Origin of the sequence: Amycolatopsis sp. NPDC006125 (genome assembly GCF_040614195.1) — a bacterium.
Classification (GTDB): domain Bacteria; phylum Actinomycetota; class Actinomycetes; order Mycobacteriales; family Pseudonocardiaceae; genus Amycolatopsis_E; species Amycolatopsis_E tucumanensis.
On record NZ_JBEXTZ010000047.1, the window covers coordinates 1 to 56250 of the forward strand.

Genomic DNA, 56250 nt, shown 5'->3' on the forward strand with positions numbered 1-56250 from the left:
GCCGCTGCCACGCGCTCCCGCCGCTGGCACGCGCTCCCGCCGCTGCCGCGGCGATTCGCGCGGTGATCCCGGATCAAGCCGGGTTTCGCGAGCTGCCGCCAACCCACAGGGGCAACGGCAGTCCCGCCACCGCAGGCGCCAGGCGATTCCACCGCCGCGGCGACCGTCGCGCTCCCGGATCAGGCCGCCGACGCCAGCCGTCCGCCGCCATCCACCCGGAGGACCACTCCGGTCGTGTAGGTGTTGTCCGTCAGGAACGCGATCGCCGAGGCGATGTCGTCCGGCGTGCCCACCCGGCGCGCCGGCAGCCCGGCCGCGATGGCCGTGAAGGTCTCCGCCTTGGCGTCCGCGTCCAGGAAATCCCACCAGGCCGTGTCGATCACACCCGGCGACACCGCGTTGACCCGTACCGGCGCCAGTTCCACCGCCAGCACCGGCACCATCGCTTCGATCCCGGCGTTCACCGCGGCCAGCGCGGCCGTCCCGGGCATCGCCGCTCCGGCCGACGCCGCCGTCACGAACGTCAGCGAACCCCGCAGCACCGGCAGCGCCGCTCGCGCCGCGGCGGTGTGCGGCACCAGCTTCCCCTCGACGCCCTCGCGCAGGCCGTCCATCGTCAGGTCGGGGAAGGCCGTCGTCCCCGGCGCCCCGGTCACTGTGACGACCAGGTGGTCCACCGGCCCGGTCGACGCGAAGAACGACTGCAGCGCCTCGTAGTCCCGCGCGTCGACAATCTCGCCCCGCGCGTCGCCCAGCTTCGCCAGCGCGGCGTCGAGCTTCCCGGCGTCGCGCCCGGTCACGATCACCTCCCGGCCGCTGTCGGCCATGCGGTGGGCGGTCGCCAGCCCGATGCCCGAGGTGCCACCCAGGATCACGACTCGTTCGGTCACGATCTCTCCTCCAATTTCGAGACACTGTGTACTGAAAACATATTCGAGTCACGGTGTCTTGTAAAGTGCCCCGCATGAGAGGACGCCCCCGCAGCGAAGAGGCCCGGCGCGCGATCCTGGACACCGCGCTGCGCATCTGCCACCGCGACGGCTACCCGCAGGTCACGATCAAGGCGATCGCCGACGAGGCCGGTGTCGGGCGGCAGACCGTCTACCGCTGGTGGCCGGACAAGGCGCAGGTGCTGCTGGACGCCCTCATCGACCTCCGCGAACGCGAACCGCGGCTCGACGAGGACACCGGCGACGCCCTGCGCGACATCGAGCGGATCCTCGCCCGCACGTTCGCGCTCACCCACGAGTCGACCGGGCGTGCGCTGGTCGGCCTGATGGCCGACGCCCAGAACGACCCGGCGCTGTCGGACCGGTTGCAGGGCACGGTCATCGGCCCGCGGCGCGACGTCCTGCACCGGTTCCTGCGACAGGGCGTCGAGGCGGGACAGCTCGCCGAGAACGTCCCGCTCCCGCTCGTCGTCGACTTCGCGTTCGGCACCATGTGGTACCGCCTGCTCAGCAGGCACGCCCCGGTCGACGACCGCCTCGCCGCCGACATCACCGCCGCCATCGCGCGACTTCTCGCCCGCTAACCTGCGCGAGTGCGATGGCTGTGCGCCGCCCTGCTGCTGGTCACCCCGCCGCTTCCGGCGCTGCCGGCCAGCGCCGAGATCGAGATGCGGCTCCAGCCCGACGGCTCGCTCTCGGTCGTCGAAGCGGTCGACGTGCAGCAGCGCACCACCCGGACCATCGAGCTCCGCACGCCGGCCGGCGACCACCGCGACCGCGTGCACTCCCTCCGCGACCTCGGCATCGAGGGCTCCGGCACGGCCGAGCGGCGCGCGGACGCCGTCACCGTCACCCTCAACCCCGGCACCTCCGTCCTGCGGTACACAGTGGACGGTGCCGTCCGGGACGCCGGCGACCACCTCGAGGTGACCTGGACCCTGGAGGGCTGGGACACGGCCCGCACCCTCGTCCGCGCCAGTTTCGCCGCGCCGCGCATCGCGATCGGCGTCCGCTGCACCGGCTGCACGGCCGCGCAGAACGACCAGACCGGCCTCACCCGCTTCTCCGGCCAGCGCCTGGAACCGGGGCAGACGCTGGACATCGCGGTCGACCTGCCACCCGGCACCGTGCCCGCCAACGCCCGCGTCCAGCCGGCGAAGACCCTGGCCGGCGCGTTCGTCCTCACCGCACCCGTCGCGTGGGCGTGGGCCGTCTTCGGGCTACTGCTCCTCGCCGGGGCCGTGTCACTCCTGCTCGCCCGCCGCCCACGCCCGCCCCTGCCCGCCGGGTTCACCGCCGAACCGTTCGCCACCCCGGACGGCGTCCTGCCCGGCCACATCGCGCTGCTCCGCGGCGCCGACCCGGTGGTCGTCACCGCCGTCGACCTGGCCATCCGCGGCTACCTCGGGCCGGACGCCGGACCGGCCCACCCGCCCGACGACCGGCTCACCGGCTTCGAGCGCCGCGTCCTCGACGGCGACGACCCCCTCCAGGACCTGGAAGCCGACGCGATCCGCCGCGGCTGGCTCCGCCCACCCGGCCGCGCGCGCCGGGCCGGCATCCGGATCACCTGCTACGGCCTGTTCCTGACGATCGTCCTCGCGCTCACCACCGGCTACGCGCAGCTCGGCGTGATCCTCGCGCTCACCGGGCTCGCACTGGCGCTCGCCGCCCGGTTCCTCCCGCATCGCACCCGCCGCGGCCGCACCCTCGCCCGGCGCCTGCGCGACCCGGCCGGACTGCCCGCCGGTGACCGCTTCGTGCCCTACGCACTGGCCCTCGGACGGCCGGCGCCGGACACCGCGTTCGCTCTCGGTGAATTCCTCGTTGCCCTGCAGGACCGTCGTCGGACCCCGGCCCCGTGATGGCCGTATGGTGGGGCGCATGGCCGAGACCTCCCGCTTCACCCTGCACAACGGCCTGCGCGTAGTGCTCGCGCCGGACCCGACCGCTCCGGTTGTCGGCGTCGCCGTGCACTACGACGTGGGCTTCCGCTCCGAGCCGGAGGGGCGCACCGGGTTCGCGCACCTGTTCGAGCACCTGATGTTCCAGGGCAGCGAGAGCCTGGAGAAGCTCGCGCACTTCAAGATCGTGCAGTCCAGCGGCGGCACCTTCAACGGGTCGACCCACCCGGACTACACCGACTACTACGAGGTGCTGCCCTCCGCGGCACTGGAGCGCGCGCTGTTCCTCGAGGCCGACCGCATGCGCGCGCCGAAGCTGACGAAGGAGAACCTCGCCAACCAGATCGACGTGGTGAAGGAGGAGATCCGCCTCAACGTGCTGAACCGGCCCTACGGCGGGTTCCCGTGGATCCTCCTGCCGCCGGTGCTCTACTCGACGTTCCCCAACGCGCACAACGGCTACGGCGACTTCACCGACCTGGAGCAGGCCAGCCTGGACGACTGCGCGGCGTTCTTCGACACCTACTACTCGCCGGCCAACGCGGTGCTCACCGTCGCGGGCGACTTCGAGCCGGACCGGGCGCGCGAGCTGATCGAGAAGCACTTCGGCGACGTGCCGCACCGCCCGGCGCCGCCGAAGCGCTCGTTCGCCGAGCCGCCGCCCGCCGGCGAGGTCCGCGGCCAGCACACCGACCCGCACGCGCCGCTGCCCGCGCTGGCGGTGGGCTACCGGATGCCGGACCCGGTCGGCGAGCTGGACGCCTATCTCGCGAACCTGGTGCTGGCCGGCGTGCTGACCGACGGCGACGGCTCCCGGCTGCAGCAGCGGCTGGTGCACCGCGAGCCGCTGGTCACCGACATCGGCGCGGGCGCGGGCCTGTTCGGCCCGTTCGAGGCGCGCGACCCGGACACCTTCTCGATCACCGCCATCCACTCGCCGGACGTCCCGGCCGACCGGGTGCTGGCCGCGGTCGACGAGGAGTTGGAGAAGCTCGCCGCCACGCCGCCCGACGCCCAGGAACTGGCCAAGGTCACCGCGCGCTGGAGCGCGAGCCTGCACGCCGAGCACGACCGGCTGATGTCCCGGACGCTGTCGCTCGGCGCGTTCGAACTGCTCTACGGGGACCCGTCCCTGGTGTCCCGGCTGCCGGACCGGATGGCGGCCGTCACCGGCGAGGACGTGGCCGCCGCCGCCAAGGCGCTGCGGCCCGACTCGCGCGCGGTCCTGCTCGTCGAGCCCGAAGGGGGAGCGAAGTGACGTCCGTCGACCACCGCAGCGCCGAGGAGATCGGCCGCACCGCCACCGGACCGCGCCCGGTCCCGGAGCTCGGCGCGCAGAAGGCCGCGGCGGATCTGTCCCACGTGGACACCGTGCTGTCCAACGGCCTGCGCCTGCTCGCGGTCCGCAAGCCGACCGTGCCGCTGGTGGAGCTGCGGCTGCGGATCCCGTTCGGCGGCACCGCGCCGCTGCACGCGGCCACCGCCGAGGTGCTCGCCGAGACCATGCTCACCGGCACCGCGCGGCGCGACCGGATCGAGATCGACACCGAGCTGGCGCTGATCGGCGGCGAGCTGGACACCGTGGTCGACCCGGAGCGGCTGACCATCTCCGGCAACGGACTGGCGACCGGCCTGCCGACGCTGCTGGACGTGCTCGCCGACGCGCTCACCGGCGCGTCCTATGTGGATGACGAGGTGGCGCGCGAGTCGGCCCGGCTGGTCGAGCGGCTGGCGGTGTCGCGCACGCAGCCGCGGGTGATCGCCCGCGAGGCGCTGCTCAGGCACGTCTACGGCGACCACCCGGCCACCCGCGAGGTGCCGCAGGCCGCCGACGTGGAACAGGTGACGCCGGAGGCCGTCCGCGCGCTGCACACCGCCGCGGTGCTGCCGCGTGGTTCGGTGCTGGTGATCGTCGGCGACATCGACCCGGAGCGGATCGCGGCCGACGTCGAGCGCGTCCTGGGCGGCTGGTCGTCCGACGCGTCGGCGGTCGTGATGCCCGGCCTGCCCGAGGTCACCGGCGGTGACCTGCTGCTGGTGCCGCGGGCCGGGGCGGTGCAGTCGCAGATCCGGCTCATCGCGCAGTCGCTGCCGCGCACGGACCCGCGGTACGCCGCGCTGCAGCTGGCGAACATGACCTACGGCGGCTACTTCTCCTCGCGGCTGGTGGAGAACATCCGCGAGGACAAGGGCTACACCTACAGCGCGCACTCCGGGTTCGAGTTCACCGGCACCACGGCGACCGTCGGGGTCGACGCGGACACGGCGAACGAGGTCACCGCGGCCGCGCTGCTGGAGACCCGCTACGAGCTGGGCAGGCTCGCGGTCGTGCCGCCGACGGCCGAGGAGGTCGAGTCGGTGCGCCAGTACGCCGTCGGCTCGCTGCTCACCGCGACGTCGTCGCAGGCCGGGCTGGCCAGCCAGCTCGCCGCGCTGACCGCGGCCGGCCTCGGTGTGGAGTGGCTGGCCGAGCACCCGCGGCGGGTCGCCGCGGTCACCGTGGAGGAGGTCGCCCAGGCCGCGCTCGACTTCTTCGCCCCGGCCCGGTTCACCGGTGTCGTGGTCGGTGACGCCGAGACGCTCGCGCCGCAGCTGACCGCGCTCGGCGGGGTCACCGTGGGGGAGCCCGGCAAGTGACCGTCGCACCGTTCACGCTGGGCCGCCTCCCGACGCTCTCCCGGTCCACTGTGGACCGGCAGGAGACGTTGCGCACCAACCCGGAGCGCCTGCGCGCCCGGTGGCCGGACGCGCAGGTCATGCTGCTGGACAAGCAGTTGCGCACGCCGGTGCGCGAGGGAGAAGCGGTCCTGGCGACCCGCAAGGCGCTGACGTTCGGCGAGGAACCGCCCGCGGACGCGGTGTTCCTCGGCGAGTGGCAGGGCGTCGACTACTGGTCGCTGCCGGGCGAGCCGGAGGGCGAACCGGAGATCGTCGAGATCCCGGGCAGCTGGGGCATGCCCGAGGAGGCGCCGCGGGTCGACGGCGAGCTGTGGGTGACGCTGCGGGCGCACGGCGACCAGCTGGACGACACGGCGGCCGGGCTGTTCACCACGGCGCAGGCGTTGCGGGTGTGGCACCGGCAGGCGCGGTTCTGCGTGCGCGACGGCAGCCCGACGCACCTGGTGCAGTTCGGGTGGGCGTCGAAGTGCGAGGCGTGCGGCCGCGAGGAGTACCCGCGCACGGACCCGGCGATCATCTGCCTGGTGCACGACGAGGAGGGCGTCAACGGCTCGCACGTCCTGCTGGCGCGGCAGCCGGTGTGGCCGCCGGGGCGGTACTCGGTGCTGGCCGGCTTCGTCGAGGCCGGCGAGTCGCTCGAGGGCTGTTGTGTGCGGGAGATCCGCGAGGAGGTCGGCGCGGACGTCCACGACGTGCGGTACCTGGGCAGCCAGCCGTGGCCGTTCCCGCGCTCGATCATGCTCGGCTTCGCCGCGAGGGCGGACGCGTCCCGCCCCCTGGTCCCGGCCGACGGCGAGATCGAGGCCGCGCTGTGGGTGCCGCGCGCCGAGGTGCGCGCGGCGTTCGAGGCGAAGGGCCGCCCGGTCCCCATCCTCGACGGCACGAGCGAACTGATCCTGCCCGGTAATTCGTCGATCGCACGCGTGATGCTGGAGGCGTGGGCCTACGCGGAACGGGGCTGAGGGTCGGCTTCCTCGTGGGTGTGCGGCGTGCGCGGTGCCCGGTCGGGGGCACGTCGGCGCGCCATCGGCCGGAAGCCAGTGCGGCCCGATGTCGAAAAGCCGGTCGCGGTTCCGACCTCCCCGTGTCAGACGACGAAAGGGGAAACCGTGGACTTCGACCGGCTCCGCGCCGAGATCGTCACCCAGACCGAGCTGCTCACGGCCGGCATCGCAGGCGCGGACCTGCGCGCGCCGGTGCCGTCGTGCCCCGGCTGGACGCTGGGCATGCTGCTGCGCCACATCGGCGGCGGGCACCGCTGGGCCGAGGAGATCGTCCGGACGCGCAGCCTCGAGTACCTGCCCGACGACCAGCTGCGCGAACTCCACGGTGACGACGCCGGCGAAGTGCCCACGCAGTGGTTGCTGGAGGGAGCGCGCCGGCTCTCGGAAACGCTGCGCGACGCCGGCCCCGACGCACCCACCTGGGGGCCGTTCGACTTCAACCGGTCGGAGTTCCTCGCGCGCCGCTTCGCGCACGAGACGGTCGTCCACCGTGCCGACGCCTGCCTCGCCGCCGGCGTGGAGTTCACCGTCGCCGAGGACGTCGCGGCAGCCTCCCTCGACGAGTGGATGGAGCTGGACGTCCTGCCCCAGCACTTCGAGATCGACCCGCGCAAGCGGGAACTGCTCGGGCCGGGCCGGACGATCGTGTTGCAGGCGCCGGAGGTGTCCTGGTTCGTCGACCTCACCGGCGACGTCATCCGCTGGCGCCGCGGCCCCGCCGACGCGGCGGTCACCGTGCGCGGCTCGCTCACCGACCTGCTGCTGCTCGTCTACCGCCGCAGGCCGGTGGAGGGGCTCGCCGTCACCGGGGACGCGTCACTGCTGGCCTTCTGGCTGGACCACGTCGCGTTCGGCTGACTCGGCGTTGCGCTTCGCCAGGCGCAGCCATCGCCGCATGATGAACCCGGCGAACGGTCCGACCACGGTCCAGTACCGGGCGAACCGGTTGCGCGACAACGCATCCGTCGTCGCCGTGCGGGTTTCGGTCGTCAGCAGCGACCGGCCCGGCCCGTACGGCTGGACGACGAAGTTCAGCGCAACCTTGCCGTAGCCGGGCTCCTCGAACCCGGTGAACTCGCCCGGCTCGAACCGCCGGAACTCCAGCTGCGTCGCCGTCATGAACTTGCCGATCATGCCGACCACGAACTCCGCGCCCGGCCGCTCGTCGAGCAGTACGAACGCCGCCTGGTACTCCTCGGCGGGCAGGGATTCCGGTGGCGGTTCGGTGTCGCCGCGGATCCGGTCGGCGATCGCGGCCGGAAGAGCGCGGACCCGGCCGAGCACCCGCAGCAGGGGAACGGCCTGTGCGACCTTGTCCGGGTCCAGGTCGCGGACCGCGCGATAGGCCGCGTCCGGCGGCGCCTCGACGACTACGGCGTCCAGCTGGTGCGCCTCGTATTCGGGCAGGTACTCGTCGATCAGGAGTTTTTCGGTCATGCCGCCAAGCGTTCTGCGGCGGCGCGCACGGCATAAGGGGCCTTCGGCACCAACCGAAGGCCCCTCGGCCTCAGGCGAGCAGCGCGCCCAGCGGCAGGATGATCGCGATCGCGACCACCGAGATCACCGTCTCCATTATCGACCAGCTCCGGATGGTCTGGCCGACGGACAACCCGAAGTACTCCTTGACCAGCCAGAACCCGGCGTCGTTGACGTGCGAGAAGAACAGCGAGCCCGCGCCGATCGCGAGCACCAGCAGCGCCGCCTCGGTGGGCGACATCGTCGCCGCCAGGCCGGACACCAGCCCGGCCGCGGACACCGTCGCCACGGTCGCCGAGCCCGTCGCGAGCCGGATCAGCACCGCGACCAGCCAGCCGAGCAGCAGCGCCGGGATGTTGGCGCCCTCGGCGAGCTGCGTGACGACGTTGCCGACGCCCGCGTCGACGAGGATCTGCTTGAACCCGCCGCCCGCGGCGACGATCAGGATGATCCCGGCGATCGGGCCGAGCGACTCGCCGACCGTCGAAGCCAGCCGGTCGCGAGTGAACCCGGCGGCGCGGCCGAGCGTGAACATGCCCAGCAGCACCGCGGCGAGCAGCGCGATCAGCGGGTCACCGACGAAGTCCAGCACCCGGCGGACCGGGTTGCCGCTGTCGGCGACGATGTCCGCGATCGCCTTGCCCAGCATCAGGACCACCGGCAGCAGCACGGTCACCAGCGTCGCGGTGAAGCTCGGCCGCCGCCGCTCGTCCTCGCTCCCGCCCGCGGACGGGATCAGGTGTTCCGGCGCCCGCGCCTCGGGCACCCAGCGCGCGGCGAGCTTGCCGAACAGCGGGCCCGCGATGATCACCGTCGGGATCGCGACCAGCAGGCCGAGGCCGAGCACGATGCCGACGCTCGCGTTCAGCGCGCCGGCCGCGGCGAGCGGGCCGGGGTGCGGCGGCACCAGGCCGTGCAGCACGGAAAGCCCGGCCAGCGCGGGGATCCCGACCAGCATCAGCGGTTTGCCGCTGCGCTTGGCGACCAGCAGCACGACCGGGATGAGCATGACCAGGCCGATCTCGAAGAACATCGGCAGCCCGATCAGGGCGGCGACCAGCGCCATCGCCCACGGCAGCGCCTTCGACGACGTGCGGGACAGGATCGTGTCGACGATCTGTTCCGCCCCACCGGAATCGGCCAGCAGCTTGCCGAGCATCGCGCCCAGCGCGATCAGCAGGCCGACCGACGCGACGGTCGAGCCCACCCCACTGGAAAAGCTCTTGATGACTTTGTCGACCGGCAGTCCGCCCAGCAGGCCGACGACCACCGATCCGATGATCAGCGACAGGAAGGCGTGCATGCGGGCCTTGCTGATCAGCACCACGATCACGGCGATGCCGATCAGGGTCGCGACGACCAGCCGGGTGTCGGTCCCGGTCCAGGCGGCGGCGAGAGTACTCACGGCTGCTCCTTTGCCAGCTCGGTGAGCGCGCGGTCCACGATCGCCGACGGGGGTTCGAGGATGTCGGCGATCAGGCCGCGCTCATCGGTTTCGAGGGGTTCGAGATCGGCGAGCTGGGAGTCCAGCAACGACACCGGCATGAAGTGCCCGGTGCGCCCCTGCATCCGCTCGGCAAGGACGTCCCGGGGGCCGTCGAGGTGCAGGAACCACACGTCCCCGCCGGTCCGCAGCACGTCGCGGTAGCGCCGCTTCAGCGCGGACGACGACACCACACCGCCTGTGGCCTGGTGCTCGGAGATCCACGCCGCGATGGCGTGCAGCCACGGCCACCGGTCTTCGTCGTCGAGCGGGTGGCCGGACGACATCTTCTCGATGTTCGCCGGCGGGTGGAAGGCGTCCGCTTCCGCGTATTCGACGCCGAGGCGCTCGGCCAACGCCGAACCCACCGTCGTCTTGCCCGAACCGGCGACACCCATCACGACGATGACCGTCATTGGCTTCGCTCCTCCGACCTCGCTGTCACTCGATCAGTGCAACGCAAAAGTACTACTTATTCAACCCACAAGTACTACTTAATCGAATCAGTGGTCTAGCGTCACCTGCGTGGCCGAGGGAATTCACGAGCGCATGCTCGACGCGGTGGGGACCGCGATCGCCTGCGGGAAGCTGCCGCCGGGCACGGTGCTGCGGCTGGAAGAGCTGCAGCAGAACCACGGCGCCTCGCGCACCGTGGCGCGTGAGGTCGTCCGCGCGCTCGAGGCGATGCGGCTGACCACGAGCAAGCGCCGCGTCGGCATCACGGTCCGGGACTGCGCCGACTGGAACCACTACGACCCCCGGTTGATCCGCTGGCAACTGGACGGCGAGCAGCGTCCCGTCGCCCTGCGCAACCTGATGGAGCTGCGGTGGGCGGTCGAGCCGAGCGCCGCGCGCTTCGCCGCGATCCGCGCGACCCCCGAGGAGCGCGGGCGGCTACGGGCACTGGGTGCCCGGCTGGAGGTCACCGCACACGCGCGGGACCTGCACACCTTCCTCGGGCACGACATCGCTTTTCACCACCTGGTGCTCGCCGCGTCGGGCAACCCGATGTTCACGCAGCTCTCGGCGGTCGTCGCGGAGGTGCTGACCGGGCGGACCGAGCACGGCCTGATGCCGCCGGAACCGCAGCCGGAGGCGGTCGCGCTGCACCTGGAGGTCGCCCGCGCCATCGACGAGGCAGACGCCGACCGGGCCGAGCGCGCGATGCGGGACATCATGGTCCAGGCGCGCGACGAGGTCGCCCAGCAGTTCGAGTAGCCTCACGGCGGATACCGACCTCGGGGGGAGCCACGAGTGAGTGCCGCACGGGCGATCGGACTGCTGCTGGGGGCGGCGGCGGACGGGGTGATCGGCGAGCCGAAGCGCGGACGGCCGGTCACCGTGTTCACCCGCGCCGTCCGGACCGTCGACGCGAGCCTGCCCCAGCACCGCCTGGCCGGCGTCGCCTTCGCCGGCGGGCTGGCCGGCTCGGCCGTGGTGGCCGGGGTGCTGGCGGAGCGGTCGCTGCGGCGCAGCCCGGTCCTGCAGGCGCTCGGCACGGCCGTCGCGACGTGGGCCGTGCTCGGCGGCGCCGGTCTCGCGGCCGACGGCACCGAACTGGCCCGCGACCTCGAAGAGGGCGAACTCGACGCGGCCCGCGAGACGTTGTCCGAACTGGACAGCAGGCAGACCGGCGGGCTGAACGTCGTCGGCCTGTCCCGTGCGGCGGTGGAGTCGGTCGCGCAACACACCGCGGACGCCGTCGTCGGCCCGCTGTTCTGGGGCGCGGTCGCCGGAATGCCCGGCCTGCTCGCCGCGCGGACCGTGTCGGTGCTGCGGACCGTTGGCGACCCGACCCGTCCGGCGGGGTGGTTCGCGCGGCGCCTGGACGACCTGGTCAACCTGCTGCCGACCCGGTTCGCGGCCGCGCTGACGGTGTCGAGCGCGCCGGTGGTCGGCGGCTCGGCGGCCGGGGCGTGGCGCGCGTGGCGGCGGGACACGGCGGCCCACCCGAGCCCGAACGCCGGCCGGATGGAGGCGGCGTTCGCGGGGGCGCTGGAGATCCGCCTCGGTGGCCGCACGGTCTACCCGCACGGCGTCGAGGAACTGCCGGTACTGGGCGACGGCCGGAACCCGGACGCCGGGCACGTGACGCGCGCGGTCGAGTTGTCGCGGGTGGTGGGGTGGCTGGCCGGGGTCAGTTCCGCTGTGCTGGCTGCTCTGTTCGGTCTTCGCCGCCGGTCTCGTTGACCTCGTCTTCGGCCAGGATTTCGGCGACCGACTTGCGCTTGCGCTTGTTCTTTTCGGCCATCTCGTTGAGCACACCGCCGGGCTTCAGCTCGCGGACCGTGAAGTACACCAGGCCCGCGATGGCCATGACCCCGAACGCGATCCACTGCAGCGCGTAGGAGAAGAACGGGCCCGCGTCGGTCTGCGGCAGCGGCAGGGCGTTGAGCACGCCCGGCTGGTCGGAGTCGAGCTGGAAGTAGCCGCTGCGGATGTCCAGGCCGCTCGACCGCGCCACCACGCGGGAGTCGACGCTGTAGCTCTGCAGCTTGCCGTGGGTGGAGGCGTCGGCGAAGGCGTCCCGGTTCTTCGGGTCGTTCTCGTCCTCCCGGATCCGCGCGACGATCGTCACGGTGCCCGCCGGGGGTGCGGCGTAGGGCGGGACCTCGGTGCGGGAGTCCGGCTGGAGGTAGCCCCGGTCGACAAGGACGACCTGGCCGTCGGTGGCGCGGAACGGGGTGAGCACCTCGAACGCGGGCTGCCCCTGCACGGTCCGCAGGCGTGCCACGACCTCGTGTTCCGGCAGGTAGGAGCCGGTGATCTCGACGCGGGTCCACTCGGTGTTCGCGTCGGGGACGGCGCCGGGCGGGAGAACGTCGTTCAACGGACGCGGGTCGGCGGTGAGGGAGGCCTCGATGGCCCTGTTCTGGGCCTCGCGCTCGTCGTTGCGGGAGAACTGCCACGGGGACAGCAGCGTGAAGCAGGCGAACGCGAACGCGAGCACACCCACCACGAGGGCGAGCCAGCTCGGCCGGAGGAGGAACTTCAGCCGCACACCTCTACGGTAGGCCGTCCCCGGTGGGGGCTGTGTGGGGAGGTCAGCGCAGCGTGTGGCAGGTGACATCGGTCGCGCCCCGCGTGGCTCGCCGTGCCCGCACCCGCGCCTTGTCTCGCCGCACGCTGCTGCCCTGCTGTGCCGCGCCCCGTGCAGCGTGGCGGCCGGCCCCGCCGCGCTCACCGCGCTCACCGCACTGCCGCGCGTTGCTGCGCCGCGTTGCCGCGCGCACCTCACGCTCCCGCACTCCGCGGCGCGCGCCCACCTCAGCGCGCGCCCACCTCAGCGCGCCAGCGCTGCCTCCGCCGCGCGCAGCGCCTGCCGCGCGTAGCCGGCCCCGAAGACCGCCGCGTGCATGAGCAGCGGGAACAGCTGGTGCAGCTCCACGCGCTCCCGCCAGCCGTCGGCGAGTGGGGCGTCCAGGTCCTTCGCCGCTTCCTCGTACGCGCCCAGGATGTGCTCCAGCAGCGGCGTGCCGAACAGCCGCAGCATCGCCAGGTCCGTCTCGCGGTGCCCGCCGTGCGCCGCAGGGTCGATCAGCCACACCGCGCCCTGCCCCCAGTGCACGTTGCCGCTCCACGCGTCGCCGTGTACACGGGACGGGGGTTCGGCCGGGCCGCCCAGCTCGGGCAGCCGCGCGCACAACCGCTCGAACACCTCCGCCTGCCCCGCGTCGTACAGGCCCTGGTCCACGCACATCCGCACGTACGGCAGCACGCGGTGCGAACCGTAGAACGTCGCCCAGTCCGGGCACTCCTCGTTGCGCATCGGGGCGAGGCCCATCCACGCGTCGGCCGGTCCGCCGGGCGGCGGCGAACCGTACGCGGGCGCGCCCCGCAGGTGCAGCCGCGCCAGGCCGCGCCCGAACGCTTCCGCCGCGGCGGTCTCGGGGTACGTCGGCGGCACGTACTCCATGACGATCCACTCGTCGTCGTGCGCGTGGACCTGCGGCACCGGCACGTCCCCGTGCTCGCCGAGCCACCGCAGCCCGGCGGCTTCGGCGTCGGTCGCGCCGGGGCCGCTGCCCTGCTTCGCGACCAGGACACCCCGCCCCTCGGCGGTCACCAGGCACACCGCGCCACTGCTGCGGCGCACCCCGGTGACCGGAACTCCCAGCAGCCGTTCGACGGCTTCGCGAACGCTCATGTCCAGCACCTTTTCGTCTGCCCGCCGCCACGGTAACCGCGTGCGGCCGCAACCGCATGAGCGCAGCTCAGAGCTGCGCCTTCGCCCAGTCCAGCAGCGCGGGAACGGTCCGTTCGACCATCGCGAGGACCTCGTCGAACCCGTCGTCGCCGCCGTAGTACGGGTCCGGCACCTCCGCACCCTCCGGCGCCTCCGGCTCGAAGGACCGCAGCAACCGCACGCGTGAGGGGTCGTCCACCAGCCGCCGCAGTTCCCGCAGGTGGCCCCGGTCGGCGGCGAGCAGCAGGTCGGCGGACAGGTGGTCGCTGTCGACCTGCGCGGCCACGTGCTTGCCGGTGTAGCCGTGCTCGCGCAGTGTCTCGCGGGCACGCGGATCGGCCGGTTCGCCGACGTGCCACGGCCCGGTGCCGGCGCTGGTGACGCGCACCCGGTCGGCCAGCCCGGCGCGCTCCAGGTGCGCCCGGAAGACGATGGCCGCCATGGGGGAGCGGCAGATGTTGCCGGAACAGACGAAGCAGATGTGCAGGCTCGGCTCGGTCACACCCCGCAGTCTGCCCCACGCCGCATGCGAAGATCCCCCCATGCCCGCCCTCGCCGAAGTGATCGCCGCACTGGAGGACGCCTACCCGCCCGCGCTCGCGGAGAGCTGGGACGCGGTCGGCCTGGTCTGCGGCGACCCCGCCGAGCCGGTCACCGACGTCCTGATCTGCGTCGACCCGGTCGCGGCCACCATCGACGAGGCCATCGAGACCGGGGTCCAGCTGGTCGTCGCGCACCACCCGCTGCTGCTGCGCGGCGTGCACGGCGTGCCTGCCGACACCCCGAAGGGCGCGCTGGTGCACCGCCTCATCCGCGCCGGCATCGCCCTGTACTGCGCGCACACGAACGCCGACTCCGCGAACCCCGGCGTGTCCGACGCACTGGCCGAGGCCATCGGGCTGCGGGTGCTCCGACCGCTCGACCCGCACCCGGACGGCTCCACCGGCCTCGGCCGCATCGGCGAGCTGCCCGAGCCGGAGCCGTTCGCCGCGTTCGTGCGCCGGGTGGCCGGCGCCCTGCCCGCCACCGAGCCGGGCGTGCTCGGGGCGGGCGACCCGGACCGTCTGATTAGGACGGTGGCGGTGTCCGGCGGGGCCGGGGACAGCTTCCTCGGCGCCGCGACCGCGGCCGGCGTGGACGCCTACGTCACCGCCGACCTGCGGCACCACCCCGCCGGCGAGCACCTGGAAACCGGCGCGGACGCGCCCGCACTGGTCGGCCTGACCCACTGGGCCAGCGAGTGGCCGTGGTGCGGTCAAGCCTCGGCCGTCCTGCGGGACGCCTTTGCGGGTAACGTCAACGTTCACGTGTCCGCGCGCCGAACCGATCCGTGGACCATCCGTGCGTAATCCGAGGGAGTACCAGTGAAGGCAGAGCCAGCCGTCCAGCGTCAGCTGCTCGAGCTCGCGAAAGTGGATGCCGAGCTGTCCCGGGTCGAGCACCGCCGCCGGACCATGCCCGAGCTCGCCGAGATCGAGGGCATCCAGAAGACCCTGCGCGAGCTGCGCGACACGGCGATCCGGCACGAGACCGCCGCCTCCGACCTGGACCGCGAGATCGCCCGCCAGGAGAAGGAGATCGAGTCCGTCCGCGCCCGCGAGGACCGCGACCGCAAGCTGATCGACGGCGGCACCCTGCCCGCCAAGCAGGTCGCGGACCTGCAGCACGAGCTGGAGACCCTGGCCCGGCGCCAGAGCGCGCTCGAGGACGACCTGCTGGAGCTGATGGAGCGCCGCGAAGCGCTCGGCCTGGACGTGCAGCGCACCGGGGCCGAGGTCGACAAGACCGAGCAGGCGCTGGCCGACGTCGAGGGCCGCCGCGACGAGACGCTCAAGGACCTGGACACCACGAAGGCCCGCCGCGAGGAGGACCGCGCGAAGCTGGTGCCGCGGTTCCCGGAGGGGCTGCTGAAGCTGTACGAGCGGGTCCGCGCGCACAAGGGCATCGGCGCCGCGCTGGTGCGGGCGCGCAAGTGCCTGGCCTGCAACATGGAGTTCGACCGCAACACGGTGTCCGAGCTCAAGGCGGCGGCCGAGGACGAGGTCGTGCAGTGCGAGAACTGCGGCGCGATCCTGGTGCGGACGGTGGAGTCGGGCCTGTGAGAGTGGTCGTCGAGGCCGACGGCGGTTCGCGGGGCAACCCCGGGCCGGCCGGGTACGGGGCCGTTGTCCGCGACGCCGCGACGGGCGCGGTCCTGGCCGAGCGCCAGGAGGGGCTCGGGGTGGCGACGAACAACTTCGCCGAGTACTCGGGCCTGATCGCCGGGCTCCGGGCGGCCGCGGAGGCGGGCGCCACCGAGGTCGACGTCCGGATGGACTCGAAGCTGGTGGTCGAGCAGATGTCCGGCCGCTGGAAGATCAAGCACGAGGCGCTGAAGCCGCTCGCCGAGCAGGCCCGCGAGCTGGCCGCCGGGTTCGCGGCCGTGCGCTACGAGTGGATCCCGCGCGCCGAGAACGCGCACGCCGACCGGCTCGCCAACGAGGCGATGGACACCCAGGCGGGCAAGGGCGCGGGCCCGGAGCGCACGACGCCGCAGAAGTGGACCGGCGCGCAGGGCACACCGACGCGGATGATGCTGCTGCGGCACGGGCAGACCGCGATGTCGGTCGACCGCCGGTACTCGGGCCGCGGCGACGTGCCGCTGACCGAGCACGGCCTGCAGCAGGCCGCCGCGGCCGCCAAGCGCCTCGCCGCGTTGTCCGACCTCGGCACGGACACCGCGATCGTGGCGTCCCCGCTGACCAGGGCGAAGCAGACGGCCCAGTCGGTCGCCGACGCGCTCGGCGCCCGGGTGGAGACCCACCCCGGCCTCCTGGAGACCGACTTCGGCGAGTGGGAGGGGCTGACCTTCACGGAGGCGGCGCAGCGCGATCCCGAGCTGCACGGCCGCTGGCTGCGCGACCCGTCGGTGCCCGCGCCGGGCGGGGAGAGCTTCGACGCGGTGCACCAGCGGGTCCGCCGCACGCGGGACGAGCTGGTCGAGAGCCACGCCGGCCGGACGATCATCGTGGTCAGCCACGTCACCCCGATCAAGTCCCTGCTGCGGCTCGGCCTGGACGCCGGCCCGTCGCTGCTGTTCCGGCTGCACCTGGACCTGGCGTCGCTGTCGATCGTGGAGTTCTACCCGGACGGCAACGCGTCGGTGCGCCTGGTCAACGACATCTCGCACTTGGCCTGATTCTCACGGCAAGGCGGGCGCCGAGGCCCGCAGACGCGCGGCGTCCCGGCCGGGTGGCGCGCCGAACAGGCGGCGGTATTCCCGGCTGAACTGCGACGGGCTGTCGTAGCCGACGAGGTGCCCGACACCGGCGACGTCGTCGGGCCGGGCCAGCAGCAGTGACCGCGCCTCCTGCAGCCGGATCCGCTTCTGGAACTGCAGCGGGCTCATCGCGGTGACCGCGCGGAAGTGCCGGTGGAACGCCGATGCGCTCAGCCCGCACAGCCGCGCGAGCTCCGCGATCCTGATCGGCTCGGCGTAGTTCTCCCTGATCCGGGCGATGGCGCGGCCGACCAGGCTCAGGCTGCTGTCGGCAAGGCCGATCTGGCGCAGCGTCGCCCCGCACGGGCCGGTGAGCAGGCGCCAGAGGATCTCCCGCTCGATGAGCGGGGCGAGCACGGGCACGTCGGCGGGCCGGTCGAGCAGCCGCAGCAGCCGGGTCACGGCGTCGAGCAGGTCGGCGTCGGCGTCCCCGGTGGCGATGGCGGGGCCGGCCGGGGTGCGCGGGGCGGGCGCCTCCAGCAGCAGCGGCGCGATCGCGGACGGCCGCAGCACCAGTCCGGCACCCAGCGACGGCGCCGCCAGGAACCGGCCGGTGACCGGCAGCGCGGCGGTGACCAGGAGGAACTGGCCCGCCCGGTACTCGAACACCCGGTCGCCGAGCAGCAGCCGTTTGCCGCCCTGGGCCATCAACACCAGCAGCGGTTCGGTGAGCGAGTGCTCCGGCTCGGTGTCGTCCACCCGGGACAGCAGCAGGCCGTCGACCGGCGTCCGCAGGTCCGGGCGGGCGTGGGCCGCGATGAGGTCGCGGATCTCGTTGAGCACCTCTCGACGGAACCACCCGGGGCCGAGGAAGCACAAGCCCGATCCGGGCGGAGCCGAGAGGATCGTGCAAGAGGCAGCGCGGATCGGTCTACCTCGAAACACCTCGCGCGGGCTTCGATGGGAGGACCATCCGGACCGACACGAGGAGCACCTCCCATGCCGCTCGACCACTACGTCACCCTGGGCCGATCCGGCCTGCGGGTCAGCCCGTACGCCCTCGGCGCGATGACCTTCGGCGACGATCCCGGCGGCGCCGGGTGCGGCGTCGAGGAGTCGGAGAAGATCCTGGCGACCTACCTCGACCGCGGCGGGAACTTCGTGGACACCGCGAACTTCTACACGAACGGGCATTCCGAGAAGATCCTCGGCGACTGGTTCGCCGCCCACCCGGGACGCCGCGACCGCGTGGTGCTGGCGACCAAGTTCTTCACCAACATGCACCCAGGCGACCCGAACGGCGGCGGTGCCGGACGGCGGTCGGTCATCGCCCAGCTCGACGAGTCGCTGCGCCGCCTGCGCACCGATCACGTGGACCTGTACTGGCTGCACAACTGGGACCGCAGCACCCCGATCGAGGAGACGCTGCGGGCCCTCGACGACCTGGTCCGGGCCGGCAAGGTCCGCTACATCGGCTTCTCCAACACGCCCGCCTGGGTCACCGCGCAGGCGCAGACCACGGCGCTGCTGCGCGGCTGGACGCCGTTGATCGCGCTGCAGGTCGAGTACTCGTTGCTGGCGCGCACGGTCGAGGGCGAGATCGCGCCGCTGGCCGCCGACCAGGGCCTCGGGCTGGTCGCGTGGAGCCCGCTGAAGAACGGTTTCCTGTCCGGCAAGTACCGCCGCGGCGCCGCACCGGCCGATTCCGCCCGGGCGGCGTTCGTCGGCGGTCCCGCCGAGTCCGACTACGCGGTGATCGAGGCGGTCGCCGCGATCGCCGAGGAACTGGGCACGACGTCCGCAGCGGTGTCGCTGGCATGGCTGCGGGCGCGGGGAGTGGTGCCGATCCTGGGCGCCCGGCGCCTCGGGCACCTGGAGGACAACCTCGACGAGGTCACCTTGCCGCCGGAGCACGTGCGCACCCTGGACGAGGTGTCGGCCCCGGAGCTGGACTACCCGGCCCCGATGCACGGCGAGCAGCGGGCGATGCTCCAGTTCGCCGGCACCACGGTCGACGGAGAGCCCTCGAGGGTGTACCCACCGCTGGCCGCCGGCACGGTGCGCTACTGACGATGGGGGCGGCGATTTCGCTCTCGTGCCTAGAGCACCAGCCACAGCGCGACGGTCGCCGCCGCGAGGCTCACTGGCACCGTTGCCAGCCCGAGTCGCGTGAACTCGCCGAGCGGTGGGGCGTCCCGGCCGAGGACGCGGCGCCACAGCAGCGTCGCGAGCGAGCCGAGGTACGTGGCGTTCGGCCCGATGTTCACGCCCAGCAGCACGGCGAGCAGCACCCCGGGTGCCGGGTGCGGGCCGAGCGCCGCCAGCAGGATCAGCGTCGCCGGGAGGTTGTTGACCAGGTTGGCCAGCGCGGCCGCCACGAAGGCCGCCAGCAGCAACCCGGGCAGGCTGGCCGTGTCCGGCAGCAACGCCCGCAGCGGGCCACCGAGCAGGTGGTCCGACACCGCCTGCACGACGATCGCCAGCCCGAGCACGAACAGGCTGAGCAGCGGGTTCGCCGCCACCACCAGCTGCCGCGGGCTGGTCTCGCGCCGCGCGAGCGCCCGCACGGCCAGCACGGCGGCGGCGATCGCGGCCACCCACCCCGGCGCGAGCCCGATGAGCGGCCCCACCCCGAACCCGGCGAGCGTCAGCCCGATGACGACCAGCGCGAAGACCGGCGCGGCCCGGTCCACGGCGGGCGGCTTCGCGAACCCGGCCAGGTCGCGCCGGAAGAACCACCCGAAGACCGCCAGCTCGACCGCGACGGTGACCAGCCACGGCAAGGCCATCAGCGCGGCGAACCCGGTGAAGGTCAGCCCGGACGCCGCGAAGGCCAGCAGGTTGGTCAGGTTCGAGACGGGCAGCAGCGTGGACGCCGAGTTGGCCAGGTGCGCGCACGCGTAGACGTGCGGCTTGGGCGGCAAGTCGAGCGTCCGCGTGGTGGCCAGGACGACCGGCGTCAGCAGGACGACGGTCGCGTCGAGGCTCAGCACCGCGGTCGTGCCCGCGGCCGCCGCGAAGGTCAACGCCAGCAGCCGTCGCGGCCGGCCGTGGGAGGCAGTGGCCAGCCGGGCGCCGAGCCACCGGAACACGCCCTCGCGGTCGGCGAGGTCGGCCAGCACGAGGATCGCCGCGAGGAACCCGAGCGTCGGCGCCATCGCGGTGACCTGCGCCAGCGCTTCACCGGGCGAGACCAGCCCGACGGCGAGCACGACGAGCGCGGCGGGCACGGCGACCAGCGCCTCCGGCAGGCCGCGCGGGCGCGCCATGGCGAACCCGAGAACGGCAGCGAGCGCCCCGAGACTCCCGACCGCCGCGACCACGTCCCCAACGCTAGCTGCCCCGCTCACGGGTGAAGGCCACCCCCGCGCCCGAGCGCTGCGGGGGTGGCCTTCCGGCAACAGGTGGCTACGTGTACCAGGTCGGCTCGGGGAGCCGGTCGTTCAGCGCGTAGTCGCCGACCTCCCGCCGCTTGTACGGCAGCGGGTCGTGCAGCGAGTGGGTGCGCAGGTTCCGCCAGAACCGGTCCAGCCCGTACTTCGTGGCGCTCGCCCGCGCGCCGGTCAGCTCGAAGATCTTCGTGCCGATCTCCAGCCCGGTGTCGACGATCCGCTGCTTGGCCGCGGCGATCAGCACCGCCACCTCGCCGCGCGCCTCGGGCGTCAGCTCCTCCCGCGGCGCGTGCAGGAGCGGCGAGATCGCCGCGCCGGCCCGGTCCACCAGTGCTTCCGCCGCCCACAGCTTGGCCTGCAGGTCGCCGTAGCCCTCCAGCACGTACCACTCCTCGGTGGCGGCGGCCTTGTCGTCCCCGCCGTAGGGCCAGGCGCGCGTCCGCTCCCGCGTGTAGGCGAGCGCCGACTCCAGCGCCCCCTGCGCGATGCCGAGGTAGAAATTGGTGAACACCAGCTGGATCGTCGGCACGTTCAGCGTGTTGTAGACGAGCGGCTGGAATTTCCGGTCCACGTATCCGGCGGCATCCGACCACGGCACGCGCACGTCGGAAATGGTCACGCTGCCCGATTCGGTGAGCCGCTGGCCGATGTTGTCCCAGTCGTCGTGGAACACGATTCCCGGCTGTTTCGACGGCACGATCGCGAAGACGTGCTCGTCGGTCCCTTCCAGGACGCCCTCCAGCACGGTCAGGTCCGACACCTTGCTGCCGGTGGAGAACGACTTGTGCCCGTGATAGACGAGCTCGTCGCCGTCCTGCGTGATCTTCAGGTCCGAGTCGCGCGGGTTGACCGCGCCGCCGAAGAAGAAGTTGTTCTTCGTGTACAGCTCCTCGACCGCGGCGATCTGCGCGTCGGTGCCGACCAGGCGCGCCGCCCACGCCCACAGGTAGTGGTAGCCGAGCAGCTGGCCGATCGAGCCGTCCGCCTTGGCGATCTCCCGGATCACGCGGTAGGCGGTCTCCCAGGTCTGCCCGCCGCCGCCGTGCTCGGCGGGCCCGAGCAGGGTGACCAGGCCGTTGTCCTTGAGCAGCTGGACTTCGGCGTAGGGCGTCTCGTTGGCCCGGTCGCGCTCGACGGCGTCGACCGCCAGCTGGGCGGCGACCTCGCGGGCGCGGGTGATCCAGTCGGTCACGAGAAGCTCCCTACGGGTTCGGGGGTGGCGGCGGTGGCGTCGAGCTCCTTTTCGAGCTCACGGATGATGGGCAGCACTTCGCGGCCGAAGTACTCGACGTCCTCGTGGTAGTGCAGGAAACCGAGCAGCAGCAGGTCCGCCCCGCGCCGCTTGTACTCCACCGCCCGGCGCGCGATCTGCTCCGGCGTGCCGATGAGTCCGGTGCGGAACCCGTCGTTGTACTGGACCAGGTCGGCGAATTCGGAGTCCGCCCACATGCCCTTCTTGTCCGATGTCGACCGTCCGGCCTGCTGGACCGCGGACCGGAAGCCCTCGACGGCCTGGACGTCGGCCTTGTCCACGATCTCCCGCAGCACGTCCCGCGCCTCGGCCTCGGTGTCCCTGGCGATCACGAACCCGTTGAGCCCGAAGCGGACGTGGTGGTCGTGCTCCGCGGCGTACCCGCGGACCTCGGCGACCTGCTCGCTGAAGCCGTCGAAGTCCTTGCCGTTGCTGAAGTACCAGTCGGACACGCGGCCGGCCAGCTTGCGCGCCGCGGTCGAGTTGCCGCCCTGGAACACCTCCGGGTGCGGCCGGTCCGGTGTGGACAGCGGTTTGGGTTTGATGTCGAAGTCGTGGATTCGGTAGAAGTCGCCGCGGAACTCCGCCGCGTCGTTGGTCCACAGTTCCTTGAGGACGCGGATGAACTCCTCGGACCGCCGGTAGCGTTCGTCGTGTTCCAGCCACGGCTCGCCGAGTCCGGTGAACTCGTCCTTGAACCAGCCGCTGACCACGTTGACCGCGGCCCGGCCGCCGGACAGGACGTCCGCGCTGGCCACGAACTTCGCCAGCACCCCGGGGTGCCACAGTCCGGGGTGGACGGCCGCGATGACCTTGAGACGCTGGGTCGCGAGCAGCAGCGCCAGGCTGAACCCGGTGGACTCGTGCTGGTAGGCGGCGCCGTAGCTGGCGGTGTAGCGGACCTGGGTCAGTGCGTACTCGAATCCGTTGTTCTCGGCGAGCACGGCGAGTTCTCGGTTGTAGTCGTAACCCCAGTCGGTGCGTTGTTCGATGCGGCTGGTGACCAGTCCGCCACTGACGTTGGGCACCCAATAGGCGAATTTGAGTGGTGCGGGCATGAAGGCTCCACAGAAATGGTTTCGGGAATTGTGCGTCGACGGCCGCGCGATCTGATTCCGAGTAAAGCGGCGGGCAGGGGGAGGGGCAACCGACGTCCACGGCGTGGGAACGGTTACCCTGAGTGGGCGGACGAGTTGGCCGGGCGGTCGCGAGGGGTCACTCCCTCGAGGAAAGTCCGGACTCCGCAGGGCAGGGTGGTTGCTAACCGCAACCCGGGGCGACCCGCGGGACAGTGCCACAGAAAACAGACCGCCCCGGCTTCACCGCCGGGGTAAGGGTGAAACGGTGGTGTAAGAGACCACCAGCACCCCGGGTGACCGGGGTGGCTAGGTAAACCCCACCCGGAGCAAGGCCAAGAGGGCGCCGCGAGGCGCCTGCGCAGGCGATCGAGGGCGGCCCGTCCGATGCCTGCGGGTAGGCCGCTCGAGCCTGCCGGCAACGGCAGGCCTAGATGGATGGCCGCCGCCGCGGTTCCGGCCGCGGAACAGGATCCGGCTTACAGGCCAACTCGTCCGCCCCTTTCCCGCCGGCCCGCCGGTGGCCTACGGTCGGGCTCGTGGATCACGCAGAAGCCCGCGACGTCGCGTTCCGGTGCCACCGGGTGCTCGAACCGCTGCACTCGTTCGTCTACTTCGCGCCCGAGGCGGAGCAGGCGCTGACCGCGGCCGGGCTGCGGCCGGGCCGGATGTGCTACTTCGCGAGCCGGGCCGCGCCGATGGGCCCGGTCGGCCCGGGCGTCGTCGCCGCCACCTTCTACAACTTCAACCCGGAGCTGGTCGCCAGGCACATCCCGCGGGCGTGGACGCTCGCCGCGCCGGCGGAGATCTTGGCGGCTCGGCTGGCCGCGGCCGACGGCGGGTTGCGCCGCGTGCTGGGCGAGGAGCTGATCACCTCGCCGCGGCTCGCGGAGGCGGCGGAGCTGGCGCGCTCGGCGGCGTCGGTGTTGAGCCCGGAGGGGCGCCCGTTGTACGCCGGGCACGCGGAGCTGGAGTGGCCGTCGGAGCCGCACCTGGTCCTCTGGCACGCGGCGACGCTGCTGCGGGAGTACCGCGGCGACGGGCACATCGCGGCGCTGGTCGGGCACGGGCTGAGCGGGCTGGCCGCGCTGATCACCTACACGGCGACGGGGAAGGGCTTCGTGGAGCCGGTGGCGAAGGCGACGCGCGGCTGGTCCGACGAGCAGTGGGCCGCGGGGGTCGAGGAGCTGCGCGAGCAGGGCCTGCTGGACGCCGACGGCCGGCTCACCTCGGAGGGCACCGTGCTGCGGCAGAGCCTCGAAGAGCAGACGAACGCCTCCGCGACGGCCCCGTGGCGCCACCTGGGCGCCGAGAAGGCCGCCCGGCTGCACGAGCTGGCCCGCGAACTCGCGCGGCACGCCGTCGCCCACGGAGCCTTCCCGGACGGAATCTTCGCGACGGCGCGGGCCTGAGCCCGGTCTCGGCCGCGGCTGCCCTCGCTGAGGCCTGCCCAACGCGCGTCCACGTGACTGCGGGAGCCGGCGCTACGCCCGCACGACACCTTCCCGGGGTGCGCACAGTGGCCGGCCCCCTCGAACCCTGGAGTCGGCCCCGGGTCCGCCCTGGGGCAATGGCCCTGCCGCAGCAGGGCGTTGCCCCAGCGCTGCCCGGATGGCGACAGCGCCTGACCCTGGTTCGAGCCACCGCTCGCCGACGATCCGCCGCCCTGAAATCTCACCTTCCGTGAGGAAGCAAGCGTTCGCGCTCGCCCTCCGTCACCGCCGCGCCGCCGGAAAGCGCTGCCCAACTGTCCGCCACCTCGGTTCAGATCCCGATCACCCGCTGTTCACCGCGCCCTCCGGACCACCGCGTCCCACCGCGGCGCCCCCGGCAGTGAGCGCTTACACCTGAGTCCACCCGAAAGTGCGTACCGATCACGGATCGTGAGGGCAAAACGGGTCCACCTGGGCGCTGCGTGAGCGCGATCGCCGAATCGGATGATCGACTCGCCCGGAGAAGTCGTCACGCCCGGGTACGTGCCATGCGGCCGATCGGGGCATGCCACACTGTTGTCCGCGCCATCGAGGAGCGATACCGCGCACCCAGAGTGAAGCGTGACTGCGCCTGTGGGTGAGTCCCTACCCACACTAGGAAATCCGGGTGCAGGGGGTTAACCCTGAGCGGTCTTGCCACGATGATGGAGGGCGACGAGTTCAGGAGAAGTGGCCGTACTGTGCCTGGTGTGGATGGACTGCCGTTCGACAGAGAGCGCTTTGACCGTCACAGCTTGTGACGCCATGATGGGCTAGACAGACCGGACCGGACTTTCCGACCTCGTGGGCCTGCCCCGCGCCGACCCACCCGACACCCACACTCCTCGCACCTGGGAGTACGCGATGACCATGATGACACTTGTGCAGCAGCTGGCGCAGGGCGAGATCAGGACCCGTGGAGTCCAGCAGTGGCTCCTCGACAACATCATCCCCCTGGTCCTGCTCGCCGTCGCGCTGCTGCTGCTCTGGCTCGGTGGCGGCAAAGGCGACAACGCCGGCGTCATGCGCCGCCTGGCCGGTGTGGTGATCGCGCTCGCGATCGTCGGCCTCGCCGTGAGCGGGCTCGGCGTCAACGTCGGCGAGTGGATCGCCGGCTTGTTCACCAGCTGACGGCGCGGGGTAGCGCGCGTGCGGATTCGAACCGATGACGAGGTCTACCGGGTCGACGCGGTATGGCTCGGCCCGCCGAAGGCGACGTTCCCGTGGCGGGCCCGCTACGTGGCCTGGGGCGTCGGCATCCCGGTGTTCCTCGTCGTACTGGCGGTGGAGCGGCAGCTCGGCTTCGGGTTCGGCTTCTTCTCCACCGCGTGGGCGTTCGTCATCACGATCTTGATCACCCGGATGATCACCGCCAAGATCAGTCACGAGCGTCCGCTCGGAGCCGTCATGACGATGTGGCTGCGCGAGCTGCAGACGCCCCGCGAGAAGACCTCCGGAGAGGGCGGTGCGGTCACGGCCACGAAGATCCGCGTGCGGAACCAGCGGCCGCTGCCCAAGCACAAACGGCACCTCGCTCCGGCGGGGTCGCATCCTCACCACCAGCCAGCACGACCGCGTGGCGCGCGCACTTCGGCGCCACGGTAGGAGGTAGGGGTTGTTCGGAAGCGGCGGACGCCGGAAGGCCGGGAAGTCCGACCCGAGCGGGGCTGCGCAGTGGCCGCCGCAGCCGGGTCGCGCCCCCGGCAAGCAGGGCCGCCGGCTCCCCGGTGAGCAGGCGATTCCCAGCTATACCCCGTCGATCTCCCTGCGAACCATCGACGGGCACCTGGTGCGCACCGAGAACGAGGTCTACGCCTGGTACCGGCTGGCGCCGCAGCGGTGGTCGTTCCGGTCGGACTCGCAGCGGCGCGACCTGATCGCCGCGATCGCCGGCCAGTACGCCGAGCTGCAGGGCCGCTGGCTGCACCTGCGCGTCACCACCCGCCCGTACCCGATCCGGATGTGGGCCGAGGCGCACGTCCACAACGCCATCCGCCGCCCGCCGGACGTGCCCGGCGCGCTGTCGTTCGACGACTACCTGATCGGCGAGCAGCAGCAGCTCCTCGGCCGGTCGATGGCCGAAAAAGAGGTCTACATCGGGGTGCAGGTGCAGACCAGGCGGGTCGTCGACCGCGCGGTCGAGCGCGCCGCCCCGCTGCTGCGCCGCATCCTGCCCGAGGCCGTCGACGCCGAGCTGGCCGCGCTGGACTCCGAGGTCGAGCACCTGGACCAGGTGATCGGATCGTCCGGCCTGGAGGGCCGCCCGGTGCACGCCGAGGAGATGTCCTGGCTGATGCACCGCTCGTGCTCGCTCGGCCTGCCCGCGCCACGGCACCTGCCCGCCGTGCCCGGCGCGGCGTGGGAGCCGGAGGACCTGGCCAGCTTCACCGACGCGGCGGACTTCCACGCCGAGCCGTACGCGCCGACGCTCACCGTGCGCGGCCGCACCGGGTCGAACGCCGGGGTGCAACGGCACCTCGCGGTGCTGACCGTCGGCCAGATGCACGGCCTGCAGATCCCCGAGGTCGACGACCCGTGGGTGCAGCACGCGGACCGGCTGCCCGCCTCGGTGGAGTGGTCGGCCCGCATTTACGTGCGCCGCCCCGAGGAGGTGGCCGGCGAGCTGCAGCGCCAGATGAACAAGGTGCGCTCGCAGGTCAAGCACTACACCGACGAGCACGAGCTGGAGCCGCCGCAGTCGCTGGCGCGGCAGGCGACCCGCGTGCTGGAGATCGACGACGAGATGACGTCGGGCTTCACCGCGCTGGCCACGCGCGTGCGGTCGTGGTGGCGGCTGGCGGTGTCCGGTGACAGCGAGCGCGAGGCGCTGCGGCTGGCCCAGCAGCTGCTCGACCTGTACAAGCCGAAGATCGCGATCGAGCACCCGGAGGCGCAGTACGCGCTGGCGCGGGAGTTCATCCCGGGCGAGCCGCTGTCCTCGTCGGCGTACATGCGCCGCGGTTCGGTGGTGTGGGCCGCGGCGGCGGTGCCGACGGCGACGGCCGAGGTCGGCGACCGGCGGGGCATCCTGCTCGGCGAGACGGTCACCGCCACCCGGCGCCCGGTCGCCTGGGACCCGTGGATGGCGCAGGAGATCCGGGACGGCTCCGGTCTGACCGCGATGGTCGCCGGTCTCGGTGGCGGCAAGTCGTTCCTCGGCGGCGGCATCGTCTACAAGACGCTGCGGGCCGGGGCGCACTGGACGCTGCTGGACCCGTCCGGCCCGCTGTCCCGGTTGTGCGACCTGCCGGAGATCCGGCCGTACGCGCGGCCCATCAACTTGCTGAATGCACAACCCGGCATCCTGAACCCGTACCGGGTGGTGGCCGAGCCGCTGCTCGAGCACTTCATGGACGAGGAGGACCCGGAGCGGGCGTGGCGGCGCGAGCGGGCGCTGGCCGGCGCGACCCGGCGGCGGCTCGTGCTGGACGTGCTCACCGGTGTGCTGCCGTACGAGGTCGCGCGGATGCCGCAGAGCCGGATCGTGCTGCTGCGGGCGGTGCGGGCCGTCGGCGGCCGGTACGACGCCGACCCCGGCCAGGTGATCGACGCGCTGCGCCGGGACTCCAGCGAGCACCACGAGCACGCGGTCGTGGTGGCGGACTTCCTGGACGAGATGCGCGAGCGCATGTCGCTGCTGATCCCCGAGAACGACGCCGACCCGTACTCGGAGACGCGGGACGACCGGCTGACGGTCCTGACGATGGCCGGGCTGACGCTGCCCAAGGACGGCGTCGGCCGCGAGCACTGGACCGACGCCGAGGCGCTCGGTGTCGAGATGCTGAACCTGGCGGCGTGGCTGACGCAGCGGTCGGTGTACGAGAAGCCGAAGGACCTGCGCAAGGGCGTGTGGATCGACGAGGCGTTCTTCCTGTCCGAGGTGCCGACCGGTCGCGTGCTGATGAACCGGTTCGCGCGTGACTCGCGGAAGTGGAACGTCCGGGTGCTGTTGTCCTCGCAGATCCCGGCGGACTTCCTGAAGATCCAGGGTTTCGTCGCGCTGCTCGACTCGGTGTTCGTCGGGCGCCTGGACGACGACGAGGCGCAGGCCGACGCGCTGCGGTTGCTGAAGGTGCCGGTCGGGGTCGGGTACGAGCAGGTGGTCGCGTCGCTGGGCAGGCGGCCCGGCGCGCAGCGCGGCCTGGAGCGCGACCGCGAGCCGAGGCAGTTCATCTTCGGCGACGGCGCCGGTGGCGTGGAGCGGATCCGGGTGGACTTCTCCGGGCCGCACCTGGCCCACCTGCGCGCGTCGCTGGACACGACGCCGGGCTCGAAGGACGCCCTGCCCGCGGACACGCACGCCCGGGACGCGGAGCCGCCGCGCCAGCACGTGGCGGCCCCGCCACCGGACGACGAGCTCGAGCCGGACCTGGAGCTGGCCGCCGAGCGCGATCTGGGGCTGACGGAGGAGCAGATCCTGGCCGAGGACGTGCCGGGCTCCGGGAGCTCCGGCGGCTCGGCGGGCGCGGCGGGCTCCGGTGGCTCCGGTGGCTCCGCCGAGGGCGAACGAGCCGGTGCGGGCAAGCGCGGCGGCTGGGACGCCGCATGACGCTCGTGACGATCCTGAGCGTGCTAGCGCTGGCCGGTGGCTGGCACGCGCTGCGGAGGGGCTTGAAGAACCGCGGCAGCCGGCGAAAGAGACCGTCCCGCTGGGCGGCCGTCGTGGCGGTCGCACTGCTGATGGGCTTCCAGACGACGGTGATGGCGCCATCCGCCTCAGCAGCGGCGTGTGGTGACGCTCCGATCCCGGAGCGACCGGGCTCGGGCCTCGTCGGCGCGCTGGACCAGTCCCGTAGCCACGGCCTGGCGGGCAGCGCCTACCTCGACTACAGCTACGCAGGGATGGTCTGGCACGTCTACCAGACGGACTGCGGACCGTTGTCGGGGATCACGAGCCCGAACACGACCATCGACACGTGGGCCGGGAACCAGGCGTTCAACGTCGGCAAGAACCTGGTCGGCGCCACGAACTCGCTCCACTACACGATCCTGCAGGGTGGGTTGCTCGACCCGATCTACGGTGCCGTGAAGGCCGGGGCGGAGAAGGTCTACAACAACATCTACGCGCAGCTGTTCGGGCTCGTCGCGCTCCTGCTCGCGATCATGATGTTCCGGAACATCTGGCGGGGTGACCTGGCGGCGCTGAGCAAGCGGGGCCTGTACGCGCTGGCCGCGGTCTGGCTCGCCGCTTCCTCGCTGGCGATGTTGCGTTACCTCGATCCACTCGACAAGGCGATCGTCGACACGACGACGAACATCCAGGCGGGATTCATCGACGACTCCTCCGGGCAGTACCCGTGGGAGATCCTGCCGACGGAGTTGCACACGCAGGTCGTCTACAACAACTGGCTGCGGGGCGAGTTCGGATCGCCGGACTCCCCGCAGGCGCAGCAGTTCGGCCGGCCGCTGCTCGATGCCCAGGCGTTCACCTGGAACCAGCTCAACAACGGCGACGACGCGAACCAGAGCGTGGTCGACGCGAAGAAGGCCGCCTACAAGAACATCGCGACCCAGCTCGGCCCCGCCACCCCGTACTTCACCGGGGAAGGCGGCAGCCGCACCGGCTCCGGTTTCCTCGCGCTGGGGCAGAGCCTCGCCTACGCGTTGTTCCAGCTGCTGGCGAAGGCTTCGGTGCTCCTGGCCCAGGTGATCATCCGGCTGTTCGTGCTGACCGCACCGCTGATCGGCCTGATCGCGATGCTGCACCACGACCTCCTGCGCCGCGTTGCGCGGGTGCTCGGTGGCGTCGGCTTCAACCTCCTGGTGCTGTCGGTCCTGGCCGGTGTGCACGCGTTGCTGCTGCAGGCCATCTTCTCGCCGGCCGCCCGGTTGTCCATCCTGACGCAGATGATCCTGGCGGGTCTCGTCACGATCCTGCTGTTCCTCGTCGGCAGGCCGGTTCGCCGCCTGTGGCAGATGGTCGAGATGTCCGTCGGCATGGTCGGGTCCTCCATTCCGGCCCCGAGTGGCGGCCTGTTCAGCCGCTTCCGGAAGAAGCAGGGGCCGACGCCGCAGGACGAGTTCTGGGAGAGCGTCCGCGAGGGCGAGGAGAGCGAGGTCGCCAGCCCGACCGGGTCGGCGGGCCGTGGGCGTCCCGAGGCGACCGTCTTCGCCACGGCCCAGCGTCTCGACGGCGCCGGCGCCATGGCCGCCCGCCCCGCCGCCGCCTGGTCCGGCGCGCCTTGGCCCGGCGGTGGGCCCGCCTTGCCCGGGCACACCAGGCCGGGCCTGCCCGCCGGTGGCGGCCACCAGCCCGCGTACGCCGGCTACGCACCGGAAGGCGCGGACCCGGACGCGTTCGTCTACTCCGCCCCGCCCGGCACCACCCGCCGCGCGGACGGCTGGATGCCGCCGGTCGCGCAGCGGCCCAGCCGCCGCGTCGACACCTCGCCCGTCTACGACCGCGGCTGGGACGAACCCGACCCCGTCGTCGTCCCGTCGCGCATCTCGCGGCCGGGCATGAGCGCCACCCCCGCCCAGCGGCCGGAACCGCGCCGCGCCGGGCAGGAACTCGTCGGCGGCAAGCCGGTCCACGTGCTGTACCGGCCTTCGCGCGGGCTCGAGGTGCGCGACGACTCCCGTGACACCGACCGGATCGTGCGGTGATGTAGATGCCGATCCGGACCAACCGCGGCCGCGCCGCCGTCTACCGCCGCATCTGGGGTTTCCCGCTGCGCTCGCCCGCCCACCTCGTCGGCACCGCCGTCGCGGTGATCGCGCTGATCGTGGCCATCGGCATCGTCGTGCCGCAGCTCCTGGGCAACCCGAACCGCTCCGGGCCGACGCCGGTCCGCATCCAGGACCCCGGCGCCAGCAGCAGCCCGACCAGCGCGGGCTCCTCGCCCGCCCCGATGTCGACCCGGCTCACCGCGCCGCTGCTGCAGCCGACCTCCGCGGCGCCGGACCCGGCGGCCCTGCAGACCGCGAAGCAGTGGGCCACCGCGTGGGCCACCCACCCGGCAGGCATGACCAACGCGCAATGGCTGGAGGGCCTCCGTCCACTCACGACGGAGGAGTACCTGCCGGAGATGTCCACTGTGGACCCGGCGAACATCCCGGCCACCAGGGTCACCGGCGAACCCACCGTCACGAAGTCCTACACCAGTTCCGTCGAGGTGCTCGTGCCGACCGACGGCCCGCAGCTGTCGATCACCGTCGCGAAGACCCCGTCCGGCTGGCTCGTCACCGGCTACGACCAGGCGAGCTGACCCATGCGGCTGGGTGTCCTCGTCGGCGTTCTCGTCGCCGTTCTCTTCGCCGGGGTCGCGACCGTCGGTGTCGTGACGAAGGTCGTCAGCGACCAGCAGCAGGCCCAGATGCAGGCCGCCTACACCAACGTCAGCTGCGACGCGGCGATCGGCCCGAGCGTGCCGGGCACCGACCACGGCGCCGCGCAGGCCGCGAAGCTCAACGACGAGCAGCGCTACATCATCAGCCAGATCATCGAGATCGGCAAGCAGCGCGGCCTTTCCCCGCGCGCGTGGCAGATCGCGATCCAGGCCGGCATGACCGAGTCCGGCATGCGGAACCTGAACTACGGCGACCGCGACTCGCTGGGCATCTTCCAGATGCGCCCGTCGATGGGCTGGGGCACGCCCGCGCAGCTGCAGGACATCCCGTACCAGATCAACAAGTTCTACAACGTCCTGCTCACCGTGCCGGACTGGGACAAGCAGCGTCCCGGCGCGTCGGCGCAGGACGTGGAGCGGTCGGCGTTCCCCGAGCGCTACCACAAGTGGGAGCAGATGGCGGCCCACCTGGTGGAGAACCTGGGCCAGGTCGCGGACATGGTCGGCTGCGGTCAGAGCGCGGGCCTGGTGCTGCCGCCCAACAACGCCGCGGCCGCCGCGATCCAGTTCGCGCTGGGGGAGCAGGGCAAGCCGTACGTGTGGGGCGCGACCGGGCCGAACTCCTACGACTGCTCCGGACTGATGCTGCGCGCCTACGAGGCGGCGGGCATCACGCTCAGCCGGGTGTCGCGGGACCAGTACAAGAACGGCGCGATGCTTCCGGTGCGTGACGCCCAGCCCGGTGACCTGCTCTTCTGGGCGTACGACCCGTCGAACCCGGCGACCATCCACCACGTCGCGATGTACCTTGGCGACGGGAAGATCGTGGAGGCCCAGCAGACCGGCGTGCCGGTGCACACCCGGAAGGTCTCCTGGAACGAAGACGAGCTTGTGCCGCAGGCAGTCCGGCCCGGCGTGTAGAAGGTGGTGCCCCGTGGCGAAGAAGTTCGGTAAGCGCAACAAGAAGCCGGCGCAACTCAACGACCTGTTCGGCGCCCCGCCGCCCCCGCCGCGGCCGGGCCCGCCCGCGTCGAGCACGCCCCTGGCCGACTACCTGTCGCAGGGGTTGCCGGGTGTGGACGAGGGTTACGTCGTGCTGCCGCGTTCGCTGGCGGAGTCGATGTCGCTGCCATGGCAGCAGCAGATGGCCGGGTTGCTGTCGCAGTTCCACCAGACGCACCGGACGCTGTCGTGGCCGGTCTACCGCACCGTGCCGTCGCGCTACGAGAAGCTCGTCGACCTGGACGAGGAGCAGCTCGCCGAGGTCGGCTACCTGGTCGAGATCGACGCCGACGGCGACATGGTCTACCGCGAGCGCAGCGGGCGGAAGGTCGAGGAGCCGGAGAACACGACCGTCCTGGTGCCCTGCCTCGACCCGATCCCGCCGCGCGGACAGGCCCGCCGGGACGCGGCGGCGCCCACCCCGGACGCGGACGTCCCCCGCGCCGCCCCGATGATCATCCCGCCCGCGCCGGTGTGGCGGACCACGCCGACCACGCCGTCGCCGGAGGTGCCGCCGCTGCCGGAGCCGCCGAAGAAGCTCGCCGCGCCACGCACACCGCCCGGAACGGGCCCGGCCGAAGCCGGTTCGGCCGCTCCGACTGGAGGCGCGGTGCCCGGCCCGGCCGCTGTTCCGGCAGGAGGTGCGCAGCCTGGCCAGGGCACGTCGCCTGGAACTGGCCCGGCTGTGGCGCCGGCGGGAGGCGCGGCACCGGGCCAGGGCACGTCGCCTGGAAGCGGCCCCGCCGCGCCCGAGACCGGTCCGGCCGCTGCCCCGGCTGGAGCCGCGATGCCGGGCACGCCGCCCGAGCAGCCGCAGCGGGTGACGAACCCGCAGGCCTGGCGCGCGATGGAGCCCCCGGAGGAGCCGCCCCGGTTCACCGAGCCGCTGCCCCCGCAACCCCAGCCGACCCCGGCGGCCGGCATCCCGCTCACCCGGCCCACCGACCCGGAGCCGACGCCGCCGCGCGGCACGCCGCAGGTGAACCGCGACTGGTTCGAGCCGGACAACCCGGAGCACGAGTTCGGCCCGACCGGCCAGCCGACGGAGCTGCCGTACCGCTACCGCCCCTGACCGGCGCGGTGCCGCTGGCGCCGCCCGCCGCCGGGTGCGAAGCTCGCTCTATGGCGAAGAGCAAGGACCCGAACCCGGACCAGGGCTGGTACTACAACACCCGCACCGGCGAGGTCGAGCACCTCGAGCGGTCGCGGTCCATCGACCTCCTCGGCCCCTACCCCGACGAGGCCACGGCCAAGCGCGCGCTCGAGATCGCCCGTGAGCGCACCAAGAAGGCCGACGAGGAAGACGCCAAGTGGCGCTGACGTGACAGGGCCCCGGACCGCGACCGGTCCGGGGCCCTTCTCGAACAAACCTCAGCAGTCGCGCAGTGCGGGGCTCTGGTTGCGCAGCTGGCCGGCCGGCGAGATGAACTCCCGGTACGCGTCGCTGTCCACGGCGGCCGGGCGGAAGGCCGCGACCCGGTGGCAGTTCTGGAACGCCAGCTTCATGCCGAAGTGCCGCTCCAGCCCGCCGCGGATCGCGTCCGAAGCCAGCGCCCGCAGCAGCTGGCCCCGCTCCTTCTCGCTCGGCGGCGGGGTCGCGTGGTCGGCGAAGTCGGCGGCGCCGCCCTCGAGGTCCGCGGCCACTTCGCTGATCACCTGCCACGCGTAGGGCAGCGAGTCGCGCACGCAGGCGACGAACTCGGCGTCGCTCACCTCACCGGATTCGGCGCGGGCGAGCAGGTCGGCGGGTACATCGAGGGACATCGTGCTCCTTTCGATTTCTTCCTACGCCCCGGCCAGCGCTGGCGGGCCGGGCACGAACTCGGGGTCCACTTGCTCGGCCAGGTCCTGTCCCGCGCGCTCGTTGCCCCACGACCGGGCGTTGCGCAGGTGGAACTCGACGGCCTGGCGGTGGAACTTCGCCCAGTCCCGCGGCGTGGCATCCACAGTGGACTGGATGGTGGCGAGGGCGTCCAGATTGTGCGGCTCCAGCGCGGTGATCGGCCGCGCCCGGCCGCGTTCGGCGGCGCGCACGTGCGACGACCCGGACAGCCAACACAGCAGGTCCGAACCCAGCTGCTCGCGCAGGAACTCGACGTCCTCGTCGTCGGTGACCTTGTTCCCGACCACCGCGAGCCGCACGCCGAAGTCACGCGCGTACTCGGCGTACTGCCGGTACACGCCGACGCTGCGCAGCGTCGGCTCGCACACCAGGAACGTCACGTCGAAGCGGGTGAACAGGCCGGAGGCGAACGCGTCGGCGCCCGCGGTCATGTCCATCACGACGTACTCGCCCGCGTCGTCGACCAGGTGGTTCAACAGCAGCTCCGCCGCGCCGACCTTCGAGTGGTAGCAGGCCACCCCGAGGTCGTCCTCGGTGAACTGCCCGGTCACGCCCAGCCGCACCCCGGCGACGTCGCGGAAGCACGCCGCGAAGACCGGGTTGTCCTCGAACGGCCGCACCAGCCGCGACCCGCGCCCCGGCGGCGTCGTCTTGATCATCGCCTCGGCGCTGGTGATCCGCGGGTTGTCGCCGCGCAGCCAGTCCTTGATCAGGGGGAGGTGCTCGCCGAGCGTCGGCAGCGCGGCCGCCTCCTCCGCGGACGCGCCCAGCGCGACGGCGAGGTGCTGGTTGATGTCGGCGTCGATGGCCAGTACGGGGTGGCCGGAACCGGAGAGATAAGCGGCGAACAGCGAGGTCAGCGTCGTCTTCCCGCTTCCGCCCTTGCCGACAAAGGCGACTTTCACAGTGTGCGCACCCTTCATATAGATGAAAACGATATCGCTTTTCGACGGTGTGCGGGCAAGATACACCCGTCCGGCTCAACCCCGAACGGGCGACCGGAACGGCCATACCGGGTTAGGGTCTAGGTGTGCCCCACGTCGTGACCAGCACGAACTCGGCGGACGGCGGCTTCGCCCGGCTGCGCGCCGAGTTCGAGCTGCCGGAGGACTTCGACCCGGCCGTACTGGCCGAGGCCGAGGGCGTCGTGATGGATCCGTCCGGACTGGCCGCCGACCGCGCCGACGCCACCGACCTGCCCCTGGTCACGCTCGATCCGCCGGGCGCGAAGGACCTCGACCAGGCCGTCCTCATCGAGCGGCGGTCCGGCGGCTTCCTCGTGCACTACGCGATCGCCGACCTCGCCGCGTTCGTCGCGCCGGGCGGCCCGATCGACCGGGAGGCCCGCCGCCGCGGCCAGACCCTCTACCTGCCCGACGGCACCGTGCCGCTGCACCCGCCGGTGCTGTCCGAGGGCGCGGCGAGCCTGCTGCCGCGCGAGGTCCGGCCCGCCGTGCTGTGGACCCTCGACCTCGACCGCGACGGCGAACCCACGCACGCCACCGTGCGCCGCGCGCTCGTCCGCTCCACCGACCAACTCGACTACGCGACCGAGGACCCGGCCGCGCCGCACCCGTCGATCGCCGCCCTGCCCGAGCTGGGCACGCTCCGCCGTGAACTGGCGGTGCGCCGTGGCGCGGTCGAACCGCAGCTGCCGGACCGGATCATCGGCGCGAACGGCGGCGACTGGGTGCTCGGCATGCGGCCGCGCACGAGACTCGAGGCCTGGAACGCCGAGATCTCCCTGCTCACCGGAATGGCCGCGGCGCGGATGATGATCGACGCGAAGATCGGCCTGCTGCGCACTCTGCCCGAGCCGGACGCCGAGACGCTCCAGTGGCTGCGCGGCGCGGCCCGCGCGCTGGGCATCGACTGGCCTGCCGGGACGAGCGTCGCCGAGCTGCTCGCCGGGCTCGACCCCGCCCAGCCGGAGTCGATGGCCTTCTACACCGACACCACCCGCCTGCTGCGCGGCGCCGGCTACACCACCTTCGACGGCGAACTGCCCGAGGTCGTCACGCACGCCGGCATCGGCGCCCCGTACGCGCACGTCACCGCCCCCATCCGGCGACTGGCCGACCGCTTCGCCACCGAGGTCTGCCTGGCCGTCAACGCCGGCGAGCCGGTTCCCGCGTGGGCCCGCGCCGCGCTGACCGAGCTGCCCGGCCTGATGAACGCGTCGGACCTGCTCGCCGCGCGGGTCGAGAAGGCCTGTCTGGACCAGGTCGAGGCGTGGATGCTGGCCGACCGCGTCGGCGAGACCTTCGAGGCGGTCGTCCTGCGGGCGGAGGAGAACCGCGCGGAGATCCTGCTGGCCGATCCGCCGGTGATGGCGCGGTGCGCGGGGGAGAATTTGCCGGAGGGCCGCCGCATCAGCGTCCGGCTGACCGCGGTGGACGTCGACAAGCGGAAGGTGTCGTTCGAGCGGGCATGAGCGACTGGACCGACGAGGAACGCGAGCTGGCGCAGCGCGTGCGCGACGGCCACGCGGTGGTCGTCAACGTGCGGAAATCGGGGCCGCACAAGCACCTCGTGCCGTGGCTCGTGGAGAACGACCTGATCACCTACATCGGGCACCGGGGCAACCGGCACTCCTGGCCGGAGTCCGACTTCGCGAACCCGTTCGTCAAGGAGGGCAAGACCGACCGCGCCGCCATGGTGCGGCACTACCGCGAGTACCTGGACGGCCGGCCGGACCTGCTGGACCGGCTCGGCGAGCTGTCCGGCCGGGCGCTGGGCTGCTGGTGCGCGCCGGAACCCTGCCACGGCGACGTACTGCTGGAACACCTCGAAGGAGACCGATGACGCTGTTCGACGACCTCGGCGAGGACGTGCCGCTGCGTGGCGCGCCCCAGCGCGTGGTCTCGCTGGTCCCGGCGCTGACGGAAGCGGTCGAGGCGACCGTGCCGGGCCGCATCGCCGGCGCCACCGACTACTGCACCCACCCGGACAGCCTCCAGGTGTCGCGGGTGGGCGGCTCGAAGTACCCGAAGGTCGACGACGTCCTCGCGCTGCGTCCGGACCTGGTGCTCGCCAACTCCGAGGAAAACCGGCCGGAGGACGTGGAACGCCTGCGCGCCAACGGCATTCCGGTGTGGGTGATGGAGGCGCCGGCGACCGTTCCGCACGCGCTGGCGTCGCTGCGCCGCCTGCTGACCCAGGCGTTCGAGGTGTCCGAACCGGACTGGCTGGTGACCGCCGAGGAGCTGTGGCGGGAGGCGGCTCCCGAGCGCGTGCGTGCCGTGATTCCGGTGTGGCGCAAGCCGTGGATCGTGCTCGGCCGGGACACGTTCGGCGGCGACCTGCTGCACCGCCTCGGGGTCGCCAACGTCTACGCCGACCACGAAGACCGGTACCCGCGCCCGAAGATCGACGAGCTGCGGGCGCGGTTCGCCGACGGCGCCGACCTGCTGGTGCTGCCCGACGAGCCGTACCTGTTCACCGACATCGACGGCCCCGAGGCGTTCCCGGACGTGCCGTACGTGCTGGTCTCCGGCCGCTACCTGACCTGGTACGGACCGTCCCTCGTGGACGCCCACCGCGAGCTGTCGGCGGCGTTCAGCGCCTGGTGACCAGCAGCGCGATCGGCGCGTCCCCGCAGCGCAGCAGCACCGTGTCCGCGTCGTGCACCGGCTGCGCGCCGCCGTTCCACCAGGACGCGATGTCCGGATCCCGCACCAGCGAACCGGTCGCCTGACGGGCGGTGTTGGCGGCGATCACGCGGCCCTGCGCGTTGATCACCGCCGCTCGTCCGTCGACGCGCCGCAGCTTCGGCAGCAGCAGCCGCTCGAACTCGTGCACGAACACGTCCGCGCCGACGACCCCGGCGAACGCGCCGTCGCGCAGCACCGGGACGGTGAAGGTCAGCGTGTACTCGTCGGTGCACAGGTAGTCGACGTACGGCCCGGTGATGTGGCGGCGGCCGGAATCGCGCGGCACGGTGAACCACGACTGCCGCGTGTAGTCCAGGAAGTGGTCACTGGCCGGGTCGAGGCTGATGAACAGCTGCGCGGGCGGCCCGCCCGGCGTGCAGGTCCACCATTCGAAGCCGAAGCGCTGGTCGGCGAGCGCGTCCGGGGCGGCGATGAAACCGGCGCCCACCACCCGTTCGCCGAGCGCCGCGAGCACGTCCGGGCGCAGCGCGTCCAGGTCGGCGGCGCGGACCGGGCCCGGTCTGCCGAGGACCGCGGTGGCCGCGGCGACCGCGGGCGCGAGCCGCCCGAAGACGCCCTCGACGATGCCGGACACCTCTTCGGCGATGTCCTCGCCGGCCAGCGTGTCGTTCACGTTGCCGCCCCTGGTGTAGTCGAGGTGTCGAAGCTTAGGACCCGAGTAGGTCAAGATGCACCTCACCCAATCGGTCGATGGTGTCCAGGATGTGCTGCTCGGTCAGCTTGCGGGCGAGTTCGCCGTCGGCCTGGGCGATCGCGGCGGCGATGGCCCGGTGCTCAGTGCACGCCGTCACCGGATCGTGGTGCCCGAGCGGCAGCCACAGCAGCGCGCCCTGTTCGCTCTGCAACCGGATCTCCTGGTGCGTGAGGCGCGGGGACTGGGACGCGGCGGCGACCTCCAGGTGGAACTGCCGCTCGGCGCGGGCGGCCGCGGTGCCGGCCGCGCCGTCCATGTCCTCCGCGGCGAGCTGGAGGCGCGCGATGTCCTCGGTGGAGCTGCGCTCGGCCGCCAGCCGGGCCGCGGCGCCCGCGATCGCCACGTAGTCGTCGCCGATGTCCCGCAGCTCACTGAGCGAGACCTCGCGCAGGCGCGCCCGCCACGTCTCGTCGTTCTCCTCCGGCGGCGCGCAGACGAAGCTGCCGCCCCCGCGGCCTCTCTTCGTCTGCACCAGACCCTGCTGCCGCAGGGCCACCAGCGCCTCCCGCACGGTCACGGTCGACACCCCGAACTGCTCGGCGAGCTCGGCCTCGCTCGGCAGTTGCTCCTGGTCGGCGAGGACACCCAGCGTGATCGCGTCCACCAGCCGCCGGGCGACGAGCTCGGCCCGCCCGGTCTGGTCCAGGGGCGCGAACAGGACTGATCGCGCGCTGGGGGACGTCAACGGCCTTCGCATCGGGCTCCTTCTTTCGGGTACCGCCGCGAACAATCCTGCCTCAAAGACTTGTCCTATGAAATATGGTCTTATATGTTTTCCGGCCATCGGGGTACCGACCCGCACCGTCCCCGCTGAGCCAGGAGCCTGCCCGTGCACCAGCTGAAGCACTTCATCGACGGCGAACCCGCGGATTCCGCGGACGGCGCCGTCGCCGAGATCATCGATCCGGTCACCGGACGGCCGTACTGCACCGCGCCGGTAGGCGGCGCGCAGGACGTGGACCGCGCCCTGCGTGCGGCGGCCCGGGCCTTCGAGCAGTGGCGCGAGACCACGCCCGGCGACCGCCAGGCCGCGTTGCTGAAGATCGCCGACGCCGTCGAGCGCCGCGCCGAGGAGATCGTCCGCGTGGAGTCGGCGAACACGGGCAAGCCGCTGGCCGTGACCACGGCCGAGGAGATCCCGGTGCTCGTCGACCAGTTGCGGTTCTTCGCCGGGGCCGCCCGCGCGCTGGAGGGCCGCGCCGCCGGCGAGTACCTCACCGGGCACACCTCCTACGTCCGGCGCGAGCCGATCGGGGTGTGCGCCCAGGTGACGCCGTGGAACTACCCGCTGATGATGGCGATCTGGAAGATCGCGCCGGCGCTGGCGGCCGGGAACACGGTGGTGCTCAAGCCGTCCGACACGACGCCGGCGTCCACTGTGCTCCTCGCCGAGATCGCCGCGGAGTTCCTGCCGCCGGGCGTGCTCAACGTCGTCTGCGGTGACCGGGCGACCGGCCGGGCGCTGGTCGAGCACGACATCCCGGCGATGGTGTCGATCACCGGTTCGGTCCGGGCAGGCATCGAGGTCGCCGGCTCCGCGGCCGCCGACCTCAAGCGCGTCCACCTGGAACTGGGCGGCAAGGCGCCGGTGATCGTCTTCCCGGACGCCGACATCGAGGACGCGGCCAAGACCATCGCGGGCGCCGGGTTCTTCAACGCCGGCCAGGACTGCACGGCCGCCACCCGCGTGCTGGTCCACGACGACGTGCACGACGAGTTCGTGGCCGCGCTGACCCGGCACGCGGAGGCGACGAAGACCGGACTGCCGGACGACCCGGACGTGCTCTACGGGCCGCTCAACAGCGCCGCCCACCTCGCGAAGGTCGCCGGGTTCATCGAGCGGCTGCCCGCGCACGCGACCGTCCACACGGGCGGTAAGCGCGCCCGCGACGAGGGTTTCTTCTTCGAACCCACCGTGGTCTCCGGGGTCCGGCAGGACGACGAGATCTCGCAGAACGAGGTGTTCGGTCCGGTCATCACGGTGCAGCGGTTCAGCGGCGACGACGAGGCGCTGGCCGCCGCCAACGGTGTCGAGTACGGGCTCGCGTCGTCGATCTGGACCGCCGACCACCGCCGCGCGATGCGCCTGTCCGCGAAGCTCGACTTCGGCTGCGTGTGGATCAACACGCACATCCCGCTGGTGGCCGAGATGCCGCACGGCGGGTTCAAGAAGTCCGGCTACGGCAAGGACCTCTCGCTGTACGGGCTCGAGGACTACACCCGCGTCAAGCACGTCATGACGGCCTGGTGATCGACATGTCGCCCAACCAAGCTCCCGCACTGGCCGAGAAGACCGCCCCGGCGGAGACCACGAGCGCGATCCGGCTGCGTGGCCTGCGCAAGGAGTTCGGCTCCGTGGTCGCCGTCGAGGGCGTCGACCTGGACATCGCGCAGGGCGAGTTCTTCTCGATGCTCGGCCCGTCCGGCTCGGGCAAGACGACCGTGCTGCGCATGATCGCCGGGTTCGAGCTGCCCACCTCCGGGACGGTCGAACTGGCCGGCCGAGACGTCACCCGGCTGGCGCCGTTCGAGCGGGACGTCAACACCGTGTTCCAGGACTACGCGCTCTTCCCGCACATGACGGTGCAGCAGAACGTCGAGTACGGGTTGCGGGTCAAGAAAGTGCCCCGCGCGCAACGCCGCGAACGCGCCCGCGAGGCGCTGCGGACCGTCCACTTGGAAGGGTTCGAGGGCCGCAAACCCACGCAGCTCTCCGGCGGTCAGCGGCAACGCGTCGCACTGGCCCGCGCGCTCGTCAACCGCCCCAAGGTGCTGCTGCTCGACGAACCGCTCGGCGCGCTGGACCTGAAACTGCGGCACGCCATGCAGACCGAGCTGAAGCAGATCCAGCGCGACGTCGGCATCACGTTCATCTTCGTGACGCACGACCAGGACGAGGCGCTGACGATGAGCGACCGGATCGCCGTGTTCAACACCGGCGGGATCGAACAGGTCGGCACGCCGAGCGAGGTGTACGAGGAGCCGGCGACCGCGTTCGTCGCCGGGTTCGTCGGCACGTCGAACCTGCTGTCCGGCGACAGCGCCGAGGCGGTGCTCGGCACGCGCGGCGTGTTCAGCATCCGGCCGGAAAAGATCCGCATCGATCCGGACCTGTCGCAGCCCGCCGCGGTCGGCGAGATCTCCGCGACGGGCACGGTGACCAGCACCTCCTACGCCGGCGCCACGGTTCGCTACGTGGTGGCGCTGGACGTCGGCGGGCAGCTCTCGGTGGTCCGGCAGAACGCCGGAGCACCCCTCGAACTTGCCGACAACCGAGTCCGCCTGTGTTGGCGGCAAGAGCACAACTTCCGCATCAAAGACACATGAGCAGCGGCCTGCGTGGCGGTGCAGGTAGCGGCCCCTCCCGCCTGCCCACCACCACCGTCAACGGACACGCTTCGCGTGGCGGCCCCCTTCGAGACGGCCTCTCGCTGTGGGATCGCCTCCTCATGAAACCCCGCCCGCCGGCCCGACCACCACCCCTGCGGACGCGCTCCGCGCGGCAGCGCCCTTCACCACGTCGGCGCTGTCCTCGCGAGAGGCCGCCCGCCCGTCACCCGCCACAACCCTCAACGGACGCGCTTCGCGCGGCAGATCCGACTCGAAACCCGCGGCGGCGCAAGTTGCCTGCGCTGCCGTAAGAACCAACCGAAGGAGCCATCCAGATGCGCAACAGCCGGACCCTGCGCTTGATCGCGGGGCTGATGTGTGCGGGGACCGCGGTCGCGGCCTGCGGCACGTCGAGCACTTCGTCCAGCTCGTCCAGCGCGGGCGGGCAGGGCTTCACCCCGCCCAAGCTCGAAGCCCTCTCCCAGCTCGGTCAGCCCGAGGGCGCGCTGAACATCCTGGCCTGGCCCGGTTACGCGGAGAACGGGTCCAACGACCCCAACGTCGACTGGGTGACCCCGTTCGAGCAGGCCACCGGGTGCAAGGTCAACGTCAAGACCTTCGGCACCTCCGACGAGGCCGTCAGCCTCATGAAGACCGGCCAGTACGACGTCATCTCCGCCTCGGGTGACGCCTCGCTGCGGCTCATCGCCGCCGGCGACACCGAACCGGTCAACACCAGCCTCATCCCGAACTACGCCGACGTCTTCGACTTCCTCAAGAACAAGCCGTGGAACAGCGTGAACAACGTCTCCTACGGCGTGCCCCACGGCTGGGGCGCCAACGTCCTGACCTACCGCACCGACAAGGTCAGCCCCGCGCCCACGTCGTGGTCCGTGGTGTTCGACGCGAACTCCCCGTACAAGGGCAAGGTCACCGCGTACGACTCGCCGATCTACATCGCCGACGCCGCGCTGTACCTGATGAAGACCAAGCCGGAACTGGGCATCAAGAACCCCTACGCACTGGACGACAAGCAGTTCCAGGCCGCGGTCGACCTGCTCAAGCAGCAGCGCCCGCTGGTGTCGGAGTACTGGTCGGACTACCTCAAGGAAAGCCAGGCGCTGAAGAACGGCGACGCCGTCATCGGCACCGCGTGGCAGGTGACGGTCAACCTGACCAAGTCCGAGGGCGCGCCGCTGGAGTCGACCCTGCCCGTCGAGGGCGCCACCGGCTGGTCGGACACCTGGATGGTGGCCACCAAGTCGCCGCACAAGACTTGCGCCTACAAGTGGCTCGACCACATCGTCAGCCCCCAGGCCAACGCGAAGGTCGCCGAGTACTTCGGCGAGGCCCCGGCCAACCCGAAGGCCTGCTCGCTGACCGCGGACGTCAAGCACTGCGAGACCTACCACGCCGGTGACGCCGCCTACGCCGGCCAGATCTGGTACTGGACCACGCCGATCGCCCAGTGCGTCGACGGCCGCACCGACGTCAAGTGCAAGGACTACGGCGAGTGGACTCGCGCGTGGACGGAGATCAAGGGCTGACATGAGCATCGCCGCCAGTGTGTCGGGATTCCTCTACCGCAAACCCAGGTTGCGGCTGGGCATGCTGCTCAGCGCGCCACTGCTCTGGCTGGGCCTGGCCTACCTCAGCGCACTGGCGGCGTTGTTCGTCACCGCCTTCTGGCACACCGACACGTTCACCGGCCAGGTCGTCACCGAGTGGTCGCTGGACAACTTCGCCACCCTGTTCACCGACGAGGTCTACCGCACGATCACGTTCCGCACCCTCGGGATCGCGGTGGCCGTCACGGTGATCGACGCGGTCATCGCCTTCCCGATGGCCTTCTACATGGCCAAGTTCGCCTCGCCGCGGGCGCAGCGGATCCTGGTGATCGCCGTGATGACGCCGCTGTGGGCCAGCTACCTCGTCAAGGCGTACTCGTGGCGGGTCATGCTGTCGGGCAACGGGCTGGTCGGGTGGCTCTTCGGCGCCACCCCCGGCTACGGCCTGACCGCAACCATCCTCACGCTGTCCTACCTGTGGCTGCCGTACATGATCCTGCCGATCTACGCGGGCCTGGACCGGTTGCCGAACTCGCTGGTCGAGGCGTCGAGCGACCTGGGCGGCCGGTCGTGGCGGACGTTCCGCTCGGTGGTGCTGCCGCTGACGTTCCCCGCGATCGTGGCCGGGTCGATCTTCACGTTCTCGCTGACGCTGGGCGACTACATCACCGTCAAGATCGTCGGCGGCGCCGGCCAGATGCTCGGCAACGTCGTCTACGACAACATCGGCGCGGCGAACAACCTCCCGTTCGCGGCGACGGTCGCGACGGTGCCGGTCGTGATCATGCTCGTCTACCTCGCCGCGGTGCGCCGGACCGGTGCGCTGGACAACCTCTAGGCGGTTTCCGATGATGCTGTCCAAGAAGACCAAGTACGTCCTGCTCGCCGCGCTGGTGCTCGGGCTCGCCGTGATCTACGTGCCGCTGCTGGTGGTGCTGCTGAACTCGGTCAACAGCGACACCACCTTCGGCTGGCCGCCGTCCGGGTTCACGCTCGAATGGTGGGGCCGCGCTGCGCAGAACGAGGGTGTGCTGCGGGCGTTGTGGACCAGCCTGCAGGCGGGGCTGGCGGCCACCGCGATCGCGCTGGTGCTCGGCATGATGGCGGCGTTCGCCCTGCAGCGGTACCGGTTCTTCGGCAAGGACACGGTGTCGCTGCTGATCATCCTGCCGATCGCGCTGCCCGGGATCGTCACCGGAATCGCGCTGAACAACGCGTTCCGCACCATCCTGGGCGTCGACCTCGGCCTGTTCACCGCGATCGTCGCGCACGCCACGTTCTGCATCGTCGTGGTGTTCAACAACGTCGTCGCGCGGCTGCGGCGCATGGGCGGGAACCTCGAAGAGGCGTCGATGGACCTCGGGGCGGACGGGATCACCACGTTCCGGCTGGTCACGTTCCCGATGTTGCGGTCGGCGCTGCTCGCGGGCGGGCTGCTGGCGTTCGCGTTGTCGTTCGACGAGATCATCGTGACCACCTTCACCCTCGGTGCCGGCTTGCAGACGCTGCCGATCTGGATCCTGGACAACCTGTTCCGGCCCAACCAGGCGCCGGTGGTCAACGTGGTCGCCGCGGTGCTGATCGTCGTGTCGACAGTCCCGGTGTACCTCGCGCAGCGGCTGTCCGGTGACACGGCCAGCGGCGGGCGGCTGTAGCGCCTCAGGTATTTTCGGCGGACGGTTTCCGGCGGTCGGAAAAGAGGTCCGCGATGTCCGCTGTGACATATTTCGAGGCGATTGTCGTCGGCGCTTTGCAAGGCGTGTCGGAATTGTTTCCGGTGTCCAGCCTCGGGCACAGCATCCTCATCCCGGCGTTGCTGGGCGGTTCCTGGGCGCGGGACCTGAGCATGGGCGGCGAGTCGCCGTACCTGGCGGTGCTGGTCGCGATGCACGTCGCGACCGCGCTGGCGCTGGTGGTCTTCTACCGGCGGGACTGGGCGCGCATCGTGCGCGGGTTGTGGACTTCGGTGCGTGACCGCCGCGTGTCCGACCCCGACCAGCGGCTGGCGTGGTTGCTGGTGCTGGCGACGATCCCGGTCGGGCTGGCCGGGTTGCTGCTGGAAGGCGTGTTGCGGGACTTCCTCGGCAAACCGGTGCCGACCGCGGTGTTCCTGGCGCTCAACGGGCTCGTGCTGCTGGCCGTGGAGCGGTCCGCGCGTGCTTCCCGGCGGCCGGTCCCGGTCGCGCCGGTGCCCGAGCCGTCCGAGGTGACGCGGGACTTCTCGGCGGAGATCACGATGCCGATCCGGATCATCCGCGCCGAGGAGGCCGCCGACCGCCGCCTGGCGCGGCTCGGCGTCGGTGAGGCGGTGCTGATCGGGGCGGCGCAGATCCTCGCGTTGTTCCCCGGGATCAGCCGGTCCGGCATCACGATGGTGGCCGGCCTGCGGCGGGGTCTGTCGCACGAGGACGCCGCGCGGTTCGCGTTCCTGCTGGCCACGCCGGTGATCCTGGCCGCGGGGGTGCTGAAGCTGCCGTCGCTGTTCACGCCGGCGAACCAGGCCTCCCTCGGTCCGGCACTGGTGGGCAGCGTGGTGGCCGGGGTCGCTGCGTACCTGGCGCTGCGATTTCTGACGCGTTATTTCGAGACCCGCACGTTGACGCCGTTCGCGATTTATTGCGTGGTCGCCGGATTGGGGAGTCTCGCGTATTTCCTGGCGTGACTGCCGCCCGCCGCGGACGGCGGGCGGCAGGGGCCGTCAGTGGAAGGCGTGCTCAGGTGCGGGGAACTCGCCGCGGCGCACTTCGTCGGCGAAGGCGGCCGCGGCGCCGGAGAGTGCACCGGCGAGGTCGGCGTACCGCTTGACGAAGCGGGGCGCCTTGCCGCGGCGCAGGCCGGCCATGTCCTGCCACACCAGCACCTGGGCGTCGCAGTCCGGGCCGGCCCCGATGCCGACCGTCGGGATCTTCAGCTCGTGCGTGACCTGCTTCGCGACTTCGGCCGGCACCATCTCCATGACGACGGCGAACGCGCCGGCTTCCTGGAGCGCGAGCGCGTCGGCGATCAGGTCGGCGCCCGCCTCGCCGCGGCCCTGGACCCGGTAGCCGCCGAGGTTGTGCTCGCTCTGCGGGGTGAAGCCGATGTGGCCCATGACCGGCACGCCCGCGCCGGTGAGGGCCTCGACGTGCGGCGCGAACCGGCGGCCGCCTTCGAGTTTGACCGCGTGCGCGCGGCCTTCCTTCATGAAGCGGACGGCGGTGGCGAGGGCCTGTTCGGGGGAGAGCTGGTAGGAGCCGAACGGCAGGTCCGCGACGACGAGCGCGCGTTTCGCGGCGCGGGTGACGGCGCGGACGAGGGGGAGCAGTTCGTCGACGGTCACCGGGAGCGAGGTCTCGTAGCCGAAGACGTTGTTGGCGGCCGAGTCGCCGACGAGGAGCACCGGGATGCCGGCCTCGTCGAACAGTTCGGCCGTGTACATGTCGTAGGTGGTGAGCATGGGCCACGGCTCGCCGCGGCGCTTGAGTTCCTGCAGGTGGGGGATGCGGACCTTCTTGGCCGGGGCGCCGGAAGCCGGGCCGGAGCCGTACGGGGCCGCGGTCTCGCCGCTGGTGGTGGACATCTTCGTCGACCGTCCTTCCCTCGAGGCCCTCGTCGGGTCCCCGGGTCGTGGATCTGGGAAACCCAGCGTGACACCAGGACGTGAGGCAGCCCAAGGAGCTGCGATGAGCTTCACACGGCGGTGGTTCCGAGCAGGCGCCGGAGGGCGGCCGGCGGGTGGCCGACGTGTTCCTTGACGGTGCGGGTGAGGTGGGCCTGGTCGGCGAAGCCGAGGTCGGCCGCGAGTCCGGCCAGGTCCGTGTCGCCGGCTTCGAGGCGTTCCAGCACCAGGCCGACGCGGACCCGGTTGCGGTAGCGGGTGAGGGGCACGCCCACCTCGCGGGTGAAGGCGCGGCTGAGCCGGAACGGTGAGACGTGGAGCAGTTCGGCGAGGGAGAGGAGGGTGCCGGCGGCCGGGTGCCGTTCGACGATGGCGATGCGCGCCCTGGCGACGATGTCCCGGTCGGTGCCCCGGGCGCCGGGGTGAGGCGCGGCCTGGGTGCCGACCTGGGGTGCGGGCCCGATGGCGGCCCGGGTGAGGGCGAGCAGGCTTTCCGGCAACGCGTAGTCGGAGTCGGCCTGCCGGGTCGACGCGATGAACCGCCGATGGGCGAACTCGAGCGCGGCGTCGACGTAGACCGCCGGGGTGGCCGGCCGGTGTTCCCCGAAGAGCGAGGCCCACAGCGAGGGCGCGAACTGGATGGCGGTGCACACGTCACCGCCGCCGGGATGCGCGAAGGTCTCTTCCTCGTCGGGCAGCGAGAGGTAGCCGACGGCCGGATCGGCCTCGAAGACCCCGGCGCGCGTCCGGCGCCGGAACCAGCCGCGCCGAACGAGCACCAGTTCCGGCGAGGAGCGCCCCTCAGGAGCCGACCACCCGCGGTGCCCGCCCCCACAACGCACAAGCCGCACCACGACACCCGCGCGCGAGGCAATGGACAGAACGGCCACCATGCGCGCGACGGTACCCCGCAGGTACGACAATTCCGGGACGTCTTGGTGCGGGCGTTCTTGTCCCGGCGCCCTTGCCGCCGCGCCCCTGAGGCTCGACGCCCGGACGCTGTGCCGCTCCGGTGCACATGTCCGGCGCCCTTGGCGCCGCGTCGCGCGAGGCTGGAGGCACTGCCGCTCTGCAGTTCCGACGCCATTGGCGCCGCGCCCCGCGAAGGTCGACGCCCTACCGCCCAGGCGCCCCGGCACCGCAAGGCCCCTGCACTGCAGGGCCCAGGCACCGCAGGGTCCAGGCACCGCAGCGCCCAGGCACCCTAGGCCCTGCCGCCGCGGCATCCGGGGCTTCCCTGTGCTCAGTCACCCGGGCGTCCGCTGGGCACCCTGCCGCTCCGGCACCCGGGGCCCCGGGTGCTCAGGGCGCCAGCCGCCCCGGCGCCCGGGCACTGCGCGGTGCAAAGGGCCGGGCCCGCGGCGCTCTGCGGCCCGAACCACACGGCCTTCGCAGCCTCCCGCCCCGGTGCCCGACGCTCTACCCCCAACGTCGTGGCACTTTGTTGCGCCCGGCCGTTCGCGCGCGGCCGGCGGCGCGCCTCAGGGCTACGCCGTCGGCTGGGGTCAGCTCGCCAGCAGGTGTTGTCCCGGGCCGAGGGCCTTTTCGCCCATGCTGTGGAGCAGTGCCCACATCGTGGCTTGGTTCGCGGTGACCACGGGCTTGCCCAGCTCCCGCTCCAGCGGCGCGATCACGTCGTAAGTGGGCAGGCCGGTGCAGCTCACGAACACCGCGTCGGCCGTGGGGGTGTCGCCCTCGCGGATCAGGTCCGTCACCTCCTCGGGCTGGACGTCGGGGACCTCGTCGACCGCCAGGGCGAAACCGGTGATCCTGGTGATCTCGAACCCGTGCGCCGTCAGGTACTTGTGCAGGCGCCGGCCCACCGCGGGCGCGTACGGGTGCACCACGGCCAACCGCCACGCGCCGACGCTCCGCAGTGCGTCGACGACCGCGCCGGACGTGGTCAGCGCCCGAGGTGCGCCAGCGGCCTCCATGGCTTGCCGCAGGGCGCGTTCGCCTGCCTCACCGCCCACGAAACTGCAGGCCGTGCAGGCGTAGGCGATCGCCGCGGCGCCCGTGTCGCACAGCGCGCGGACCGGGGCCGTCAGGTACGCAGGATCGGCCAGCGCGGACACCATCGTCAGGTTGTCGTCGGCCGGGGCCTCGGCCGTCCGGCGCACCTCCAGCTCGACTCCGTCGGGCAGCCAGCGGCGGATCTCGTCGTCCCTGGTGAAGTCGAACGACGCGACCACGCCGACCCGCAGTGTGCCCATGACGCCGGGTACCCGCCGGGCAGCGCAAGAATCTTCAAGACCCCGGGCCGGCCGCGCGGCACGCTGACCGCATGGCTTCGATACGTACGGAAACCCTGATCGACACTCCTCTCGCCGTGGTCTGGGCAGCTCTCCGGGACTGGGGCGCGCTGCACGAACGCCTCGCCCCCGGCTTCGTCACCGACACGCGCCTGGACGGCACGGACCGGATCGTCACCTTCTTCGACGGCACCGTCGTGCGCGAGGTGCTGGTCGACCTCGACGACGACGCGCACCGGCTCGTCTGGTCCGTCGTCGGCGGGCCCTACAGCCACCACAACGGCGTCTCGCAGGTGTTCGCCGACGGACCGGGCCGGACCCGGTTCGTCTGGGTCGCCGACCTCCTCCCCGGAACCCTCGCGGCCCGCACCGGTGCTTTGATGGAGCAAGGCACCGCGGTCATCAAGGAGACGCTGGAGGCACAGGCCCTCCCGGCCTGAGGGGACACCATGACAGCACTGGGTTACGCGCTCTTCGACACCGCGATCGGTCACTGCGGCATCGCCTGGGGCGAGCACGGTGTGACCGGCGTCCGCCTGCCCGACGGCGCCCCCGCCACCACACGGGCCCGCCTCCGGGCCGCCTTCCCCGAGGCCGCCGAGTCGACGCCGCCGGACGAGATCCAGGCCGCCATCGACGAGATCACCGCACTCCTGCGCGGCGAGCGCCGGGACCTGCTCGGGATCGTTCTCGACTACCAGGGCGTGCCGGAGTTCAACCGCCGCGTGTACGAGATCGCGCGGAACATCCCGCCCGGACGGACCCTCACCTACGGCGACATCGCCCACCGGCTGGGCATGCCGGGTTCGGCGCAGGCCGTCGGCCAGGCGCTGGGACACAACCCCTTCCCGATCGTCGTGCCGTGCCACCGGGTGCTGGCCGCCGGGCGCCGCATGGGTGGGTTCTCCGCACGCGGTGGGGTGGAGACCAAGCGGCAGATGCTCATCATCGAAGGCGCGGACGTCCAGCCGACCCTCTTCTGACGCGGGCGCGCCCGGCCCGGGGGAGCGCGCCCGACGGGGTGGCTGGCGTGTGGGTTGTTGTTCAAGGGGTCTCCTTTGACGTTGGTTCGGGACCGGCTTGCGAAGCGCGGGACTGGGCGCGGTGGTGGGAAGGCGAGTTCTTGCGTGGCCTTCTCGTGTGGGACGGCGGCCTTCTGTGGGAGGGCGTCGTGTCGGGTCACGGTCCGACGGGTTATCCGTGGCCGCGCTCGCGTTAGGTTTCAGCGGGTATTCGGCGCGCCCGGGGGAGTGCGTCCGGTGGGGTGGCTGGCGTGTGGGTTGCGGTTCAAGGGATCTCCTTTGGAGTTGGCTCGGGACCGGGTCGTGAAGCCCGGGCCTGGGCTTGGCGGTGGGAGGCTCGGTTCTTGCGTGACCCTCTTGCGTGGGATGGCAGCCTTCCGTGGGAGGGTGCCGGGCATCGTGTCGGGTCATGGCCCGACGGGTTATCCGTGGCCGCGGTCGCGTACGGGTTTCAAGGGGCGCTCGGCGCGCATCCGTCGGGGCGGCTGGCGTGTTCTTGCGTGCGAGTGCGGCGGGCTCGTGTCGGGAGGGGTGCACGTTGCTCCCGGCGGGGCCTGCGACCGAAGCGGCGGAAACAGGCGCCGCCAACCGCTCGGTTGCGAGCGCATCGCCAGCGAGCGCAACCGCAGCAGCGTCGTCAGCCGCTGGGGGCGCGGGGCGTCAGCCACGGTCTGACGGGCCATCCCTCCGCCGCGGCCATCAGTGGCACCGCGGTCGCGCCGTCGATGTGTTCGCGCAGGATGTCCGCGTGCCCGGCGTGCCGCGCGGTTTCCTCGATCAGGTGCAGCAGCACCCACCGCACCGTCCACGCGTCCACTTCGTCCGGGAGCCACGGCACCCGCACCGGCTGCCCGACATCCGGGATCCCGGCGACGATCTCCTCGGTCTCCCTGGCCGCCGAGTCGTACGCGGTCAGCACATCGGACAGCGTTTCCCCTTCACCCACAACGAAATCCGCCACGCCATCGCTGTCCACAGGGGAACCGCGCACCGCCGCCATCCACCGTCGCTCGGTGCTCGTCACGTGTTTGATCAGCCCGCCGATGCTCAGCGCGCTCCGCGTGGGCGTCAGCCGCGCCTGCGCGTCGGTCAGACCACGGGCCGCGAGACGCAGGACATAACGCTGCTGCGCGAGAAAAGCGAGCAGGCCGTCGCGCTCGTCGGCCACCGGACGGACATTCCCAGCCATGACAACAGTTCCTTCCAGGAGGGGCATGGAGGGAATGATGGCACCCGGGTCCGACAGTTTCCGGCTCAGAACTCCCCTCCGCGCCAGCAATTCGTGATGGGCAGCCGTCGATCTCGCCCGAAAGCCTTAAAAGTTATCTTCGTACCGATCGGGTACTGGCGGCGTTTGTACTCCGCACGGTCTACCATCCGGATCACCCGATCGATCGTTTCCGGCGCGAACCCGGCCTCGACCAACTCCGCGTAACCCCGGTCGCCTTCGACGTAGTCGTCCAGGATGTCGTCCAGCAACCCGTAGTCCGGCAGGGAATCCGTGTCCAGCTGCCCCGGCCGCAGCTCCGCCGACGGCGGTTTCGCGATCGAGTTCTCCGGGATCGGCGGCACCTCACCGCGTTTCTCGGCCGCGGCGTTGCGCCACCGGGCCAGCGCCCACACCTGCGTCTTGAACACGTCCTTGATCGGCGCGAACCCGCCGACCGCGTCCCCGTACATCGTCGAGTACCCGACCGCCAGCTCGGTCTTGTTCCCGGTCGCCAGCACCAAATGTCCCTCCATATTGGACAGTGACATCAGGAGCATGCCGCGCACCCGCGCCTGGATGTTCTCCTCCGCCAGGCCCGACAGTCCGAGCTGATCCACGTAGACCCGCACCATCTCCTCGACCGGCTCCACCCGGAAGTGGCATCCCAGCCGCCGCGCCAGTTCCGCCGCGTCGTCCCGCGAATGCGCCGACGAGTACCGCGACGGCATCGACACCCCGTGCACCGAGTCCGCCCCCAGCGCGTCCACCGCCAGCGCCGCCGTCACCGCGGAGTCGATCCCGCCGGAGAACCCGAAGATCACCGAGCGGAACCCGTTCTTGTGCACGTAGTCCCGCAACCCGACGACCAGCGCCGACCACACCTCCGCCTCGTCGGACAACGGCTCGCGCACCGCAGCGGGCAAGGGTTCGTACGCCGGCGCCGGATCCGCCGACAGCACCCGCCGCCGCACCTCGAGCCCCTCGTACGTCCCCGGCACGCACTCCACCGCGTCCACGGACACATCCGCCACCAGCAGGTGCTCCACCAACTGCGGCGCCCGCGCGAGCAGCGAGCCGTCCGCGCCGACCACGAACGAGTCGCCGTCGAACACGAGGTCGTCCTGCCCGCCGACCTGGTTCGCGTAGACCAAGGGAGCGCCGGCCTCTGCCGCCCGCCGCGCGACCAGCGGCAACCGGATGTCGTCCTTGGACCGTTCGTACGGCGAGGCGTTCGGCGACACCACCACGCCGACCCCGGCCGCCCCGAGCGCGGACACCGGCCCGCCGTCCTGCCAGAGGTCCTCGCAGATCACCATGCCGATGTCGCAGCCGTGGAACCGCAGCACGTCCAGCGTCCGCCCCGCCTTGAACCACCGCTGCTCGTCGAACACGCCGTAGTTCGGCAGGTGGTGCTTGAACTGCCGCGCGACCACCTCGCCGCGCCACAGGGCGGCTGCCGCGTCACGGGGACCGACGTCGTCCAGGTCGAGATAGCCCACGTACACGAGCAGCTCGCCGCAACCCGCGTCCGCCAGCGAAGCAGCCAACGCCCGCAACGCGGAGCGCGACGCTTCCGCGAAGGTCCGCCGCAACGCGAGGTCCTCGACCGGGTACCCGGTCAGCGACATCTCGGGGAACACGACGACGTGCGCCCCCGCCTCGGCGGCCTTGCGGGCCCACGTCACGGTTTGCGCCGCGTTGGCCGTGAGGTCGCCGACGGTCGGGTTCACCTGGGCCAGCGCGATCCGGAGCATGACCTCATTGTCGGCCACGCCCCGGATGCCCGCTCAGTTCTTCTTGCGCCGCAACAGGCTGCGCACCTGCCGCAGCGTCTCCTCGAAGCCCGCGTCGAACGGCGCGTCGTGCACCAGGTACGTCCACGTCGAGCTGGCCCGCCGCACGCCGGAGGCCGCCAGGTCGATCCCGTCGTCGCCGATCTCCGCGTCGGCGAGCGTCTCGGCGGACCGCTCCTTGATCGCGGGCACGATCTTGCGGAACTCCGGGATCGCGATGCGGTGGAACTCGTCCAGCGGCGTCTCCCGCGCCAGCGCGCGCAGGTGGATGCTCTCCCGCACGTCGGTGAGGAACGCGAGGTGGTCCGACCACATCTGGTCCAGGTGGTACAGCATGATCTCGCGGCAGACCTGCTTCGCCTTCTCCTCGCCGACCTTCTCGGTCAGCTCGTCGTAGCGCTTCTCGCCGGACAGCGCCTCCGCGGCCGCGTCGGTCCGGAGCAGCTCGTCGCGGTACTCCAGCAACTCGCGCCGCTGGTGCTCGATCAGCCGCGTGTAGCGCCAGGTGTTGCGGTGGATCTCCAGGTCGACGCCCTCGGCGACGCGCTGCGCGTGGTCGATGTGGCGCTTGGCCGCCGGGTCGGTGATCTCGCCCGAGTCGTCCGCGTCGATGCCATCGGGCACGTCCGGCGCGTTCGACGTGACCAGCTCGTCGTTCAGGCTCGCGAAGAACACCGCGCTGCCCGGGTCGCCCTGGCGGCCGGACCGGCCGCGCAACTGGCCGTCCAGACGGCTCGACGGGTACCGCGCGGTGCCGATGACGTGCAGACCGCCCAGCTCGGCGACGCGTTCGCGGTCCTTGCCGTCCGCGCCGCCCAGCCGGATGTCGGTGCCGCGGCCCGCCATCTGGGTGGACACGGTGATCGCGCCGAACTTGCCCGCCTCGGCGATGATCGCGGCTTCCTCGGCGTCGTTGCGCGCGTTGAGGACGACACACGGCAGGTCGGCCTTCGCCAGCTTCTCGGCGAGCTCCTCGGACTCCGCGACGTCCTGCGTGCCGACGAGGATCGGCCGCCCGGTCTCGTGCACCTCGCGGATCTCCTTGACGATCGCGCGCAGCTTGTGCGACGGCGAGGCGAAGATCCGGTCGTCGAGGTCCTCGCGGACGTTCGGCTTGTTCGGCGGGATGACCGCCACTTCGAGCTGGTAGAACTCGCGCAACTGCTCGGCGACCGCGACCGCGGTGCCGGTCATGCCCGCGACCTGCGGGTACCGGGCGATCAGGGCCTGCACGGTGATCGAGTCCAGGATCTCGCCGCGGTCGGTGGGCGCGACCTGCTCCTTCGCCTCGACCGCGGCCTGCAGCCCGTCCGGCCAGCGCTGCAGCTCGGCGACCCGGCCGCGGGAGGCGTTGATCAGCTCGACCTTGCCCTCGCGCACCAGGTAGTCGACGTCGCGGGTGAGCAGCGCGTGCGCGTGCAGGGCGACGTTGACGGCGGCCAGCCGCTCGGAGCCGGACTCGCTGTACAGGTCGACCCCGCCGAGCGCCTTCTCCACGACGGACGCGCCGGCCGTGGTCAGCCACGCGTTGCGGCCGTCGGTGTCGGTCTCGTAGTGCAGGCCCAGCCGCAGCCGCCGGACCACGTTGGCGACCTCGGTGTCGGCGACCGCCTGGTCCACCGAACCGGCCATGACCAGCGGGACCCGCGCCTCGTCGACCAGCACCGAGTCGGCCTCGTCGATGATCGCGACCTCCGGGGCGGGCTGGACGACGTCCTCGGCGCGGGTGACGAGCCGGTCGCGCAGCATGTCGAACCCGATCTCGCTGACCGCGCCGTAGGTGACCTCGGCGTCGTAGGCCGCGCGCCGCTCCTCGCGGGTGAGGCTGCCGTCGACCCAGCCGACGGTGACGCCGAGCAGGTCGTACACCGGCTTCATCCACTCGCCGTCGCGGCGGGCCAGGTAGTCGTTGACGGAGATGACGTGCACGCGCTTGCCCTGCAGCGCGTACCCCGCGGCCGCCAGCGCGCCCGCCAGCGTCTTGCCCTCACCGGTCTGCATCTGCACGACGTGCCCGGACAGCAGGCCCATCGTGCCGAGCAGCTGCACGTCGAACGCGCGCTCGTCCAGCGCCCGCCGCGCGGCTTCGCGGCCGAGCGCGCACAGCTCCACCAGCTGCGAGTCGCCGAGCTCGGCCTCCAGGCGGAGCTTGCCCGCGCGCTCGGTCAGCTCCGCGTCGCTCAGGGCCTCCAGCTCGGGTTCGAGCGCCTCGATGTCCGGCAGCAGCGCCTCGTACTTGGTCAGCTCGACGCTGCCCGGTCGCTCGATGAGCTTGCGCAGCCGCTTGCCCATCCGGCTGATCAGTGCTGGCACCCGTGGTCTCCTGTCCTTCTCGCGCGCAACCCACCAGCCAACGAGGTGGCGGTGCACCTGTGTTCCCACTCAGGATGGCACGATCACGACGTGCGCTTCCTTCAGCGAGCCAGGTCCCGGTCCATACGAGCCGCCGTCCTCGGCGCCTGCCTGCTGGTGCCGGTCGCGGCCTGCACCTCGCCGGAGCCCACGCCGGCTCCCGCGCCGACGGCGACCACCGAGTCGGCCGGCCCGGCCGGGGCAGTGCCCGCCGGGCTGGAGCGGTTCTACGCACAGCCGTTGACCTGGGGCGACTGTGCACCTTACGCGACTTCGGACGACATCAGGTCCGCCTTCCGCGCTGATGCTCTCCAGTGCGCCCGGCTGACCGTGCCGCTGGACTACACGAAGCCGCAGGGCGACACGATCACGATCGGCGTGCTCCGGCAGAAGGCGACGGGCGACCGGCTCGGGGCGCTCGTGCTCAACCCGGGCGGCCCCGGCGCCTCCGGCATGTACGCCGCCGCCGGCCTCGCGCCGCGGGTCGCGAACACCGACCTCGGCAAGCGCTTCGACATCGTCGGCTTCGACCCGCGCGGAATCGGCGCCA

The 56250-nt window shown here is 72.1% G+C and carries 54 protein-coding genes and 1 other RNA gene (1 of these 55 only partly in view); 34 read left to right on the forward strand and 21 right to left on the reverse strand.

What is annotated here, in order from left to right:
- Positions 1-179 precede the first annotated feature (179 nt).
- Positions 180-890, reverse strand: coding sequence for an SDR family oxidoreductase (locus ABZ193_RS23380; protein WP_020419748.1), 711 nt, complete (start codon positions 888-890; stop codon positions 180-182).
- A 74-nt stretch (positions 891-964) separates the two neighbouring features.
- Here ABZ193_RS23380 and ABZ193_RS23385 point away from each other — a divergent pair, with 74 nt between their 5' ends.
- From ABZ193_RS23385 to ABZ193_RS23410, 6 genes are all read left to right on the forward strand, one after another.
- A complete protein-coding gene (locus ABZ193_RS23385; RefSeq protein ID WP_020419747.1) occupies positions 965-1534 on the forward strand; it encodes a TetR/AcrR family transcriptional regulator in 570 nt (189 codons plus the stop codon).
- A 9-nt stretch (positions 1535-1543) separates the two neighbouring features.
- A complete protein-coding gene (locus ABZ193_RS23390) occupies positions 1544-2815 on the forward strand; it encodes a DUF2207 domain-containing protein (protein ID WP_354711454.1) in 1272 nt (423 codons plus the stop codon).
- Positions 2816-2834: 19 nt separating this feature from the next.
- Positions 2835-4112: a pitrilysin family protein gene (locus tag ABZ193_RS23395; protein WP_237337672.1), complete on the forward strand. Its 1278-nt coding sequence runs from the start codon at positions 2835-2837 to the stop codon at positions 4110-4112.
- On the forward strand, positions 4109-5491 hold the full coding sequence (locus tag ABZ193_RS23400) for a pitrilysin family protein (RefSeq protein WP_237337671.1): 1383 nt from the start codon (positions 4109-4111) through the stop codon (positions 5489-5491). Before ABZ193_RS23395 ends, ABZ193_RS23400 begins: the two co-directional genes overlap by 4 nt.
- Positions 5488-6495 carry an NAD(+) diphosphatase gene (gene nudC, locus ABZ193_RS23405; RefSeq protein ID WP_354711455.1) on the forward strand — a complete coding sequence of 336 codons (1008 nt, stop codon included), beginning with the start codon at positions 5488-5490 and terminating at the stop codon, positions 6493-6495. The genes ABZ193_RS23400 and nudC overlap by 4 nt, the downstream gene beginning before the upstream one ends.
- A 147-nt stretch (positions 6496-6642) precedes the next feature.
- Entirely contained in the window at positions 6643-7395 is a 753-nt protein-coding gene (locus ABZ193_RS23410; protein WP_020419742.1) for a maleylpyruvate isomerase family mycothiol-dependent enzyme, read from the forward strand.
- On the opposite strand, the gene ABZ193_RS23415 is transcribed toward ABZ193_RS23410, so the two are convergent.
- The 3 genes from ABZ193_RS23415 to ABZ193_RS23425 all read right to left on the reverse strand — a co-directional run bounded on the left by ABZ193_RS23415 (position 7354) and on the right by ABZ193_RS23425 (position 9912).
- Positions 7354-7974, reverse strand: a complete 621-nt coding sequence (locus ABZ193_RS23415; protein ID WP_354711456.1) for a hypothetical protein — start codon at positions 7972-7974, stop codon at positions 7354-7356. The genes ABZ193_RS23410 and ABZ193_RS23415 overlap by 42 nt on opposite strands.
- 70 nt (positions 7975-8044) lie before the next feature.
- Positions 8045-9418, reverse strand: coding sequence for a gluconate:H+ symporter (locus ABZ193_RS23420; RefSeq protein WP_237337668.1), 1374 nt, complete (start codon positions 9416-9418; stop codon positions 8045-8047).
- Positions 9415-9912, reverse strand: coding sequence for a gluconokinase (locus tag ABZ193_RS23425; RefSeq protein ID WP_020419739.1), 498 nt, complete (start codon positions 9910-9912; stop codon positions 9415-9417). The genes ABZ193_RS23420 and ABZ193_RS23425 overlap by 4 nt, the downstream gene beginning before the upstream one ends.
- A 133-nt stretch (positions 9913-10045) precedes the next feature.
- On the opposite strand from ABZ193_RS23425, the gene ABZ193_RS23430 reads away from it, so the two are divergent.
- A complete protein-coding gene (locus ABZ193_RS23430) occupies positions 10046-10714 on the forward strand; it encodes an FCD domain-containing protein (protein ID WP_020419738.1) in 669 nt (222 codons plus the stop codon).
- 36 nt (positions 10715-10750) lie between these two features.
- Positions 10751-11686, forward strand: a complete 936-nt coding sequence (locus tag ABZ193_RS23435; RefSeq protein WP_020419737.1) for a cobalamin biosynthesis protein — start codon at positions 10751-10753, stop codon at positions 11684-11686.
- Here ABZ193_RS23435 and ABZ193_RS23440 read toward each other — a convergent pair.
- From ABZ193_RS23440 to ABZ193_RS23450, 3 genes are all read right to left on the reverse strand, one after another.
- Positions 11634-12497, reverse strand: coding sequence for an SURF1 family protein (locus ABZ193_RS23440; protein WP_237337666.1), 864 nt, complete (start codon positions 12495-12497; stop codon positions 11634-11636). The genes ABZ193_RS23435 and ABZ193_RS23440 overlap by 53 nt on opposite strands.
- Before the next feature lie 282 nt (positions 12498-12779).
- Entirely contained in the window at positions 12780-13643 is an 864-nt protein-coding gene (locus ABZ193_RS23445) for a fructosamine kinase family protein (RefSeq protein WP_237337665.1), read from the reverse strand.
- A gap of 67 nt (positions 13644-13710) precedes the next feature.
- Entirely contained in the window at positions 13711-14184 is a 474-nt protein-coding gene (locus ABZ193_RS23450; protein ID WP_354711458.1) for a low molecular weight protein-tyrosine-phosphatase, read from the reverse strand.
- A gap of 40 nt (positions 14185-14224) precedes the next feature.
- Here ABZ193_RS23450 and ABZ193_RS23455 point away from each other — a divergent pair, with 40 nt between their 5' ends.
- Genes ABZ193_RS23455 through ABZ193_RS23465 form a run of 3 tightly spaced genes read left to right on the forward strand, consistent with a single transcriptional unit; the run spans position 14225 to position 16860 of the window.
- Positions 14225-15031 (forward strand): Nif3-like dinuclear metal center hexameric protein, encoded by an 807-nt coding sequence (locus tag ABZ193_RS23455; RefSeq protein ID WP_020419733.1) that lies wholly within the window; start codon positions 14225-14227, stop codon positions 15029-15031.
- A gap of 15 nt (positions 15032-15046) precedes the next feature.
- Positions 15047-15784 (forward strand): C4-type zinc ribbon domain-containing protein, encoded by a 738-nt coding sequence (locus ABZ193_RS23460; protein ID WP_020419732.1) that lies wholly within the window; start codon positions 15047-15049, stop codon positions 15782-15784.
- Positions 15785-15786: 2 nt separating this feature from the next.
- A complete protein-coding gene (locus tag ABZ193_RS23465; RefSeq protein ID WP_020419731.1) occupies positions 15787-16860 on the forward strand; it encodes a bifunctional RNase H/acid phosphatase in 1074 nt (357 codons plus the stop codon).
- 3 nt (positions 16861-16863) lie between these two features.
- Here ABZ193_RS23465 and ABZ193_RS23470 read toward each other — a convergent pair whose 3' ends face one another.
- Positions 16864-17724, reverse strand: coding sequence for an AraC family transcriptional regulator (locus ABZ193_RS23470; protein WP_237337647.1), 861 nt, complete (start codon positions 17722-17724; stop codon positions 16864-16866).
- 156 nt (positions 17725-17880) lie between these two features.
- Between ABZ193_RS23470 and ABZ193_RS23475 the strand changes: the two genes are divergently transcribed.
- On the forward strand, positions 17881-18951 hold the full coding sequence (locus ABZ193_RS23475) for an aldo/keto reductase (protein ID WP_354711460.1): 1071 nt from the start codon (positions 17881-17883) through the stop codon (positions 18949-18951).
- A 29-nt stretch (positions 18952-18980) separates the two neighbouring features.
- On the opposite strand, the gene ABZ193_RS23480 is transcribed toward ABZ193_RS23475, so the two are convergent.
- The 3 genes from ABZ193_RS23480 to sfnG form a co-directional block, all read right to left on the reverse strand.
- A complete protein-coding gene (locus tag ABZ193_RS23480; RefSeq protein ID WP_237337698.1) occupies positions 18981-20150 on the reverse strand; it encodes an SLC13 family permease in 1170 nt (389 codons plus the stop codon).
- A 139-nt stretch (positions 20151-20289) separates the two neighbouring features.
- Positions 20290-21465 carry an acyl-CoA dehydrogenase family protein gene (locus ABZ193_RS23485; protein ID WP_237337645.1) on the reverse strand — a complete coding sequence of 392 codons (1176 nt, stop codon included), beginning with the start codon at positions 21463-21465 and terminating at the stop codon, positions 20290-20292.
- Positions 21462-22583: a dimethylsulfone monooxygenase SfnG gene (gene sfnG, locus ABZ193_RS23490; protein ID WP_020419726.1), complete on the reverse strand. Its 1122-nt coding sequence runs from the start codon at positions 22581-22583 to the stop codon at positions 21462-21464. The genes ABZ193_RS23485 and sfnG overlap by 4 nt, the downstream gene beginning before the upstream one ends.
- A 131-nt stretch (positions 22584-22714) precedes the next feature.
- On the opposite strand from sfnG, the gene rnpB reads away from it, so the two are divergent.
- The 10 genes from rnpB (at position 22715) to ABZ193_RS23540 (ending at position 33684) form a co-directional block, all read left to right on the forward strand.
- An RNA gene (gene rnpB, locus ABZ193_RS23495) (RNase P RNA component class A) lies at positions 22715-23099 on the forward strand.
- 41 nt (positions 23100-23140) lie between these two features.
- Positions 23141-24013: a hypothetical protein gene (locus ABZ193_RS23500; protein ID WP_237337644.1), complete on the forward strand. Its 873-nt coding sequence runs from the start codon at positions 23141-23143 to the stop codon at positions 24011-24013.
- 924 nt (positions 24014-24937) lie between these two features.
- Positions 24938-25204, forward strand: a complete 267-nt coding sequence (locus tag ABZ193_RS23505) for a hypothetical protein (RefSeq protein WP_017987022.1) — start codon at positions 24938-24940, stop codon at positions 25202-25204.
- A gap of 18 nt (positions 25205-25222) precedes the next feature.
- A complete protein-coding gene (locus ABZ193_RS23510) occupies positions 25223-25678 on the forward strand; it encodes a hypothetical protein (RefSeq protein WP_020419723.1) in 456 nt (151 codons plus the stop codon).
- Positions 25679-25688: 10 nt separating this feature from the next.
- Entirely contained in the window at positions 25689-28622 is a 2934-nt protein-coding gene (locus tag ABZ193_RS23515; protein ID WP_237337643.1) for an ATP-binding protein, read from the forward strand.
- On the forward strand, positions 28619-30679 hold the full coding sequence (locus ABZ193_RS23520) for a hypothetical protein (protein WP_020419721.1): 2061 nt from the start codon (positions 28619-28621) through the stop codon (positions 30677-30679). The genes ABZ193_RS23515 and ABZ193_RS23520 overlap by 4 nt, the downstream gene beginning before the upstream one ends.
- Positions 30680-30684: 5 nt before the next feature.
- On the forward strand, positions 30685-31281 hold the full coding sequence (locus ABZ193_RS23525) for a hypothetical protein (protein WP_020419720.1): 597 nt from the start codon (positions 30685-30687) through the stop codon (positions 31279-31281).
- 3 nt (positions 31282-31284) lie between these two features.
- Complete coding sequence (locus ABZ193_RS23530) at positions 31285-32283, forward strand: C40 family peptidase (protein WP_237337642.1); 999 nt, start codon at positions 31285-31287, stop codon at positions 32281-32283.
- A 13-nt stretch (positions 32284-32296) separates the two neighbouring features.
- Complete coding sequence (locus ABZ193_RS23535; RefSeq protein ID WP_237337641.1) at positions 32297-33436, forward strand: hypothetical protein; 1140 nt, start codon at positions 32297-32299, stop codon at positions 33434-33436.
- 50 nt (positions 33437-33486) lie between these two features.
- Positions 33487-33684 (forward strand): hypothetical protein, encoded by a 198-nt coding sequence (locus tag ABZ193_RS23540; protein ID WP_017987029.1) that lies wholly within the window; start codon positions 33487-33489, stop codon positions 33682-33684.
- Between the two features lie 51 nt (positions 33685-33735).
- On the opposite strand, the gene ABZ193_RS23545 is transcribed toward ABZ193_RS23540, so the two are convergent.
- Positions 33736-34128 carry an SCO5389 family protein gene (locus ABZ193_RS23545; protein ID WP_017987030.1) on the reverse strand — a complete coding sequence of 131 codons (393 nt, stop codon included), beginning with the start codon at positions 34126-34128 and terminating at the stop codon, positions 33736-33738.
- A 21-nt stretch (positions 34129-34149) separates the two neighbouring features.
- Complete coding sequence (locus tag ABZ193_RS23550; protein ID WP_237337640.1) at positions 34150-35112, reverse strand: ATP-binding protein; 963 nt, start codon at positions 35110-35112, stop codon at positions 34150-34152.
- A 125-nt stretch (positions 35113-35237) separates the two neighbouring features.
- On the opposite strand from ABZ193_RS23550, the gene ABZ193_RS23555 reads away from it, so the two are divergent.
- Genes ABZ193_RS23555 through ABZ193_RS23565 form a run of 3 tightly spaced genes read left to right on the forward strand, consistent with a single transcriptional unit; the run spans position 35238 to position 37779 of the window.
- Positions 35238-36641 carry an RNB domain-containing ribonuclease gene (locus tag ABZ193_RS23555; RefSeq protein ID WP_354711461.1) on the forward strand — a complete coding sequence of 468 codons (1404 nt, stop codon included), beginning with the start codon at positions 35238-35240 and terminating at the stop codon, positions 36639-36641.
- Positions 36638-37012 (forward strand): DUF4326 domain-containing protein, encoded by a 375-nt coding sequence (locus ABZ193_RS23560; RefSeq protein ID WP_020419715.1) that lies wholly within the window; start codon positions 36638-36640, stop codon positions 37010-37012. The genes ABZ193_RS23555 and ABZ193_RS23560 overlap by 4 nt, the downstream gene beginning before the upstream one ends.
- Positions 37009-37779 carry a helical backbone metal receptor gene (locus ABZ193_RS23565; RefSeq protein ID WP_020419714.1) on the forward strand — a complete coding sequence of 257 codons (771 nt, stop codon included), beginning with the start codon at positions 37009-37011 and terminating at the stop codon, positions 37777-37779. Before ABZ193_RS23560 ends, ABZ193_RS23565 begins: the two co-directional genes overlap by 4 nt.
- On the opposite strand, the gene ABZ193_RS23570 is transcribed toward ABZ193_RS23565, so the two are convergent.
- Complete coding sequence (locus tag ABZ193_RS23570) at positions 37766-38494, reverse strand: cache domain-containing protein (RefSeq protein ID WP_020419713.1); 729 nt, start codon at positions 38492-38494, stop codon at positions 37766-37768. The two genes, ABZ193_RS23565 and ABZ193_RS23570, sit on opposite strands and share 14 nt — an antisense overlap.
- Positions 38495-38528: 34 nt before the next feature.
- A complete protein-coding gene (locus ABZ193_RS23575) occupies positions 38529-39272 on the reverse strand; it encodes an FCD domain-containing protein (protein ID WP_027932302.1) in 744 nt (247 codons plus the stop codon).
- A 132-nt stretch (positions 39273-39404) separates the two neighbouring features.
- On the opposite strand from ABZ193_RS23575, the gene ABZ193_RS23580 reads away from it, so the two are divergent.
- The 6 genes from ABZ193_RS23580 to ABZ193_RS23605 all read left to right on the forward strand — a co-directional run bounded on the left by ABZ193_RS23580 (position 39405) and on the right by ABZ193_RS23605 (position 46135).
- Entirely contained in the window at positions 39405-40826 is a 1422-nt protein-coding gene (locus ABZ193_RS23580) for a gamma-aminobutyraldehyde dehydrogenase (RefSeq protein ID WP_354711462.1), read from the forward strand.
- A 5-nt stretch (positions 40827-40831) separates the two neighbouring features.
- A complete protein-coding gene (locus ABZ193_RS23585; protein WP_237337637.1) occupies positions 40832-41902 on the forward strand; it encodes an ABC transporter ATP-binding protein in 1071 nt (356 codons plus the stop codon).
- Between the two features lie 338 nt (positions 41903-42240).
- Entirely contained in the window at positions 42241-43452 is a 1212-nt protein-coding gene (locus ABZ193_RS23590) for an ABC transporter substrate-binding protein (protein WP_354711463.1), read from the forward strand.
- A 1-nt stretch (position 43453) separates the two neighbouring features.
- Entirely contained in the window at positions 43454-44311 is an 858-nt protein-coding gene (locus tag ABZ193_RS23595; RefSeq protein ID WP_354711465.1) for an ABC transporter permease, read from the forward strand.
- Between the two features lie 10 nt (positions 44312-44321).
- Positions 44322-45128 (forward strand): ABC transporter permease, encoded by an 807-nt coding sequence (locus ABZ193_RS23600; protein WP_017987041.1) that lies wholly within the window; start codon positions 44322-44324, stop codon positions 45126-45128.
- A gap of 53 nt (positions 45129-45181) precedes the next feature.
- Positions 45182-46135 carry an undecaprenyl-diphosphate phosphatase gene (locus ABZ193_RS23605; protein ID WP_354711466.1) on the forward strand — a complete coding sequence of 318 codons (954 nt, stop codon included), beginning with the start codon at positions 45182-45184 and terminating at the stop codon, positions 46133-46135.
- Positions 46136-46171: 36 nt separating this feature from the next.
- Here the strand turns inward: ABZ193_RS23605 and panB are convergent, their stop codons facing one another.
- The 3 genes from panB to ABZ193_RS23620 all read right to left on the reverse strand — a co-directional run bounded on the left by panB (position 46172) and on the right by ABZ193_RS23620 (position 49284).
- A complete protein-coding gene (gene panB, locus ABZ193_RS23610; RefSeq protein WP_017987043.1) occupies positions 46172-47032 on the reverse strand; it encodes a 3-methyl-2-oxobutanoate hydroxymethyltransferase in 861 nt (286 codons plus the stop codon).
- A gap of 110 nt (positions 47033-47142) precedes the next feature.
- On the reverse strand, positions 47143-47964 hold the full coding sequence (locus tag ABZ193_RS23615; RefSeq protein ID WP_354711467.1) for a helix-turn-helix domain-containing protein: 822 nt from the start codon (positions 47962-47964) through the stop codon (positions 47143-47145).
- 612 nt (positions 47965-48576) lie between these two features.
- The gene (locus ABZ193_RS23620; RefSeq protein WP_354711468.1) at positions 48577-49284 is read right to left on the reverse strand and encodes an Asp/Glu racemase; all 708 of its coding nucleotides are present in this window, start codon (positions 49282-49284) and stop codon (positions 48577-48579) included.
- A 71-nt stretch (positions 49285-49355) separates the two neighbouring features.
- Here ABZ193_RS23620 and ABZ193_RS23625 point away from each other — a divergent pair, with 71 nt between their 5' ends.
- Positions 49356-49763, forward strand: coding sequence for an SRPBCC family protein (locus ABZ193_RS23625; protein ID WP_237337633.1), 408 nt, complete (start codon positions 49356-49358; stop codon positions 49761-49763).
- Positions 49764-49772: 9 nt separating this feature from the next.
- Positions 49773-50306, forward strand: a complete 534-nt coding sequence (locus ABZ193_RS23630; RefSeq protein ID WP_237337632.1) for a methylated-DNA--[protein]-cysteine S-methyltransferase — start codon at positions 49773-49775, stop codon at positions 50304-50306.
- Between the two features lie 676 nt (positions 50307-50982).
- Here ABZ193_RS23630 and ABZ193_RS23635 read toward each other — a convergent pair.
- From ABZ193_RS23635 to secA2, 3 genes are all read right to left on the reverse strand, one after another.
- The gene (locus ABZ193_RS23635) at positions 50983-51534 is read right to left on the reverse strand and encodes a DinB family protein (protein WP_237337631.1); all 552 of its coding nucleotides are present in this window, start codon (positions 51532-51534) and stop codon (positions 50983-50985) included.
- 65 nt (positions 51535-51599) lie between these two features.
- Complete coding sequence (locus tag ABZ193_RS23640) at positions 51600-53309, reverse strand: NAD+ synthase (RefSeq protein WP_354711469.1); 1710 nt, start codon at positions 53307-53309, stop codon at positions 51600-51602.
- Between the two features lie 33 nt (positions 53310-53342).
- The gene (secA2, locus tag ABZ193_RS23645) at positions 53343-55661 is read right to left on the reverse strand and encodes an accessory Sec system translocase SecA2 (RefSeq protein WP_354711470.1); all 2319 of its coding nucleotides are present in this window, start codon (positions 55659-55661) and stop codon (positions 53343-53345) included.
- 156 nt (positions 55662-55817) lie between these two features.
- Here secA2 and ABZ193_RS23650 point away from each other — a divergent pair, with 156 nt between their 5' ends.
- Positions 55818-56250: the beginning of an alpha/beta hydrolase gene (locus ABZ193_RS23650; protein ID WP_354711471.1), read on the forward strand. 1118 nt of this gene lie beyond the right edge of the window; only the first 433 of its 1551 coding nucleotides appear in the window; the start codon lies at positions 55818-55820; the stop codon falls past the right edge of the window.

What these genes read in the sequence shown, in the direction of transcription:
- ABZ193_RS23385 (WP_020419747.1), top strand. Translation starts at nt 965, where the DNA reads ATGAGAGGACGCCCCCGCAGCGAAGAGGCCCGGCGCGCGATCCTGGAC.
- ABZ193_RS23395 (WP_237337672.1), top strand. Translation starts at nt 2,835, where the DNA reads ATGGCCGAGACCTCCCGCTTCACCCTGCACAACGGCCTGCGCGTAGTG.
- ABZ193_RS23415 (WP_354711456.1), bottom strand. Translation starts at nt 7,974, where the DNA reads ATGACCGAAAAACTCCTGATCGACGAGTACCTGCCCGAATACGAGGCG.
- ABZ193_RS23425 (WP_020419739.1), bottom strand. Translation starts at nt 9,912, where the DNA reads ATGACGGTCATCGTCGTGATGGGTGTCGCCGGTTCGGGCAAGACGACG.
- ABZ193_RS23430 (WP_020419738.1), top strand. Translation starts at nt 10,046, where the DNA reads ATGCTCGACGCGGTGGGGACCGCGATCGCCTGCGGGAAGCTGCCGCCG.
- ABZ193_RS23445 (WP_237337665.1), bottom strand. Translation starts at nt 13,643, where the DNA reads ATGAGCGTTCGCGAAGCCGTCGAACGGCTGCTGGGAGTTCCGGTCACC.
- ABZ193_RS23455 (WP_020419733.1), top strand. Translation starts at nt 14,225, where the DNA reads ATGCCCGCCCTCGCCGAAGTGATCGCCGCACTGGAGGACGCCTACCCG.
- ABZ193_RS23475 (WP_354711460.1), top strand. Translation starts at nt 17,881, where the DNA reads ATGCCGCTCGACCACTACGTCACCCTGGGCCGATCCGGCCTGCGGGTC.
- ABZ193_RS23480 (WP_237337698.1), bottom strand. Translation starts at nt 20,150, where the DNA reads ATGGCGCGCCCGCGCGGCCTGCCGGAGGCGCTGGTCGCCGTGCCCGCC.
- sfnG (WP_020419726.1), bottom strand. Translation starts at nt 22,583, where the DNA reads ATGCCCGCACCACTCAAATTCGCCTATTGGGTGCCCAACGTCAGTGGC.
- ABZ193_RS23505 (WP_017987022.1), top strand. Translation starts at nt 24,938, where the DNA reads ATGACCATGATGACACTTGTGCAGCAGCTGGCGCAGGGCGAGATCAGG.
- ABZ193_RS23520 (WP_020419721.1), top strand. Translation starts at nt 28,619, where the DNA reads ATGACGCTCGTGACGATCCTGAGCGTGCTAGCGCTGGCCGGTGGCTGG.
- ABZ193_RS23525 (WP_020419720.1), top strand. Translation starts at nt 30,685, where the DNA reads ATGCCGATCCGGACCAACCGCGGCCGCGCCGCCGTCTACCGCCGCATC.
- ABZ193_RS23530 (WP_237337642.1), top strand. Translation starts at nt 31,285, where the DNA reads ATGCGGCTGGGTGTCCTCGTCGGCGTTCTCGTCGCCGTTCTCTTCGCC.
- ABZ193_RS23540 (WP_017987029.1), top strand. Translation starts at nt 33,487, where the DNA reads ATGGCGAAGAGCAAGGACCCGAACCCGGACCAGGGCTGGTACTACAAC.
- ABZ193_RS23545 (WP_017987030.1), bottom strand. Translation starts at nt 34,128, where the DNA reads ATGTCCCTCGATGTACCCGCCGACCTGCTCGCCCGCGCCGAATCCGGT.
- ABZ193_RS23560 (WP_020419715.1), top strand. Translation starts at nt 36,638, where the DNA reads ATGAGCGACTGGACCGACGAGGAACGCGAGCTGGCGCAGCGCGTGCGC.
- ABZ193_RS23565 (WP_020419714.1), top strand. Translation starts at nt 37,009, where the DNA reads ATGACGCTGTTCGACGACCTCGGCGAGGACGTGCCGCTGCGTGGCGCG.
- ABZ193_RS23575 (WP_027932302.1), bottom strand. Translation starts at nt 39,272, where the DNA reads ATGCGAAGGCCGTTGACGTCCCCCAGCGCGCGATCAGTCCTGTTCGCG.
- ABZ193_RS23585 (WP_237337637.1), top strand. Translation starts at nt 40,832, where the DNA reads ATGTCGCCCAACCAAGCTCCCGCACTGGCCGAGAAGACCGCCCCGGCG.
- ABZ193_RS23590 (WP_354711463.1), top strand. Translation starts at nt 42,241, where the DNA reads ATGCGCAACAGCCGGACCCTGCGCTTGATCGCGGGGCTGATGTGTGCG.
- ABZ193_RS23595 (WP_354711465.1), top strand. Translation starts at nt 43,454, where the DNA reads ATGAGCATCGCCGCCAGTGTGTCGGGATTCCTCTACCGCAAACCCAGG.
- ABZ193_RS23600 (WP_017987041.1), top strand. Translation starts at nt 44,322, where the DNA reads ATGATGCTGTCCAAGAAGACCAAGTACGTCCTGCTCGCCGCGCTGGTG.
- ABZ193_RS23605 (WP_354711466.1), top strand. Translation starts at nt 45,182, where the DNA reads ATGTCCGCTGTGACATATTTCGAGGCGATTGTCGTCGGCGCTTTGCAA.
- panB (WP_017987043.1), bottom strand. Translation starts at nt 47,032, where the DNA reads ATGTCCACCACCAGCGGCGAGACCGCGGCCCCGTACGGCTCCGGCCCG.
- ABZ193_RS23615 (WP_354711467.1), bottom strand. Translation starts at nt 47,964, where the DNA reads ATGGTGGCCGTTCTGTCCATTGCCTCGCGCGCGGGTGTCGTGGTGCGG.
- ABZ193_RS23620 (WP_354711468.1), bottom strand. Translation starts at nt 49,284, where the DNA reads ATGGGCACACTGCGGGTCGGCGTGGTCGCGTCGTTCGACTTCACCAGG.
- ABZ193_RS23625 (WP_237337633.1), top strand. Translation starts at nt 49,356, where the DNA reads ATGGCTTCGATACGTACGGAAACCCTGATCGACACTCCTCTCGCCGTG.
- ABZ193_RS23630 (WP_237337632.1), top strand. Translation starts at nt 49,773, where the DNA reads ATGACAGCACTGGGTTACGCGCTCTTCGACACCGCGATCGGTCACTGC.
- ABZ193_RS23635 (WP_237337631.1), bottom strand. Translation starts at nt 51,534, where the DNA reads ATGGCTGGGAATGTCCGTCCGGTGGCCGACGAGCGCGACGGCCTGCTC.
- ABZ193_RS23640 (WP_354711469.1), bottom strand. Translation starts at nt 53,309, where the DNA reads ATGCTCCGGATCGCGCTGGCCCAGGTGAACCCGACCGTCGGCGACCTC.